Source organism: Streptomyces rubellomurinus (assembly GCF_000961885.1).
Classification (GTDB): Bacteria; Actinomycetota; Actinomycetes; order Streptomycetales; family Streptomycetaceae; genus Kitasatospora; species Kitasatospora rubellomurina.
This window is the reverse complement of sequence record NZ_JZKH01000006.1, coordinates 57087-114017: the sequence shown is the minus strand read 5'-3', so window position 1 is coordinate 114017 and position 56931 is coordinate 57087. Positions and strand designations below refer to the sequence as shown.

Here is a 56931-nt window from a genome sequence, read left to right as displayed (position 1 = left end):
CCCGGCGGGCGGCTGGACCGACTCGACCGGCTACGAGAACGCCGACAAGTGCGCCTGGAAGGGCACCGGCGGGGTCGGCGGCGCGCAGAACGTGAACCTCGCGACCGGTTCGTTCGCCATGCAGGGCACCTGGGCGAACGACGCCTCCGGGTGCGAGATCTCGCACCCGGTCGTCCCCTGACGGCCGGGCCGCGGTGAGGCGCGGCGCCGGGGCGGGTTGTGCGGGCCCGCCCCGGCGCCGCCCTACGGGGTGACGAGGCCGGACTCGTAGGCCTGGATGACCAGGTGGACCCGGTCGCGGGCGTCGAGCTTGCTGAACAGGCGGGCCACGTGGGCCTTCGCGGTGGCGACGCTGATGGTGAGTTCGGCGGCGATCTCGGCGTTCGAGAGGCCGCGCCCGACCAGGACCAGCACCTCGCGTTCGCGCTCGGTGACGCTCTCGGCGATCCGGCGGCGGGACGCCGCGGTGGCCGGCGCGGCGGACGGCGCGGCCGCGGGCTCCGGGCGGGCGGCGAACTCGCCGATCAGGCGCCGGGTGACGGCCGGGGCGATCAGGGCGTCCCCGGCGGCGACGACCCGGACGCCGTCCAGGATGGTCTCCAGCTCGAGGTCCTTGACCAGGAAGCCGCTGGCGCCGGCCCGCAGCGCGCCGTACACGTACTCGTCGTCGTCGAAGGTGGTGAGGACGAGGACGTGGGTGGGCAGGTCGGGGGCGGCGGTGATCCGGCGGGTGGCCTCGATGCCGTCCGTGCCGGGCATCCGGATGTCCATCACGGCGACGTCCGGGCGCAGCCGGGCGACGAGTTCGACGGCCTCGGCGCCGTCGCCGGCCTCGCCGACCACCTGCAGGTCCGGGGTGTCGGCCATCAGCACGCGCAGGCCGGTGCGGATGAGCGGCTGGTCGTCGACCAGGACGACGCGGATCACGGCGCCACCTCCAGGGCGGTTCGTCGAGGGAGCGGTTCGGGGCCCGTTTCGGGGCCCGTTTCGGGCAGCGGCAGGGTGGCGGCGACCCGGAAGCCGCCCTCGGGGCGCGGCCCGGCGCTGAACTCGCCGTGCAGCAGGGCGACCCGCTCGCGCATGCCGGCCAGGCCGTAGCCGGTGCCGTCGCCCGACCCCTGCGCGGTGCCGAGGTCGACGATGCCGAGCGCGAGGCCGCCGGGGCGGTACTCGACGGTGACGTGGCAGTCCCGGGTGCCCGAGTGCTTGACCACGTTGGTGACCGCCTCCTGGACGATCCGGTACGCGGCGAGGTCCACCTCGGGCGGCAGGGCGCGGGCCTCGCCGCGCCGGGTCACCGCGACCCGCACGCCGGCGCCCGCGGTCCTCTCCACCAGGCGGTCCAACTCCCCCAGGCCCGGAGCGACTTCGCGCGGCGCCGGCTCGTCGTCGGCCTCCCGCAGCGCGCCGAGCATCCGGCGCAGCCCGGCCAGCGTCTCCCGGCTGGTGGTCTCGATGGCGTCCAGCGCGTTGCGGGTCTCGGCGGGCTGGGTGTCCATCACCCGGCGGCCCATCCCGGCCTGGATCGCGATGATGCCGATGTTGTGGGCCACCATGTCGTGCAACTCGCGGGCGATCCGCAGCCGTTCGGCGGTGACGGCCTGGTCGGTGACGCGGCTGCGCAGCGCCGCGGTGTGCGCGCGGCTCTGGTGGACGGTGTTGCCGACCAGCCAGGCGATCAGGACGAGCGCGGCCCAGCCGAGGTAGGCGAGCGGGTTCACGAGGTGGCCGCGCACCGCGCCCCAGAGCGTGATCGCGGCGATGGTGCCGAGCGGCAGGCCGACGGCGGTCAGCGAGACCGCCCGGGAGCGGGTGGCCGCGCAGTAGCCGACCACGGTGACGGCGATCAGGAACTGCAGCGGCGCGGCCTCCTGGACCCGCCACATCCCGAGCGCGTACAGGCAGCACAGCAGCGCCGTCGCGACGGCGGCCAGCGGCAGCCGGACCAGCAGGGTCGCGACCAGGGTGGTGTTCACCGCCGTGACCACCATCGGCAGGTCCTCGGGATTGCCCTGGTAGTCGAAGAGGTGGCGCAGCTCGTCCTCGCGGGTGAACAGCCGGAACACGACGATGGCGGTCCAGAACGCCGCCACCCACACGCCGGGCGGCAGGCGCCGGAGCAACGGCGGGCGGGGCTCGATGATCATGACGCGATGGTAGCCGCGGACCGCCCGGCGGAACATCGGCCCGGGGGCGTAATCCCCGGGGCGAAGCCGGCGGCGGGCGGTTGTGGCCCGCCGCCCGATGCCGTCCGGGGCCCGTCCTCGGCAGAGTCGTCACCGTGATCGAGATCGAACGACTGACCAAGCGGTACGGCGCCACCACGGCCGTCGACCGGCTGAGCTTCACCGTCCGGCCCGGCGCCGTCACCGGCTTCCTCGGCCCCAACGGCGCGGGCAAGTCCACCACGCTGCGGATGATCCTGGGCCTCGACTCCCCCACCGCGGGCCGGGCCACCGTCGACGGCGTGCCGTTCGCCGGGCGGCCGCGCGGCCTGCGGCACGTCGGCGCCCTGCTCGACGCCGGGGACGTGCACGGCGGCCGCAGCGCCCGGGCCCACCTCGCGGCGCTGGCCCGCAGCAACCGCATCCCGCTCGGGCGGGTCGACGAGGTGCTGGCGGAGGTCGGCCTCGGCAAGGCCGCGGGGCGGCGGATCGGCGGCTACTCGCTGGGCATGAAGCAGCGGCTCGGCATCGCCGGCGCCCTGCTCGGCGACCCGCCGGTGCTGCTCTTCGACGAGCCGCTGAACGGGCTCGACCCGGAGGGCGTGCTGTGGGTGCGCGGGCTGTTCCGGCGGCTCGCCGACGAGGGGCGGACGGTCTTCGTCTCCAGCCACATGATGGCGGAGATGGAGCACACCGCCGACCGGCTGGTGGTGATCGGGCGCGGCCGGCTGATCGCCGACGAGAGCCTGGCGGAGTTCTCGGCGCGCAACGCCGAAACGTCGGTGGCCGTGCGGACGCCCGAACTGGCCGCGCTGGCCGGGGTGCTGCGCGGCGAGGGAGCCGAAGTCGACGTGACCGATGAGCAGTTCGGGATCGTCACCGGCCTGCCGGCCGACCGGATCGGCGAACTCGCGCTGCGGCACGGCCTGGTGCTGCACGAACTCGCCACCCGGACGTCGTCGCTGGAGGCGGCGTTCATGTCCCTGACCGCAGACAGTGTCGAGTACCTGGCCGGAGACGCCCGATGAGCACCCTGAGCGTTCGCACCACCGCCGAGCCGGCGCCCCGGTTCACCGACCTGCTCGCCGCCGAGTGGATCAAGCTCCGCTCGCTGCGCTCCACCTACTGGGTGCTGGCGCTCGCCTCGCTGGTGGCGATCGGCGTCAACCTCAACGCCGTCCACGCCGACCTGACGTACATCGACCACCCGCCGCACCGGATGCCCGGCATGCCGCCGTACCGGTACGACGCGATGTGGCACAGCCTCGGCAGCATCTCCTGCGACCTGATGGCGATCGCGGCCGGCTCGCTGGGTGCGATCACCGTGTTCGGCGAGTACACCACCGGCCTGATCCGCACCACCTTCGCCGCCGTGCCCGACCGGCGCGGGGTGATCGGCGCCAAGGTGCTGCTCATCGGCGGGATCACCACGCTGGCCGGGGTGGTGGTCTCGACGGTGTCCTTCTTCTCCTGCAACGCGATGCTCGCCTCCCGGCACGTCGGGCTCTCCATCACCAACCCGGTCAGCCAGCGGGCCGTCCTCGGCTACGCGTTGATCGTGCCGGTCTGCGCGCTGGTCGGCATGGCGCTGGGCGCGCTGCTGCGGCACGCCACCGCCTCGATCGTGTCCCTGGTGGTGCTGATGTTCATCGCGCCGCTGATGTTCGGCGGGGACCGCTACCGGTGGCTGCACGAGATCGGCAGCCACCTGCCGCTGGCCCCGGTCGACCGGCTCACCTACAACCCCGACTCCAACACCACGCTCTCGGAGTGGGCGCCGAGCGTGCTGGACTCGTGGATCACCATGGGGGTGTGGGCGGCGGTCTCGGTGGCGGCGACGGTGCTCGTGGTGCGGCGCCGGGACGCGTGAAGCCCCGTGCCGTGAGTCACCGACCGCCTCAGGGCACGATCTGCGCGCCGATCAGGCCGTGGCCGCCCTCGGCGGCCGCACGCCAGATCGGCACGGCCGTGTCGAACAGGTCGCCCACCGGGTCCGCCGACCGCAGCGCCTGCTCGGCCCGCCGCTCGGCCTCCACCCGTGCGGCGCCGTCCAGCGCGAACAGCGCCTCGACGGCGGGCAGTGTCGAGCGCACCTCGTCCGGGCTCAGCACCAGGTCCCCGAACCAGCCCGGGAGCTCCCGGATCCGCTCCGGGCCGAGCGCGTGCGCCAGGCCCAGCATCGGGAAGCGGTTGCGGGCGGACACGGCGCCGTACGGGCGCAGGCCTGCGCAGTCCTCCCAGACCGCGTACATCGCCTCGACGTCCAGCCCGAAGGGGCCGGAGGCCAGCGCCTCCAGTTCGTCGAAGCCCAGTTCCTCGCGCTCCCAGCGCCGCCACAGCGCGCGGGTGCCGGGGGCCGCCGCGTGCTCGGCCAACTGTGCCCGCAGGGCGGGCCCGTGCCGCTCGACGGCGCCGGCGGGGGCGAGGACCAGGAACCACGTGGCGTAGTAGCTCATGGGCCGCCAGGGTACGCGGGGCGCCCGTCAGGTCGGGGTGACCTGGGTGCCGAAGAGGCCGTGGCCGGCCTCGACGGCGGCGCGCCAGACCGGGAGGACCTCGTCGAGGATCCGCTCCGGGCCGTCCCAGCACTCGGGCAGGGCCTCGACCAGCCGCTCGACGGCCGTCGCCCGGGCGGCCCCGTCCAGGTCGAACGCCGCCTCGACGGCGGGCAGCGCCGCCCGCGCCTGCTCGGGCGTCAGCAGGAAGTCGCCGAACCAGCCCGGCAGTCGGGCGAAGCGCTCCGGGCCGATGGCGAACGCCAGGCCGGCCATCGGTGAGCCCTTGCGGGCGGCGAGGTGGACGTACGGCCCGGTCGCCTGCCCGAGCTCCCAGGCCTCGTAGACCACGTCGATGTGCTCGTCCAGCGGGCCGTCGAAGGCCCGCTCGTGGAACGCGTGGAACGCCTGCTCGCCGTTCGGATCGGCCGCCCAGCGCCGCCACCACTCCCGCGTGCGCGGATCCGCCGCGTGCTCCGCCACCGGCGGGCGCAGCCGCGGCGCGAAGCGCTCGACGCCGGCGGCGGGCATCGGCATCAGGACCCAGAAGGTGGAGTTGCCCATGGCGCCCCAGGGTAGGCGGGCCCACCGACGACCCCTCGGGTCAGGCGGGCAGCGGTGCCGCCTTGTCGCGGAAGGCGCCGAGGGTGGCCGCGGCGACGCCGCAGGCGGGCAGGAAGGCGGCGGCGCCGCCGTGGTGGGTGCGGACGCGGTCGAGGAAGACCGCCATGGCCTCGGCCGGGGCCTCCAACAGCGGTGCGGGGATGGTGAGTTGCCCGCTCTGGACGCGGTCGTTGAGGGCGGTGCGGTGGCGTTCGGCCAGGCCGGCGAAGATCTGCGGGAGGGCCTCGGCGGTGCGGGCGTAGTCGGCGACGATGCGGTCGGCGGGGACGCCGAGCAGGTCGAGGAGCAGCGCGGTGACGAGGCCGGTGCGGTCCTTGCCGGCGGCGCAGTGCAGCAGGACGGCGCCGGGGCGGGCGGCGGCTTCGACGGCGGCGGCGACGGCCCGGGGGGCGGATTCGGCGAGCAGCACGTACCAGTCGCCGAGGTCGGCGGCGGTGGTCATGGTGCCGAGCCGGGCGGCGAGGAGGTCGGTGGCCGGGTCGACGGGGGCGGCGACGACGGCGATGCCCGCCTCGACGGCGGCGGCCCAGTCGGCGGGGTCGGTCTCGCGGGTGTCGCGCAGGTCGACGATGGTGCGGATGTCGCAGGAGCGCAGCTGGTCGACGACGGCCGCGTCGGCGGCGGGGAAGGGCTGTGCGGAGCGGTACAGCACGCCGGCGCGTATCCGGCGGCCCTCGGGGTCGCTGAGGACGGCGGGGTCGCGGAAGTTGACCAGGGACATCGCGGGGCCTTTCGGTGGGGCCGCGCCCCGGACAGGCACGACACATCTAGACGTCTAGATGTGTAACCCGTCGCGGGGGTGCCGGGCAAGCCGCGCCCGGCGGGGACACCCCTCCATCCCACTCCCGCCGGGCCGCCGCGTCGAGCGGAACGGCCGGTGGCCTTCGCCCGGAGCCGCCGCTTCGTAGGATCGGGCCGTGGCCACGAACCCCCCGAGCACCCCGCTGTACCGCCGTCTCGCCCTGCAGCTGCAGGAGCGGATCGACGCCGGCGCCTACCCGGCGGGCGCCCGGCTGCCGAGCGAGCCCGAGCTGAGCGCCGAGTTCGGCGTGAACCGGTTGACCGTGCGGCAGGCAGTGGCGGAGCTGGAGCGCGCGGCCGTGGTGGAGATCCGCCGGGGCGTGGGGACCTTCGTCCGCCCGCCGGCCGTCCGGATCTCGATCGCGGTGGACCCGCGCAGCCAGCGGGTCGACCTGGGCAGCGTGCACGCCGCACTGCCGGACGCGGCGGGCGGAGCGAGCGGCGGGCACGGCGAGGACGGCGAGTTCGTGGTGGGCGCCCCGCCGGTGACGGGGTCGGCGGAGGACGCGGAGGCGGCCCGGCAGCTGGGCCGCACGACGGCCGAGCTGTCCCGGGTGGACTCGGTGATCCGGCACGCGGGCCGGCCGCAGGCGGCCTGCAGCTACTGGGTGCCGTACCGGCCGCTGCCCGCCGAGCTGGTGCGCCCCGGCCACCCGGGGAACCTGGTGCCGGCGCTGGCCCGGGCGACCGGCGTGGAGCTGGAGTACGACTGGCGGGCGTTCGGCGCGGTGGGCGCGGACCTCGCGGACGCCGAACTGCTGGGCGTGCCGCCGGGCACGGCGCTGCTGGTACGCGAGGGCGTCAGCTGCACCCCGGACGGCACCCCGGCGCTGTACGTGCGGCGGCGGATCGACGGCAGCCGCGCCCGCTTCGTGCTGCGCTTCCGGGAGTCGTGAGGCCGCGCCTGCGGCCGGTCCGCACGCGCGGCGGCGCTGATAGCGTTCACCGCCGAGATCATCCGCTCGAACATGGGCAGCAGGACGTGAACAGCAGTCGCACGGGGGTCGGGACACGGTGACCGAGGGGATCGAGCACGACGTACCGACCGAGCTGACCGAGGCCTACCTCGTCCTGCTCGCCGACGCCTCCCGCACCGGGCGGCTGCTGCGCCGCGACGAGCTGGAGGGCCTGCGCGTGCTCGGCGAGCACTGCGCCGAGGCCGGCTACGGCCTGCGCGAGGTGGTCGCGCACTGCCTGGCGGCGGCCCGGCGGGCCTGGCAGACGCTGCCCGGCTCGGCGTCGGCGCTCAGCGTGGCCGAGCTGCGCCGCACCGGCGACGCGGTGCTCGCCGCGACCGACGCCGCGCTGGCGGCGCTGGGCGAGGGGCACGAGCGGGCGCAGCGGATGGCCGTGCGCCAGGAGGAGGCGGCGCGGCGGGAGTTCATCGACGACCTGCTGTACGGGCGCGGCGACCTGGGCCTGCTGGCGGAGCGCGCGGAGCGGTTCGGGCTGCGGCTGGCGGGGGCGTACGCGGTGGCGGTGGCGGTCGGCGAGGAGCCGTTCGCGGACGTCCACCCGCTGGTGCACCGGGTGGAGCGGGAGCTGGTGGGCCGGTTCGGCGAGCGGGACGTCCTGCTGGCGAGCAAGGACGGCCGGCTGGTGTGCATCGCCCCGGACTCCGAGCGGGCCGTGCTGGAGGCGTTCGCGGACCTGACGCTGCGCCCGGGCGCCGGCTACCGCCCGGTGCTGCGGGTGGCGACCGGGCGGCGGCACTCGGGCGCGAGCGGGGTGCTGCGCAGCTACGAGGAGGCGCTGGACGCGCTGGACTACGCACAGCGCCTGGGCCTGGCCGCCCGGCAGTTGAAGGCCGAGGAGCTGCTGGTGTTCCCGGTGCTGATGCGGGACCGGGCGGCGATGGCGGACCTGGTGCGCAGCGTGCTGGGCCCGCTGACGGAGGCGCGCGGCGGCGCCCGTCCGCTGCTGGACACGATCGCGGTGCAGGCGGAGGCGGCGTACGTGAACGCGGAGGCGGCGCGCCGGCTGGGGCTGAGCGTGCGCACCCTGAGCTACCGGCTGGAGCGGATCAAGTCGCTGACGGGGTACGACCCTTCGGACGCGTTGCAGCGCTTCACGCTGGAGACGGCGGCGATGGGGGCGCGGCTGCTGAACTGGCCGGAGCAGCCTCTCTAGGAGGTACGTGCGCGGACCCGGCAACGGGCCGATCGTCTCCCCTGTCCGCCCGCCAACCCCGCTGGGGCGGTCCCGTCGCCCGGCTGTTGCGGAGTTGTTCCACTGTCACCGGGGGCGCGCGCACCAGGGTGTCAAAGGGGCGTAAAGATTGCCGGATCCTGGCAATGTGCGGACGCCCCCCGCGCTGTCACGATCTCCGAGGCGCCGAGGTGCGGTGTCGGACGGAAAGACGGGGGAGCGTGGCCGGGGTGGGGGGATTCGTCACGGCCGCGCTGGCCTTTCCGACCGCGCTGTTCAGTTTCGCGCTGGTGGTGGTCGTCGGGTACTGGCTGTTGATGCTGCTCGGCGGTCTCGGGTTCGACGCCCTGCACGGGGGGCACGGCGTCGGGCACCACGTGGGCGTCGGGCACGGCGGGCACGTGGGTCAGGTGGGTCATGCCGGGCACGGTGCCGGGGGGCACGGTGCGGCCGGTCATGGTGCCGGGGGGCACCATGGCGGGGGCGTGGCGCACGGCGGGCCCGACTCCTCCCACCACCACGGGGGTGTGCTGGACCGGCTGGGGCTGGGCGGGGTTCCGCTGACGGTGGCGGTGTCGCTGCTGGTCGCGATCGCCTGGTTCGTCAGCCTGGCCGGCACCGTCCTCACCACGGGGGCCCCGGCGCGCGGCGGCGTGTTCGCCGTCGCGCTGGTGGCCGCCTGGGCTGGCACCCGGGTGATCGTCCGGCCGCTGTCGCGGCTGTTCCCGCAGGACCGCCCGGTGACCCGGGGGGACTTCGTCGGCCGGGTCTGCGTGATCCGCACCGGCCGGGTGACCGCCGACTTCGGTCAGGCCGAGGTCACCGCCGAGGACGGCTCCACCGCGACCGTCCAGGTCCGCACGGTCGAGGACGACCCCGGGCTGACGGCCGGGCGGACGGCCCTGGTCTTCGACTACGACGCCGACGCCGAGGTGTTCCTGGTCGCGGCCTTCGACCCGTCACCGCCGGGCGCCTGACGGTTCGCCGTCTCTCTTTTCCCGCTTCTCTTTTCCCACTTCCGTTTTCCCACTTCTGATTTCCCGCTTCTGATTTCCCACTTCGCACCACTTCTCGTCAAAGGACTCCGTGATGGACACCATCGCCGTGGGTTTCGGCGTACTCGTCGCCGTCGTGCTGCTCATCCTGCTCGCCGTGCTGCTCTTCGTGGGCCGCCTGTTCCAGAAGGTCGAGCAGGGCAAGGCACTGATCGTCTCCCGCACGAAGAAGGTGGACGTCACCTTCACCGGCGCGATCGTCCTGCCGATCATCCACAAGGCCGAGCTGATGGACATCACCGCGAAGACGGTGGAGATCCACCGGGCCGGCCGGGACGGCCTGATCTGCCGGGACAACATCCGGGCCGACATCCGGATCTCGTTCTTCGTCCGGGTGAACAAGACCGTCGAGGACGTCGTCAAGGTGGCGCAGTCGATCGGCACCGCCCGGGCCAGCGACCCGCAGGCGATCCAGGAGTTCTTCGCGGCGAAGTTCGCCGAGGCGCTGAAGACGGTCGGCAAGCAGCTGGACTTCACCGACCTGTACACCCACCGGCACGAGTTCCGGGACCAGATCATCGCCGTCATCGGCACCGACCTCAACGGGTACACCCTGGAGGACGCGGCGATCGACCACCTGGAACAGACCCCGATGAGCCAGCTGGACTCCGACAACATCCTCGACGCCCAGGGCATCCGCAAGATCACCGAGCTGACCGCGATCGAGCACGTGCGCACCAACGAGTACCAGCGCACCGAGGAGAAGGAGATCACCCGGCAGAACGTCGACGCCCGGGAGACCGTCCTGGAGCTTGAGCGCCGCCAGGCGGACGCCGAGATCCGCCAGCGCCGCGAGATCGAGACTCTGCGGGCCAAGGAGGACGCGGTGATCGCCCGGGTGCAGGAGGAGGAGCGGCTGAACGCGCAGACCGCCTTCCTGCGCACCGAGGAGCTGCTCGGGGTGCAGCGGGAGAACCAGGCCCGCGAGGTCGCGGTGGCGCAGAAGAACCGCGAGCGGGTGATCGCGGTGGAGAACGAGCGGATCGAGAAGGACCGCCTGCTGGAGGTCGTCGGCCGCGAGCGGGAGACCGAACTGGCCGTCATGGCCAAGCAGAAGGAGGTCGAGTCCCGCCGCCGGGAGGTCGCCGACGTGGTCCGCGAGCGGGTCGCGGTGGAGCGCACCGTCGCCGAGCAGGAGGAGGCCGTCAAGACGCTGCGCGCCACCGAGGAGGCCGAGCGGGTCCGCAAGGCGGTCGTCATCCAGGCCGAGGCGGAGGCGCAGGAGAAGCTGGTCAAGGACATCAAGGCCGCCGAGGCCGCCGAGCAGGCCGCCTCCCACAAGGCCCGCGAGGCGCTGGTGCTGGCCGAGGCCCGGCAGCAGGCCGCCGAGCTGGACGCGGCCGCCAAGGTCAAGCTGGCCGAGGGCGTCCGGGCGGAGGCCGCCGCCGAGGGCCTGGCCCGGGTGCAGGTGCGGGAGCAGGAGGCGGCCGCGGTCGAGAAGGTGGGCCGCGCCGAGGCCGTCGTGCAGACCGAGAAGGCCAAGGCCGCCGCGCTGGAGGTCGGCGCCAAGCTGAAGGCGGAGGCCGAGGGCCTGACCGAGAAGGCCGCGGCGATGGCCAAGCTGGACGAGGCCTCGCGCGGGCACGAGGAGTACCGGCTGCGGCTGGCCGCCGAGAAGGACGTCCGGCTGGCCGGGCTGGACGCGCAGCGGCAGATCGCCGAGGCGCAGGCGGCGCTGGTCGCGGCCGGCCTGGAGAAGGCCAAGATCGACATCGTCGGCGGGGACTCGGTCTTCTTCGACAAGCTGGTGCAGTCGGTGTCGGCGGGCAAGGCCGTGGACGCCTTCGTCGGCCACTCGCAGACCGCGCAGACCCTCGCCGGGCCCTGGCTGGACGGCAGCGCCAGCTTCACCGAGGACCTGACCCGGGTGCTGTCCTCGGTCTCCACGGCCGACGTGCAGAACCTCACCGTCTCCGCGCTGCTGCTGAGGCTGATCGGCGCGGGCGGCGGCGAGCAGGCCGGCCAGCTGCGCCAACTGCTGGACTCCGCGAAGAAGTTGGGCATCGCCGAGACGCCGATCGGGGCGCTCGCGACGGCCAACGGCAGCAAGTAGTCACCCCCGCACCGCACACCTGAGGAACTGACCGTGGACGCCACCGCCGCCTCCGCCTCCGACACCCGGCTCGACGCCGGCACCTACGAGGTCCTGCGCGACCGGCTCGCCCGGGCCGCCGCCGAACTCGCCGACCGGGCCACGGCGTTGAACGCCCGCCGGGTCGCCGAGTTCGGCGGCGGGGAGCTGCGGCTGGCCGGCACCGGACGGCTCACCACCGCCCGGGCCTGCCTGCCGCAGGACCTCACCGCCGCCGGCGGGCTGCTCCTGCTCGGCACCCGGCCCGTCGAACCCGGCGGCGACGACGAGGACTTCACCGCGGCCCTCACCGTCCACCACCCCGACCTCTCCCCCGCGCCCGCCGCGGGCACCCTGCTCGACGACCCCCGGCTGCGCCAGGACCTCGCCGACCTGCGCCGCTACTTCCGCGACGCCCGGCTGGACCGGCTGCGCCCGACCGCCGGCCGGCTGCTCGCCGTCTTCCGCACCGGCCCGGCCGCCGCCGACGTCCGCGTCCTGCGCTGGCTCGCCCCCGACGAGGGGCGGCCGAGCTACCACGACGGCCGCGGCGAGCGCGACCACACCCCGGCGGACGGGCAGCAGCTCGACTGGACGCCGCTCACCCGCGACGACCAGCTGCCCGCCGCCCCCGGCACCCCGCCGCGCGCCGACCTCGCCGGGGAGCTCCACCTCGGCGTCGACGGCGGCCGGCTCACCCTCACCGCCCCGGACGGCCGCGCACTGCACCACGAGCCACTGGCCGAGGCGCTGCAGACCCTCGCCGACGCCCGGATCGCCCACGCCCGCCTGGGCACCCTGCTGCTCGTACGGGTGCGCCCGTACCAGGAGGAGACCGTCCGGCACCTGGTCGTCCACCTGCCCACCGGCACCGTCACCCGGATCGACGCGCTCGGCCAGGCCTGCCTGCGGCTGCCCGCCGACCAGGGCGTCGCCTTCCCCGGCGGCTGCCACCTCGCGGACGGCACCGTGCGCACCTTCGACCAGCCGGTGGACGGCCTCGCGTACGAGCGCACCGTCGTCTCGCCCAACGGCGAGGACGTGCTGTACGAGTTCCGCTCCCCCGTCGACGGCCGCGCCCTGCTCCAGCCGTACAACTCCGTCCGTCAGGAGGCCGCCGCCCCGCTCGCCTGCCAGGGCTACGCGCTGCTCGACGACGGCACCCTGATCGCCCTGCGCCCCGCCGAGGACGGGCCCGCCCGGATGCACCCCGTCCAGCTGTGGCGGACCCCGTTCACCAGCGAGCGGCACGCCGCCGAACAGCCGCCCGGCCACGGCCCGCTGGCCCGGATCGGCAACGCCGACCTGGTCCGCGGCCTCGCCGACTGCCTCGCCCTCGCCCGGCTCGCCGCCGCCGGCGCCGACACCCCGGCCGGCCACCGGGCCGTCCTCGCCGCCTGCACCCGCACCGCCGACCGGCACCACTGGCTCGGCCAGGACGGCCTCGGCGACCTCGCCGCACCGCTCGCCGAGATCCACGACACCGCCCGCCGGGTCATCGCCGAGTACGAGGCGATCGCCCAGCTCACCGCGCACGCCGCCGGCCAGGTCGCGGAGGCCGCCGAGCACGTCGAGGGCCTGCTGCGCACCGCGCGCGGCGAGACCCTGGCCGACGCCGCCGAGTGGGTCGACCGGCTGGCCGGGCTGCGCCGCGCCCAGGGCCGGGTGGAGGCGCTGCGCGAACTGCCGCGCGTCCGCGTCGACCGGGTGGACGCGCTCGCCGCGCACCTCGCCGAGGGCCTGGCCGAGGCCGCCGGACGGGCCGTCGACCGGCTCGCCGAGCCGACCGCCTTCGCACCGCACCGCCGCCGGGCCGGCGACCTCGCCGAGGCCTGCGCCGCGATCGCGACCGCCGCCGAGGCCGCGCCGCTGTTCGAGCGCCTGGGCGAGCAGAGCGAGGCCCTGCAGACCGTCTCCGAACTGGTCGGCACCCTCGACCTGGCCGACGCCACCACCCGCACCGCCGTCCTCGACCGGCTCGCCGACGTCCTCGGCCTGCTCAACCGGGCCCGCGCCGCGCTCACCGTCCGCCGCCGCGAGCTGCGCACCCGGGAGGCCGCCGCCGAGTTCGCCGCCGAGACGGCCCTGCTCGCCCAGGCCGTCACCGCCGCGCTCGCCGCCGCCGACACCCCCGAGTCCTGCGACGACCAGCTCGGCCGGCTGCTGCTGCGGATCGAACAGCTGGAGACCCGCTTCGCCGACGCCGACCCGGCCCTCGGCGAGCAGCTCGCCGACCGGCGCGCCGAGATCCACGACGCGCTCACCGCCCGCCGCCAGCACCTGCTGGAGGAGCGCGCCCGCCGCGCCGACCGGCTGGCCGCCTCCGCCGACCGCATCCTCGACACCCTGCACCGGCGGCTCGCCGCGCTCGACACCGCCGCCGAGATCGACGCCGCCTTCGCCGCCGACCCGACCGCCGTCAAACTCCGCGACCTGGCCGCTCGGTTGACCGAACTCGGCGACCGGGTCCGGGCCGAGGAGCTGACCGGACGGCTGCGCGCCGCCCGTGGCCGGGCCCGCCGCGCGCTGCGCGACCGCGCCGAACTCGCCGGCGACGGCCCCGGCACCCTGCGGCTCGGCCGCCACCTGTTCGCCGTCACCACCCAGCGGCCCGAACTCACCCTGCTGCCCTGGCGCGGCCGCCCCGCCTTCACCCTCACCGGCACCGACTACCGCTCCCCCGTCACCGACCCGGCCTTCGCCGCCACCGAACGCTACTGGGCGCGGCCGCTGCCCTCCGAGACGCCCGCGCTGTACCGCGCCGAGTACCTGGCGGCGAGCCTGCTGCTGGCCGCCGAACCGGGGGCGCTCCCGCCGGACCTCGACCTGCTGGAGTACGTGCGGCGGGCCGCCGAGCAGCGGCCCGACGAGGGCTACCAGCGCGGGGTGCACGACCACGACGCGGCGCTGCTGCTCGGCGCGCTGCTGCGACTCGACGCCCGGGCCGGGCTGCTGCGGCACCCGGCCGAGGCCCGGGCGGCCGCGCAGCTGTACTGGGCGCACGGCACGGACGAGCGGCAGCGGCTGGTCTGGCACACCCGGGCCCGCTCGCTGGCCCTCGCCCGGCGGGCCTTCGGGGTGGCCGTCCCGGCGCTGGACGAGCTGGCGGCCGAACTCGGGGCCGCGGTGGCGGAGTTCGTCCCGGGTGCGGCGGGGGCCGGCCAGTACCTGGTGGCCGAACTCGCCGCCGCCGAGCCGGTGTTCGCGTACTCGACGGGGGCCTCGGCGCTGCTCGACAAGTTCCGCGCCGCGCCCGAGTCGGCCGGGCTGACGGAGGCGCTCACCGCGCTGCCGGACGAGCCCTCGCTGCTGCCCGTACGACGCCAACTCGCCGCCGCCTGGCTGGAGTCGGCCGCCACCGACGCCGACCCCGGCGACCTCGCCGAGGCCGCCGCCGCACTGCTCTGCCCCGCGCTGCCGCGCCGCGCCGCCGAGGGCGCGGTCGGCGCCCGGCTGACCGGCCTGCTCGGCGACCACCCGCGGGTCCGGGGCGGCGCGTTGGACCTGCGGCTGGACGAACTGCTGGCTCGGGTACGGGAGTTCGAGGCGGTGGAGGTGCCCGGCCACCGTGCCTACCAGCGGCTGCGCACCGAGCTGCTGGCCGCCGAGCACGCCCGGCTGCGGCTCGACCAGTACCGGCCGGCACCGCTCAACGGCTTCGTCCGCAACCGGCTCATCGACCAGGTGTACCTGCCGCTGGTCGGCGACAACCTCGCCAAGCAGCTCGGCACCGCCGAGGCCGGCGGGCCCGTCGACCGCAGCGGCCTGCTGCTGCTCGTCTCCCCGCCCGGCTACGGCAAGACCACCCTGGTCGAGTACCTGGCCGAACGGCTCGGCCTGCTGCTGGTGTCCGTCAGCGGCCCCGCCCTCGGCCACCGCGTCACCTCGCTCGACCCGGCCGAGGCCCCCGACGCCACCTCCCGGCGCGAGCTGGAGAAGCTCAACTTCGCCCTGCACGCGGGCGACAACGTGCTGCTCTACCTCGACGACGTCCAGCACACCTCGCCCGAGTTCCTGCAACGCTTCATCCCGCTGTGCGACGCCCAGCGCCGGATCGACGGCGTGTGGGACGGCGAGGCCCGCGCGTGGGACCTGCGCGGCAAGCGCTTCGCCGTCGTGATGGCCGCCAACCCGTACACCGAGTCCGGCCGGCTGTTCCGGCTGCCCGACATGCTCGCCAACCGCGCCGACGTCTGGAACCTCGGCGACGCCGTCGCCGGGCGCGAGGACCTGTTCGCGCTCAGCTTCGTCGAGAACGCCCTGCCCGCCAACCCCCACCTGGCCGCGCTCGCCACCGCCGAACGGGCCGACCTGGACACCCTGCTCGCACGCGCCTCGGGCACCCCCGGCGGGCAGCTCGGCGCCGCCTGGCCGGCCGCCGAGGTCGAGCGCACCACCGCCGTCCTGGCCGGTCTGCTGCACCTGCGCGGCACCGTCCTGGCCGTCAACCGCGCCTACCTCGCCTCGGCCGCGCAGGACGACCGCGCCCGCACCGAGCCCCCGTTCCTCCTCCAGGGCTCCTACCGCAACATGGCCAAACTCGCCCAGCGCCTCGACCCGGCCCTCACCCGCCCCGAACTCGACGCCCTGCTCACCGAGCACTACCGCGCCGAGGCCCAGCCGCTGGGCGCCGACACCGAGGCGCAGCTGCTCAAGCTGGCCGAGCTGCGGGGCACCCTGACGCCGGAGCAGGCGCGGCGGTGGGCGGAGCTGAAGCGCGCCTGGCGTCCGGACCGGGTCGAACGCCCTTGACCTCAAGGGCACTTCAGGTCCTACGGTCGGCCGCATGACCTTCCGCACGACCTTCCGCACGACCTTGACCGAACGCGAGCGCGCGTACCTCGCCGGCCAGCCGCTGGCCCGCCTGGCCACCATCGGCCCCGGGGGCGGGCCGCACGTCCGCCCGGTGGGGTTCCGGCTCAACGCCGACGGCACCATCGACATCGGCGGCCCGGACAACGCCCGCAGCCGCAAGTACCGCAACGCCCGGGCCTGCCCGGAGGTCTCGGTGCTGATCGACGACCTGGCCCCCGCCGACGACCCGGTGGCGCCGGGCTGGGGCCGCGGCGTCGAGATCAGGGGCCGCGCGGAACTCGTGACCGTCGACGTGCCGCCGGTCCAGCCGGACGCGTTCAGCAAGGACGTCATCCGGGTGCACCCCCGGCGGATCATCACCTGGAACCTGGCGGCGCGCGGGAGCACCGCCCGCGACCTGGGGGTGTAGCTGGGGTGTAGCTGGCTACACCCCCGGAAGTGAACCCTCGGCCATGGGAGCGGCCCGTCCCACCTGCTGAAATATGATCATGAACAGCAGCACGCCGCCGGACTTCGCCGTCGAACTCCGCTCCGTCCGCCGGACCTACCGGCGCGGCCCCGAACCCGTCGTGGGCCTGGCCGAGGTGAGCATCGGGTTCCCGTTCGGGACCTTCACCGCCGTCATGGGCCCCTCCGGCTCCGGCAAGTCCACCCTGCTGCGGTCGGCCGCCGGCCTGGAGGCCATCGACGGCGGCGAGGTGCGGGTCGACGGCACCGTGCTCGGCGGCCTGCGCGACAAGCAGCTGACGGTGCTGCGCCGGGAGCGGATCGGCTTCGTCTTCCAGTCCTTCAACCTGCTCCCCGCCCTGACCGCCGCCCAGAACGTGGCGCTCCCCGCCCGGCTGGCGGGCCGGCGCCCGGCACCCGCCGAGGTCACGGCCGCGCTGGCCGCGGTCGGCCTCGCCGACCGCGCCGGGCACCGGCCGGGCGAGCTCTCCGGGGGCCAGCAGCAGCGGGTCGCCATCGCCCGGGCGCTGATCACCCGCCCGGCCGTCCTGCTCGCCGACGAGCCGACCGGCGCGCTGGACACCACCAGCGGCCGCGAAGTCCTCGCCCTGCTGCGCGACATGGCCGACGACCCCACCCGGGCCGTGGTCATGGTCACCCACGACCCGGTCGCCGCCTCCTACGCGGACCGGGTGGTCTTCCTCCGGGACGGCCGGCTGGCGGGCGAGCTGGAGCGGCCGACCGCCGAGCAGGTCGCCGCCCGGATGACCGCGCTGGAAACCGCGCCGGAAACCGCGCCGGAAACCGTGACCGCGCCGGAAACCGCGCAGGAGGCCGTCGCATGCTGACGCTCGCCCTCGCCTCCGTCCGGCTGCGCTGGGCCTCCTTCGTCGGCAGCTTCGTCGCGCTGACCTGCGGGGTCGCCCTGATGGCCGTCTCCGTCCTGGTCATCGCCGCCACCACCGACGTCCCCGACCAGGGCCGCCAGCGCTTCTCGCAGGCACCCGTCCTGGTGACCGCGAACCTCGGCGTGGACTTCCGGACCGCGACCGGCGAGACCTCGACGACCCCGGTCGCCGCCCAGCCGGGCCTGTCGCCCGAGCTGATCGCCGCCGTCGCCGCGACCGGCCGCGCCGTCCCGGACCGCACCTTCTACGCCCAGCTCGCGGACGGCCCGAGCTCGCAGGTCGGCCGCGCCTGGTCCGCCGCCGAGCTCGGCGGCTACCGCCTGACGGCCGGTTCCGCGCCCGCCGCCGACGACCAGGTCGTCCTCGGCGGCGGCAGCCCGGAGCAGGTCGGCCGGCCGGTCCGGTACGTCACCGCGGACGGCCCGCACACCGCGACGGTCTCCGGCGTCACCGAGGCGGAGCCGTTCGAACACGCCGTCTTCTTCACCGACGCGCAGGCCGCCCGGTACTGCCCCTCGGTCGGCGTGCTGGCCGCGTTCGGCCCGGCCGACGCGGTGCGCCGGGCCGTGTTCGCCGCCGGCGGCGAGCACGTCGCCCGGGTGCTCACCGGCGGCGACCGCGCCCAGGCCGACCCGCACCACGCCGAGGTCAGCCACCGGCTGGAGGACGTCCAGACCCCGCTCGGCCTGTCCGCCGCGGTCTCCGCCGGCACCGCCGTCTTCGTGGTGGCCGGCACCTTCGCCCTGTCGATCGCCCAGCGCCGCCGCGAACTCGCGCTGCTGCGGCTGATCGGCGCCACCCGCCGCCAACTGCGCACCCTGGTCCACCGGGAGGCCCTGGTGGTCGGCGTGCTCGCCTCCGCCGCCGGGTGCGCGCTCGGCGCGGCCGGGGCGGCGCCGGCCGGCCGCTGGCTGGTCGAACGCGACCTGGTACCGCCCGGCTTCACCGTCCCGATCGCCTGGTGGGCGCTGCTGACCGCCGCCGTGATCGGGCTGCTCACCGCCCTCGGCGGCGTGCTGCTCTCCTCGCTCAAGGCCGGGCTGATCAGCCCCGGAGAGGCGCTCGCCGACGCCGACGTCGAACGGCCCTCGCGGCTCTCGCTGGCCTTCCGCTGGACCGCCGGCCTGCTGGTGCTGGGCGGCGCGCTCGCGGCCGTCGCGGTCACCGCCGAGTACTGGCCCGACGCGGCCGCCAACGCCGCCGACTCACTCAGCCTGCTGCTCGCCGTCGTCGCCGGCTGCGTGCTGCTGGCGGGCGTGCTGGCCGGGCCGACGATCCGGCTGCTGACCCTGCTGCCCGGCCTCGCGGCCCGGCTGCGCGGGCGCACCGCCGAGGACGGCGGCGGCATCGTCTGGGCCACCGCCCGGCAGAGCTCGCTCACCGCCTTCCGGCGCACCGCCGCGACCACCACCCCGGTGGTGCTGATCGTCGCCTTCGCCGGCTGCCTGCTCGGCAGCATCGACACCATCAACCGCGCGCAGGTCACCGAGGTCCGCAACCGGCTCGCCGCCGCCGACTTCGTCGTCACCCCGGCCGGCACGCCGGGGCTCAACCGGGCCGTGGTCGACCGCGTCCGCGCCGTACCCGGCGTGCGGGCGCTGGTGACCACCCCGACCGCCGTCCTGGCCGCCGACGTGACCGGCCAGTCCCTGGTGCCCTTCCGCGCCGCCGCCGCCGACCCGGCCGCACTCGCCGAGGTCGACCGCCTGCCCGTCGTGGCGGGCTCGCTCGCCGACCTGCGCCCCGGCTCGGTCGTGCTCAGCCGCACCTGGCCCGGCTCGCCGCAGGTCGGGCAGCAGGTGGACGTCCGGCTGGCCGACGGCACGCCGCGCAGCCTGCGGGTCGCCGCCCTGCTCGGCACCGGCGCCGAGGCCGTCCAGGCCTGGGTCACCCCGGCCGACGCCGTCACCGGCGGCGTCGGCGGCCCGGCCCTCACCGACCGGATCGACCTGCGGCTGCTGCCCGGCGCCGACCGGCAGCAGGCCGCCACCGCGCTGCGGACCGCCGTGGACGGGCTCGGCGCCCGGCTCGCCACCCCGGAGGAGATCTGGTCGGGTGCCACCGACAGCACCGAAGAGGCCTCCTGGAACGCCCTGCTGATGATCCTCGGCCTGGCGATCTGCTACGCGGCGATCGCGCTCGCCAACTCGCTGGTCATGACCGTCACCGACCGGCGGCGGGAACTCTCCCTGCTCCGCCTGGCCGGCGCCACCAAGGCCCAGGTGCTGCGCGCCGTCGCCGTCGAAACCCTGCTGTGCGTGGCCGCCGGCACCCTCCTCGGCGCCCTCGGCACGGCCCTCAGCGTCGGCGGCTCCTGGGCCGCACTCACCCACCTCGTCGGCCCGACCCCGGCCGTCGTCCCCTGGGGCGTGCTGGCCACCCTCGCCACCTGCTGCGCGGCCATCGCCCTGACCGCCGCCGTACTCCCCGCCGCCCTCACCCTCCGCGGCCGCGACGGCCAATCCATCCTCCGCGGAGCCACCGGCCCGGCCTGAAGCGGCCAGGGACGGCGTCGCACGAGAAGTCGGCCGGTCCGACTTCTCGTGCGACGCCGCTGATTGATCGGGCCGGGCGACACCCGGACCCCCGCGCGGTCGCCCCGCCGAGCTCGGCCGGGAAGGGCCAAGCGGAGCACCGGGCACGCCAGCCACCCGGCCCTCACGCGCACGAGAAGTCGGCCCGGCCGACTTCCTACGTACCCCTGGCAATGCCAGACCCGCGGCCAAATGCGGCCAGAGCCACGGCACTTCGCCACCACCGGGCACGGCGGCCACCCGGTCCTCGCATGCACGAGAAGTCGGCCGGTCCGACTTCTCGTGCGCTACTCCCGCGCGCGGAGGCCGTCCAGGACGAGGTCGGCCAGGCGGGTCGGGAGGGTGGGGTCGAGGGTGCGGTGGGCGAGGACGGCGCGGGCCTGGAGGGGGGCGCAGAGGAGTTCCAGGGCGAGGGCGGTGTCCGTGTCGGCCGGGAGTTCGCCGCGTTCGACGGCTCGGCGGACGATCACGCCGGCCTGGTCGAGGCGGGACTGCCAGAAGGTCTGCCAGGACTCGGCGAGCGCCGGGTCGTCGGCGCCGAGGACGGCTCCGCGGACGACGGCGCGGCCGAGCGGGGTGGCCAGGTAGTCGGCCAGGGCGCGGGCGAAGGCGGCCAGGTCGGTGCGGACGGCTCCCGTGTCGGGCACGGGGATGCCCTCGTCGCTGGCGGTGAGCATGGCGTCCAGTGCCAGTTTCTCCCGGCTGCCCCAACGCCGGTACACCGTGGTCTCGTTGACCCCGGCGCGGGCCGCGACCTCGGCGATGGTGAGCCGGGCGAGGCCGTGTTCGGCGAGCACCTCCATGGCGGCCGCGAGCACGGCCTGCCGCACCCGCGCGGCCCGTCCGCCGGGGCGGCGGCGGATCGGGTCCTGGTCTTCTCCGGTCATGCGTCCGGTCATGCGTCCGGTCATGCGTCGATCACCTCGCCCGCCACCTTAACGCAGGGGCACTTGCGTTAAGCGACCCCCGGACGCATAGTCACTAACGCAAGAGTTCTGGCTTTAACGAGCAGGAGGCCCCCGCCATGCCCTTCACCTGGCCGCTCGACCCGCAGGACCTGTTCGCCGAGCGCTACCCGCAGATGACCCTGGCCCTGCCCGCCGCCGAGGTGGACGCGGTGCGCGCCGCCGTCACCGAGATGTGGCCCGACCGGCCCGGCGGCTGGGTGTACGAGTGGTCCGCGCTGGCCGCCCGGCACGCCGCCGCCGGCCGGCACCGCGAGGCGGCGCAGGCGTACGGCTGGGCGAAGTTCCCCTCGCTCGCGGACGGGCCGAAGCGCACCGCGCTGGCCCGGCAGGTCGAGCAGTACGTCCTCGCCGCCCCCGGCTTCCCGGTGGAGTTCGAGCGCCGCTCGCTCACCGTCCCGTACCGGGGCGGCACGGCCACCCTGCCCGTCCACCTGATGGCCGCCCCCGGCCTGCCCGCCGACGCCCCGGTCCTGCTGGCCAGCGGCGGGGTGGACTCCTGGAAGGCGGACCTGCACGGCGTCTGGGAGCAGCTCGCGCTCGCCCTCCCGGCGCGGCTGCTGCTGTTCGACCTGGCCGGCACCGGCGAGACCGCCCACCTGCCGATGACCCCGGACGGCGGCGCCGAGGTGATCGAGGGCCTCATCGCCTTCGCCCGGACGATCGGCAACGGCACGGTCGGCCACTTCGGCATCTCGATGGGCGGCTACTACTCCGCCCGCTCCGGGCTGAGCGGCACCGTGGACGCCGCGGTGGTGCTGGGCGGCCCGGTGGAGCGCTCCTTCGCGCCCGGCCGGGGCTTCGCCTTCGGCATGGACGGCATCGTCGGCAACGCGCTGGGCTTCGACGAGGTCCCGGGCCGGGCCGAGCGCGAGGAGGCCTTCGCCGCCTTCGACCTGCGCCCGCTGCTGGACCTGGCCGTCAACGCGCCGATGCTGGTGGTCAACGGCGAGGACGACGTGCACGTCCCGCGGCACGACACCCTGGTGTTCGCGGGCCGCCGGGCCACCCGGGTGGAGCTGGTCCCGGACACCGGCCACTGCGCGGTCTCGCGGTTCGGCGAGGCGATGGCCCTGATCGTGCCGTGGCTGCGGCTCGCCCTGATCGGATAGTCCGACGACCGCACCTTCCCTCCCCGCGGCGCAGTGCGCGTGGCGCCGCCGGGAGCGGCCCCGGGCCCGCCGCTAGCGTGTCCGCATGGGCGCTCAGGAACTCGATCTCGCCGGGCTGCGCAGGGTCTACGGGCGGGCCGGGAGCCGGTGCTTCTACGCCCTGGTGGCGCGCAACGCCCGGCACTGGGGGTGGACGGAGCCGGGCCAGTCGAAGTGGCGGCTGTGGCGGGCGCAGCGGCAGGTGGAGGACGTCCTGGGCCGCAAGCTGGCGCTGCCGGCGGGCGCGCGGGTGCTGGACGCGGGCTGCGGCTCGGGGGTGGTGGCGCGGGCGATGGCGACCCGGTTCGGGCTGCTGGTCGCCGGGGTCGACGTGCTGGACGTCCTGCTCGCCGAGGCCCGCCGGCTGAGCGCCCGGGCCGCGCTGGCCGACCGGACCGCCTTCACCGGCGGCGACTACCACCGACTCCCGTTCGGCGACGGCGAGTTCGACGGCGCGTACTCGATGGAGACGCTCGTCCACTCCTACGACCCGCGCCGCGCGCTGGCCGAGTTCCACCGGGTGCTGCGCCCCGGCGGGCGGCTGGTGCTGATCGGCCCGATGAGCCTCGGCCCGCTGGAGGAGATGGAGCCGGGGGTCCGCACGGTCCTCGAACCGTACCTGGACGCGCACGTGCTCCCCGGCGCGCGGATCTACCACGCCCGCAACCTGCCGCGGCTGCTCGCCGAGGCCGGGTTCGAGGTCGAGGAGGCGCTGGACGCGACGCCGTACTACCTGCCGACCACGGAGGCGCTGCACGTGTACTTCCGGCTGCCGTGGGAGCTGGTGCGCCGGTTCGGCGATCCGGCGAAGTGGCTCAACCTCCGCACCACGGTGGAGATGTACGCCGTCCGCAACGTCACGGGCTGGTACGTCCACACGGCCGTCAAGCCCTCGCGGTGACCACCGCCCCGCCCGCTCACGCCCGCGGCCGCGTCCACGCCCCGCGCGGGGCGGCCAGGTCCTCCCACACCGGATCGGGCAGGCCCGGTACGGTGCGGCCCTCGGCCTGCCAGCGCCGGGCCAGTTCGGCGTAGATGGGGGCCCCCGGGTCGGCCGTCCCCGGGCTGTCGGGCGGCCGTTCCGGGAGGCCCGGAAACGGCTGCTCGCCGTGCAGAATCGTTTCTTCGACCGGCCGCCGCCGACGCGGCGCCGGCATCACCCCGAATGCACTCACACCCGCCCAACGCACCCCGCCCGGATCGGGACACGGCCGCGTCAACCCGCGGCCGCCACGTCAGCCCCGGTGCGGAAACCGCACGGGCGAGCGAGCGGCCGGCGCACGAGAAGTCGGCCGGTCCGACTTCTCGTGCAGGACAGGCCGCCGGCACCTACCGCCGCCGCCCGGCCGCCAGCAGCGCGGGCACGGTGGCGAGCTTCACCCGGGGCCGCCCCTCGGCCGCGCCCCGGGCGCGCTCCGCCCGGTCCACCGCCCGCAGCTCCTTCAGCCCGACCGCGTCCGGCCGGCGCCCCCGCACCAGCTTCTCGAAGTCCCGCCGGCTCCCCGCCGGGACGGGCAGCGCACGGGCCTCGGCGTCGTCCAGCAGCGCGTCCACGGTCTCCCGCGCGCAGGCCCGGTTGGCGCCGATCCCGCCGGACGGCCCGCGCTTGGCCCACCCGACCAGGTACGCGCCCGGCAGCGGCCGCCCGGTGGCCGGGTCGACGACCCGCCCGCCCCGGTGCGGGACCGTCGCCGCCGCCTCGTCGAACGGCAGCCCGGGCACCGGAACGCCCCGGTGCCCGATCGAGCGGACCACCAGCCCGGCCGGCAGGGTCTCCCGCTCGCCCGTCCCCGTCACCGTCACCGCGCCGCCGGAGCCGTCAGCGCTGTCCGCGCCGTCCGCGCCGTCCGCGCCCGGGGCCGTCCGCTCGACGGTCACCCCCGCGACCCGCCCGTCCGCGCCGGCCACCAGCTCGACCGGCGCCGACAGGAACCGCAGCACGATCCGCCGTGCGGCACCCGGCGCCGCGCCGGACGGCACCAGCGGCAGCCCCGCGAGCAGCGCCGCCCGAGAGTCCGGCCCGGCCGCCTCGATCGCCGCCCGCACCCGCGGGTGGTCCTCGACCACCACCTCCACCCCCGGCAGCTGCCGCAGCGCCAGGAACTCCGCCTTCGTCCACGCCGCCTGCTCCGGCCCGCGCCGGGCCAGCAGCACCACCTCGCGCACCCGGCCGGCGCGCAGCGCGGCGAGCGCGTGGTCGGCGATGTCGGTGGCGGTGAGCCGGTCCGGGTCGGTGAGCAGGATGCGGGCGATGTCCACGGCGACGTTGCCGTTGCCGATCACCGCGACGCGCTCGGCGGACAGTTCGACGGCGTCGGCCGGCACCGTGGGCTCGGCGTTGTACCAGCCGACGAAGGTGGTGGCCGGCAGACTGCCCGGCAGGTCCTCGCCGGGGATGCCGAGCCGCCGGTCGGCGGCCGCGCCGACCGCGTACACCACCGCGTGGTGGTGCGCGGTCAGCTCCGCGTGCGTGACGTCGGTGCCGACCTCCACGTTGAGGTGCATCCGCAGCCGCGGGTCGTGGAAGACGCTCGCGAAGCTCTCCGCGATCCGCTTGGTGGACTGGTGGTCGGGGGCGACGCCGTGCCGCAGCAGCCCGCCGGTCACCGGCAGCCGGTCGATCATGGTGATCTCGGCGCCGGTGCGGCGCAGCAGTTCCTGCGCGGTGTACCCGGCGGACGGGCCGGTGCCGACGATGGCGATCCGCAGCGGGCCGAACCCGCCGGGCAGGCTGCGCGGGAACGCGGGCGCGCCCCAGGCGTGGTCGCTGGGGTGGTCGCGGAACCAGTCCCGGTTGATCGGGCCGAACACGGTGTCCGGCCCGCGCAGCCGGTCGACCGGGAACACCGCGTCCACCGGGCAGGCGTCCGCGCAGGCGCCGCAGTCGATGCAGGCCGCCGGGTCGATGTACAGCATGTCGGTGGTGCCGAACTCCGGCTCGTCCGGGGTCGGGTGGATGCAGTTGACCGGGCAGACGGACACGCACGAGGCGTCGTTGCAGCAGGTCTGGGTGATCGCGTAGGCCATGGCCGGAGTGGGGTCCTCGCTGTGGAGAGGGATCGCTGTGACGGACGCGGTGCGACGGACCGTCAGAGCATGTGGAGGCGGCGGTAGATCGCCGCCGAGCGGCGGGTGAGCAGCCCGGTCTCGGCGAGGAACGCCATCAGGTGCCGGGAGCTGGTGCGCAGCATGGCCTTGCGGTGCTCGTTCGCCTTCACCTCGTCGAGCGCCCGCCCGACGTCGAGCCCGGCGGCCTTGTACACGCCCGGGTGGACCATGCTGGAGACGATCACGTACGCGCAGACCGCGATGCCGAAGGCCGCGTTGGCGCGCCGGGCCGGGCCCGCGTGGCGCATCCGCTCGCGGATCTCCTGCCGGGCGAACTTCATGTGCCGCGACTCCTCGACCACGTGGATCCGGGAGGTGCCGCGGACGATCTCCAGGACGTCCTCGCCGCGCATCCAGTCGCGCTGCATGACGTCGAGCACCTCCTCGGCCACCAGGATGCCGCCGTAGGCCAGTTCGCCCTTGGCGAGCGACTTGAAGGCCCGGCCCGCCTGGGCGACCAGCTTGTGCGGCCGGTACGCGGGGACGCCCATCTTCTCGCAGGCGCGGGCGAACATGATCGAGTGCCGGCACTCGTCGGCGATCTCGGTGAGCGCGAAGCGGAACTCGGCGCTGGCGGGGTTGTTGAGGTACTGGTCGCGCAGCACCATCTGCTGGAGGATCATCTCGAACCAGATGCCGGTGTTCATGATCGAGCAGACCTCGTGCCGGGTGAGGGTCACCCGCTGCTGCTCGGTCATCTCGTCCCACAGCCGGGTGCCGTAGAGGGTGCTCCACTCCGGGTTCAGGCCGTGGTGCTCCGGCGGGAGCGGGGCGTCCCAGTCGATCTCGACCGAGGGGTCGTAGGAGAGGGCGGCGGCCGACTCCAGCAGCCGCCGCGAGACGTCGTCGTCGGCCGTGGTGTGCCGCGTGGTGTGCCGGTGGTCGTGCCGCGCCACCGGGTCGGTGAGAGCCATGGCTGCCTCCAGGTGCCCGCTCCTGCGGGTGCCCGCTCACCCGCTTATTAGACGGACAGTACAATAAGCGGGCGTTCCCGAGAAGCCCCTGCGCAGGCGGGCTGCCTAGCCCACCGCCGCGCGCAGCGCCTCCGCCGCCTCGGCCGTCGCCTCCAGGAAGCGGCCGCCGATGCCCAGGTAGTTGGCGTAGCCGTGGATGAGGTCCCGGTGCCGGCTCAGCCGCACCGCGACCCCGGCCGCGCGCAGCGCCCGCGCGTACGCCTCGCCCTCGTCCCGCAGCGGGTCGAAGCCCGCCGTGCCGACGTACGCGGGCGGCAGGCCCGCGAGGTCCCCGGCGAGCAGCGGGGACAGCCTCGGGTCCGTACGGTCGGCCGGCTCGGGGGCGTAGTGGTCGGCGAACCAGTCCATCTGCGCGCTGGTCAGGTGGAAGCCCTCGGCGAACAGCTCGCGCGAGCGGCGCCGGACGGAGGCGTCCGCCGCCGGGTACAGCAGCAGCTGGAACGCCGGCGCCGGACCGCCCCGGCGCACCGCCGCCTGCGCCGTCACCGCCGCCAGGTTGCCGCCCGCGCTGTCCCCGCCGACCGCGATCCGCGCCGGGTCCACGCCCAGCGCCGCCGCCTCGGCGTGCGCGAAGTCGAAGGCGGCCAGCGCGTCCTCGGCCGCCGCCGGGAAGGGGTGTTCCGGCGCCAGGCGGTACTCCACCGACAGCACCCGCACCCCGGCCCGCCGGGCGAGGTACCGGCAGACGTGGTCGTGGCTCGCCCGGCTGCCCACCACCCAGCCGCCGCCGTGCAGGAACACCAGCAGCCCGGAGCCGGCCGCCGGCCCGCGCGGCGCGTACAGCGTGGCCGGCAGCTCCCCGTACGGCTGCGGGATCGCCACCTCCCGGACGGCCACCGGCAGGGTCGGGCCGCCCACCAGGTGCCGGGACAGGTCCATCGCCACCCGCGACGGCCCCACTCCGCCCGGCAGCACCAGCGCGGAACCCGCGAGCCGCTGCAGCCGCAGCATCAACTGCGCGTCCAGGGCCAGCTCCTGCCCGTCCCGCACCACCGGCGCCCCGGCCAGCACCCGGCGCACCCCGGCCGGCAGCGCGTACACGGCCCGGAGGGCGCGGGCCTGGACCCGGACGGGGAACGGGACGGGGGGCGGGGTGGGGTGCAGGGCGGGCGCGGGGGTGGGCTGCGGGGTGGCCATCTGCTGCCTCCAGGGAGCGTCGCGGAACGGGAGCCCCATGATGCGGCCGCCACCCCGCCCCCGGAAGCCCACCCCGGCCCCGGCTACACGGGAAGTCGGCCCGGCCGACTTCCTACTCCCCCACCAGCCGCTGCGCCCGCTCCACCAGGTGCCGCCGCTCGGGTGCGCTCGCCGTGCGGGCGGCGGCCGCGCGGTAGGCCTCGGCCGCCGCGGACCGGTCGGCGCCGGAGAGGTCGAGCAGGTGGGCGCGGACGGCCAGCAGGCGGTGGTGGCGGGCCATCCGCCGGTCGGCGGCCAGGGCGTCGACGACGGCCAGCCCGGCGTCCGCGCCCTGCACCTTCGCGACCGCGACGGCCCGGTTGAGCGCGACCACCGGGTTGGCGTCGAGGCCGAGCAGCAGGTCGTACAGCACCAGGATCTGCGGCCAGTCCGTCTCCTCCGCGCTCGGCGCCTCGCTGTGCACGGCCGCGATCGCCGCCTGCACCTGGTACGGCCCGACCCGGCCGCCCGCCAGCGCGGTGCCGATCAACTCCAGCCCTTCGTCGAGCAGTTCGCGCCGCCACAGCGCGCGGTCCTGCTCGCCGAGCGGCACCAGCGCACCGCCCGGGCCGGCGCGGGCGGGCCGGCGGGCGTCGGTGAGGAGCATGAGGGCGAGCAGTCCGGCGGTCTCGGCGTCGCCGGGGGTGAGGCGCAGCAGGAGCCGGGTGAGGCGGATCGCCTCGGCGGCGAGCGCGGGCGAGGTCAACTCCTCGCCGTCGCTGGCCGTGTAGCCCTCGTTGAAGATCAGGTACAGCACCTGCCGGACCTCACCGAGCCGAGCCGCCGCGCCGCCCTCGCCGGCCGGCGGCCCGAGCCCGCCGCCGGCCGTCCTGATGCTCTGCTTGGCGCGGCTGATCCGCTGCGCCATGGTGGCCTCGGGGACCAGGAAGGCGGCGGCGATCTGCGCGGTGGTGAGGCCGCCGACCGCGCGCAGGGTGAGGGCGATCCGGCTGGGCGCGGACAGCGCCGGGTGGCAGCAGAGGAACAGCAGCGCGAGCGAGTCGTCGGCGACCGCGCCCCCGCCCGCGTCGGCGGCGGGTGCGAGCAGCGCGGCCTGCGGGGTGGCGAGCGCGAGGGTCTCCTCGCGGCGGCGCCGGGCGGCTTCGCTGCGCACCTGGTCGAGGAGCTTGCGGCTCGCGACCGTGACCAGCCAGCCGCGCGGGTGCTCCGGCAGGCCGTCCCGCGGCCAGCGCAGGGCGGCCGCCAGCAGGGCCTCCTGCACCGCGTCCTCGCAGGCGTCGAACCCGCCGTGGCGCCGTACCAGCATGCCGAGGACCTGCGGCGCGAGTTCGCGCAGCAGGTCCTCGACGGCCCGGTCCTCCACGGCCCGGTCCGGGACGCTCACGCGCCGGCCGGGGACTCGTGCAGGATCGGCCACAGCTCCACCGGCTCGACGTCCGCGAACGGCATGTCGGCGGCGATCTGCTGGGCGCGCTCCGGGCTCTCGCAGTCCAGCAGGTAGAAGCTGGCCAGGTACTCCTTGGTCTCCAGGTACGGCCCGTCGGTGACGACCGGCGCACCCTCCACCCGCCGCACCAGCTGGGCGGCGGCCGCGTCGGCGAGCCCGTAGGCGCCGATGAGTTCGCCGGTCTCCCGGTAGCGGGCGTTGAACGCCTCCTGCTCGGCGATCGCGGCCGGCCAGGCCTCGGCCGGGAAGGAGGCCCACTTGGCCTGGTTGCCGTAGATCGCCGCGACGTACTTCATGTTCGTTCTCCTCCTGCGTCCCGCGCGCCCCGTTGGCGTGCCGTCATCCAGGAGACGGAGCCGGGCCCGGTTCCTCGACACGAACCGGCGGAATTCTTTCGAGAAATTCTCCGGAGGCACATCGCCGCGGTCAGTGGCGCCCCCGGTCCTCGGCGTCGAAGGCGGCGAGCGAGCGCGCGCCCGGCCCGAGGGCGCGCCGCAGGGCGGCTTCCGCGCCGGTGTCGAGCCCGCCGAGCGCGTCGGCGAGCTCCGCCGCCGCGTCCGCCGCGATCTCGGCGGCGACGGCGTCGAGCGGGGTGCGCGGCCCGAGCTTGCTGACGGCGGCGGCCGCGCGGGCGGGGGTGAGCAGGGCGCAGGCCCGGGCCAGCAGCCAGCCGGGCACACCGGCCGCGCCCCGGGGCGGGACGAGGTACGGGCGGGCGCCGTCGTAGCGGTCGTCCTCGGCGAAGGCCCGCTGCTTGACCTTGAGGAGCGGACGGGCGGCGGCCCCGGCGGCGCCCGTCTCGCGCCATTCCCCGGCCGGTTTGAGGACGTAGCCCTCGGCGTGGTTGTCCGGCAGGTCGGGCAGCCCGAGCAGCGCCGGGACGCGGCTGGGGTAGGCGACCGGCAGCTGTTGCAGGGTGGTGAGCGGGCCGCGGCCGAGCAGCGGAACGCCGGTGAGCCCGGCGGCGGCGGTGGCGGCGCGCAGCGCGCGGTCGGAGATCCACCAGCGGCCTCCGGCGGTGTCGACGGTGGCGTCGAACGGCAGCCAGTGCAGGCCCGGCGCGTACCAGACGCCGGTCTGCACCGGGTCGACGCCGTCCTCGGCGGGCACCTCGGGGTGCGGGTAGCGGCCGCCGGCGAGCTCGCCGTACACGGTGACCGTCGCGCCGCCCCAGCCGCCGGCCGAGTCGCGCACGACTTCGGCGAGGCGGGCGGCGGCGACGGCGAGCCGGGGCCAGATCCGGCTGACGCCGAAGAAGCCGTCCAGCCCTTCGTCACCGAGCAGTTCACGCCGCTTGGCCGCGCGGACGGCGCCGCCGGGCTCGCACACGACCGCGAAGTGCGCGCCGTGCACCTTCTCGGCGGCGATCCACTCCCGGCTGCCGGGCGCGTCGGGGCGCCCCCTGGCGGGGACCTTCGGGTACGGCGTCAGTGCGGTGCTCTGGTCGGCGGACACGCCCCGATCCTCGCCGGGCCGCCCACCCCCCGGCAACGGGATTCCGCACCGGGCAGGTGCTGCGTCCGGGCTACATCAGGCTGAGCGTCACGTTGACGCAGACGCCCACCACCACGACGACCAGCAACACCCAGGGCCACAGCGGTCGTTCCTTCGGGGGCTGCCATCCGGACATGACGTCTCCTGTTCGCCTGCGGGAATGCGAGCCGATCGGCCCACCGCCGACGCTAGCCCCGTGCGCCCGCCGCCCGCAGTCGAGCGTGCTGCCGTCCCGAGGTGCAGTTCTCTGCACCTCGGTCCCCCGCCTCAGCGATCCTCCGTGTCAGCCCACCGAGTTGAGGTACGTCAGCACTGCGCGGACCCGCCGGTGGCCGCCGTCCGCGGCGGGCAGCCCGAGCTTGCCGAAGATGTTCCCGATGTGCTTGTTCACCGAGGTCTCCGCGATGAACAGCAGCGCGCCGATGGCCCCGTTGCCATGCCCCTCCGCCATCAGCGCGAGCACCTCGCGCTCGCGCGAACTGAGCGCCGCCAGCGGATCGTTGCGCACCCGGCGCACCATCAGCTGGGAGATCACCTCCGGGTCCATGGCGACCCCGCCGCCCGCCACGCGCTCCAGCGCCGCCAGGAACTCCTCGACCCGGCCGACCCGGTCCTTGAGCAGGTAGCCGACGCCGTGGGCGCCGTCCGCGAGCAGCTGGGCGGCGTACCCGTGCTCGACGTACTGGGACAGCATCAGCACCGGAAGGTCCGGGACCTGCCGCCGGGCCTCGACCGCGGCCCGCAGCCCCTCGTCGCGGAAGCCGGGCGGCAGCCGGACGTCCAGGACGGCAACGTCGGGGCGGTGCCGGAGCAGGGCGGGCAGCAGGGCGTCGCCGTCCTCGACGGCCGCGCAGACCTCGTGGCCGACACTGGTCAGCAGCAGCGAAATCCCTTCCCTCAGCAGGGCGTTGTCCTCGGCGATCAGGATCCGCACGGCAGCTCCACGCGTAGCAGGGTCGGCCCTCCGGGCGGGCTGTGCAACTCGGTGACGCCGTCGAAGGCGGCCACCCGGCGCTGGATGCCGCGGATCCCGCTGCCCTCGCCGGGCGCGGCCCCGCCCCGCCCGTCGTCCCGCACGCGGATGTGGATCGCGGTGCGGGTGGTGCGCAGCCGCACCTGGCTGCTGCCGGCGCCGCTGTGCTTGGCGACGTTGGTCAGCGCCTCGGAGAGCACGAAGTACGCGGCGGCCTCCACGGCGACGGGCGGCCGGGCACCCCCGGCGGTGTCCTCGACGTCCAGTTCGGTGGGGATCTGGCAGGCCGCGACCAGCGCGCGGGCCGCGTCGGCGAGGCCGCGGTCGGCGAGCACCGGCGGGTGGATCGAGCGGACGGCCGTCCGCAGCGACTGCACGGCCTGCTCGGCGGCCTCGTGCGCCTGGTCGATCATGGCGGGCAGGCGCTCGGGGCTGTCGGTGAGCATGCGCTTCATCAGGGCCAGCCGCAACGAGACGGACACCAGGCCGGCCTGCGCGCCGTCGTGCAAGTCCCGTTCGATCCGGCGCAGTTCGGCGGCGTGCGCCTCCAGGGCCTCGGCCCGGGTGACGGTCAGCTCCTCGACCCGCCGGGCCAGCGAGGTGCGGCGGCGGCGCGGCTGGAGCAGGGCCCGGGTGGTCAGCGCGTGCAGCTGGGCGCACCAGGGCAGCAGCCAGCCGGCGAGCGCTCCGTACGCCAGGCCGACCGGCACCGCGGCGAGCACCGCCCACCAGGAGTCGATCTCCCAGACGCCGAGCTGCGGGGGCCGCGGCACGACCTGCCACCAGAGCGGGACGGTCAGCCAACTGACCGACCCCACGCACAGGGTGAGGGCCAGGGCGGCGCCGAGCGTGCCGAGCAGGGCGTGCGCGAGCAGCCACAGCAGGTCGGTGTAGGTGGCCCGGTCGGTGAGCATGGCCTGCGCCCGGACCAGGGCCTTCCCCTCCGCCGCGCGGTAGGCGGACGGGATCTCGTGGCCCAACCACCGCCCCGCGCGCCGCCGGTGGGCGTCGGCGGCCCGCCGGAGCCGGTCGAGCGCGGGCGGCAGCAGCACCAGCCCGGGGCCGACCAGGCTCAGCACGAACACGGCCAGCAGGGCGTACAGACCGAGGAGGGCGAGCAGCGCGGTGCCGCCGGTGGCGAGCAGGTAGGCCAGCGCACGGGCGAAGCGGCGGGTGCACTCCTGCCAGGTGTCCGCCCGCGCCGGCCGGAGACCCGCCGGCCGGAGACCGCCGTCCAACTCCGCCCCCCAGCTGCCCGTTTCGGCCCACGCTACCACCGCGCTCCGGCGCCTCCGGTGGGTGCAGTTCTCTGCACCTCGGAACTCCAGTGCACACCGTGTCCCCGGCCCGGGCCGCGCGCCTAGCGTCAGCCGGGCTGGTCGCGACGACGGGAAGGGGAACGGGCGATGGCGCACGGCGAGACCGGTGGAGCGGGGCCGGGGCCGGCGGTGGAGCTGCGGGCGGTCGGACGGACGTACGGGCGGGGCGCGGGCGAGGTGGTCGCCCTGCGCGACCTCTCCGTCGCCTTCGCCCGCGGCACCTTCACCGCGGTGATGGGGCCCTCCGGCGCGGGCAAGAGCACCTTCCTGCACTGCGCGGCCGGCCTGGACCGGCCGACGTCCGGCACGGTCCGCCTCGGCGGCACCGACCTGGCGACGCTCGACGAGGCGCGGCTGACCATGCTGCGCCGGGAGAGGATCGGCTTCGTCTTCCAGGCGTACAACCTGCTGAACTCCCTGACGGTGGCGGAGAACATCACCCTCCCGCTGCTGCTCGCCGGGCGCACGCCCGACCCGGCGCGGCTGGCGGCGGTCGCCCGGCGGGTCGGCCTGGCCGACCGGCTGCGGCACCGCCCGGCGCAGCTGTCCGGCGGCCAGCAGCAGCGGGTCGCGATCGCCCGGGCGCTGATCACCCGGCCCGAGGTGGTCTTCGCCGACGAACCGACCGGCGCGCTCGACAGTCGCACCGGCCGACAGGTGCTGGGCCTGCTGCGGGAGGTGGTGGAGCGCGACGGCGACACCGTCGTCATGGTGACCCACGACCCGGTCGCCGCCTCTTACGCCCAGCGCGTGGTCTTCCTCGCGGACGGCGCGTTCGCGGAGGCGATGGACGCGCCCACGCCGGACCGGGTGGCGGCCCGGATGACCCGGCTGGAGGAGTGGTGAGCCGGCGGGCGGCGACCGGACGCTACCGCCGCCCGGGAAGTCGAACCCGCCGACTTCCCGCGCACCCACCGCACGGTCCGCGACGGCCCCGCCGGCCTGAGCCGGCCCGGCCACGGCCGGGCCGCCGCCGAACACCCCCTTCGCCCTGCTTCGCCCCGCACGGGAAGTCGACCCGGCCGACTTCCGGTGCGGCCGCGCGAGCCGCCGACCGACCGCCCTCCGACGTGACCACGGACCAGGTGACCCGATGATCTTCCAGCTCGCCCGCATGACCCTGCGCGAGCGCAAGGCCGGCCTCGTCGCCGCGTTCGTCGCCCTGCTCGGCTCCTCGATGCTGCTCACCGCCTTCGGCGTGCTGCTGCAGTCGGGCCTGGTCGGCGGCGGCGTCGACGCGCAGCGCTACGCCCGGGCGCCGGTGGTGGTCGGCGGCCGGCAGTCCTTCTCGGTCACCGCCGGGAAGACGAAGGTGAAGCCGCTGTCCCGACCGGCGCCGCTGGACGACCGGGTGGTGGCCGAGGTGGCCGCCGTCGAGGGTGTGCGCCGAGCACTGCCGGACATCACCTTCCCGGCCCGACTCGTGGCCCCGGACGGCGGGCTCGACGCGACGAACAGCGAGCGGACGAACGGCGAACGGCCGTCGTCCGGCCACAACTGGTCCGGCGCGCCGCTGGGCCCGTACGAGCTGACCCGGGGCCGGGCGCCGGAGCGGCCGGGCGAGGTGGTGCTGGACGCCGCGCTCGCCGATCGCGCGCACGCGGAGCCCGGGCGCCGGGTGCGCGTGGCGGCGACCCGGGAGGCCCGCGAGTACCTGGTCACCGGCGTGGCCGCGCTGCGCACCCCGGACGGTCGGCCGCCACGCTCCCCGGCGGTGTTCTTCTGCGACGCCGAGGCGGCGGCGCTCTACGCCCACCCGGGCCGGGTCGACGCGGTCGGCGTCCTGCCCGAACCGGGCACCGACCCCGGCGCGCTGGCGGACCGGCTCGACCGCCGCCTGGCCGGGTCCGGCGCCGTGACGTACCTGGGCGGCGACCGCAGCCGGGTGGAGTTCCCCGACGTCGCCTCCGCCCGTTCCGGCCTGGTGGAGTCGGCGGCTTCGCTCGGCGCGACCGTCGTGCTGATCGCGATGATCGTGGTGGCGAGCACCCTGGCCCTGGACGGGCACCAGCGCCGCCGCGAGCTGGCGCTGCTGCGGGCGGTCGCGGCGACCCCGCGTCAGGTCTACCGGCTGCTGGCGGCCGAGGTCCTGGTGGTGTCGCTGGCGGCGGCGCTGCTCGGCTGCCTGCCGGGGGTGCTGGTCGCCGGGGGCCTGGTGAAGGGGCTGGCCCTGGCCGGCGTGGTGCCGGGGGACTTCGCGCTCTCGTACGGGCCGCTGCCACCGCTGGTGGCCGTCCTCGCGTCCGTACTGGCGGCCGAGGTGGCGGTGCTCGGGGTGGCGCGCCGAGCGGTCGCCGTCCGGCCGGTGGAGGCGCTCACCGAGGCCCGTGCGGCCCCGGCGCGACCGCGCCGTGCCCGTACGGTCTGCGGCGCGCTGCTGTTCCTGCTGGGCGTCGCGGCCGCGCTGCTCCCCCTGCTCTTCGACGGCGTGTTGGCCGTGGCGGGCGCGGGCACCGGCGGGCTGGTCATGGTGGTCGCGGTCCTGCTGCTGGCGCCGCCGCTGGCCGGTGCGGCGAGCCGCCTGCTGGCCGCGCCGGTGCGCCGGTGGACGGGGCCGCACGGCCGGCTGGCGGTCGCCAACGTCCGCGCGGACTCCCGTCAACTGGCTTCGGCCATCGGCCCGTTGGCGCTGGCGATCGGCTTCGCCCTGATCCAGCTGGGCATCCCGACGACGACCGCCGCGGCGGCCCGGGAGCAGGCCGCGGCGGGCGTGGTCGCCGACTTCACGCTGCAGGGCGGTCCGGGCGGGCCGCCGCCCGGGGTGGTCGGGGAGGCGGCCGCCCTGCCGGGGGTGGCGGGCGCGACGGGCGTGGTCCGGGTCGAGGTGCACGCCTCACGGGAGGTGCTGGGCTCACCGGAGGTCTTCACGTACCAGGCGCAGGGCCTCAGTTCGCCACCGTCACCGGCCACCCTCGACCTGGACGTGACGGCGGGATCGCTCACCGCCCTGCGCGGCGACGACACGGTGGCCCTCGGCACCGGCGCGGCCGCCACGCTCGGCGCGCACCTCGGCGGCCGGGTCCGCCTGCACCTGCCGGACGGCGCCGAACTGCGCCCGGTCGTGGTCGCGTTGTACGGGCGCGGCCTGGGCTTCGGCGAGGTGACGCTCCCCCAGGACGTGCTGTTCGCGCACAGCACCCGCCAGGTCGAGGACGCGGTGTTCGTCGGCGCCGCCCCCGGCGCCGACGAGCGCCGGCTGGCCGCGGAGTTGCGCAGCCTGGCCGGCCGCTACCCGGGCCTGGAGGTGCTGGACGCGGGCGGCCTGTCGGCGGCGCAGCAGGAACAGGCGTTCGCGTCCGTGCTGACCAGCGCCCTGCCGCTGGCGCTGGTGTTCGGCTACCTCGCCGTCTCGGTGGCGAACACGCTGGTGCTGGCGACGCTGGGCCGGGTGCGGGAGTTCGCGCTGCTGCGGCTGGTGGGGGCCTCGCGGGAGCAGGTGGTGCGGATGATGCGGGTGGAGGCGGGGGTGGTGGTGGCGATCGCGGTGGCGGTGGGTACGGCGGTGCCGCTGCTGCCGCTGGCGACGATCAGCCTCGGGCTGACCGGCTCGCCGGTGCCGTACGTCCCGGTGCCGCTGTACCTGGGGGTCGTCGCGCTGACAGCGCTGGTCGGGCTGACGGCCGTCCTGGTGCCGACCCGGCTCGTCCTGCGCGCCCGCCCGGTGGAGGGCATCGGCGTGCGCGGGTAGGACCTGGACGCCGCCCCAGACCGGCGGCCCGCGGCGGCCGCCCGCGGGTTCGGCTCACGCCGCCCGCGGGTTCGGCTCACGCCGCCCGCGCCTCCCGGCGGTAGCCGCCGGGGGCCTGTCCGAACTCCCGCTTGAACGCCTTCGCGAAGGCGTACTCCGAGCCGTACCCGGCCTGGGTGGCCACCGCCGTGAGCGGCGCCTCCGACTCGCGGAGCAGCCGGGCGGCGGTGGTCATCCGCCAGCGGGTCAGGTACGCCATCGGCGGCTCGCCGACCAGCGAGGTGAACCGGCGGGCGAAGGCGGCCCGGGACAGGCCGGCCCGGTCCGCCAGCGACTCCACCGTCCACGGGGTGGCCGGCGCCTCGTGGATCGCCGCCAGGGCGGGGGCGACGCCCGTGTCCCGGATCGCCGCCGCCCAGCCCGCGGCGGTCGCCGCGGGCTGGTCCTCGAACCAGGCCCGGAGGATGTACAGCAGCAGCGAGTCGATCAGCGCCGGCACGATTCCGGCCGAGCCGATCCGCGGGTTCTCCAGCTCCGCGCCCAACAGCTGGACGGCGGCGGCGAGTTCGGGGTGACGGCCGTGCCGGGTCGGCAGGTGGATCAGGGCCGGCAGCTGGCGGACCATCGGGTGCGGGCGGCCCTGGTCGAGGTGGTAGCTGCCGCACAGCAGGCTGGTCCGGGCGCCGTCGCCGCCGAGCGAGACGGTGCCGATCGGCGAGCCGCGGTCGACCCGGCAGGCCTCGGCGTCCACCGCCGGGGTGTCCGGGCGGTCGGCCAGGACGTGGCCGCGGCCGTCCCGCAGGAACACCACGTCACCTGGGCTGAGCGGGACGGGCTCGCCGCCGGTGGACCGGTCCGCCGGGACCAGCCAGCAGGTGCCGTACAGCACCACGTGGAACACGGCCCCGACCACCGGGGGCAGGCGCAGGCCCCAGGGCGCCCGGCCCTCGGTGCGCACGGATGCCGGGTGTGCCGTCCGCATCGAGGCCAGTGCCTCGGTCAGGATGTCCAACGTCCGCCCCCTGCCGTCCCGTCCTGCTCACTCAACGGTCAGTACGACCTTGCCCTGGACGCTACCGGAGCCGACCAGTTCGTGCGCCCGGCCGGCCTCGGCGAGCGGGAAGGTCCGCTCGACGTGCGGGCGGATCCGGCCGGCGTCCACCAGGGCGGCGATCGCCTCCAGCGCGGCGTAGTCGGGCTCGACGGAGACGCCCGCGAACCGGCGCCCGGCGGCCTCGACGGCGGCGGCCAGCTCCTGGTTCCAGTGCTCCATGATGCTCACCAGGGTCCCGCCCGGCTTCAGCACCTCCAGGGCGCGAGTGTTCTCGGAGGAGGAGTCGAAGACCACGTCGACGTCCCGCACGGCCCGGGTGTAGTCGGTGGTCCGGTAGTCGATCACCTCGTCCGCGCCGAGCTCCTTGAGGAAGCCGTGCTTGGGCTCGCTGGCGAGCGCGATCACGTACGCGCCACGGGCCTTGGCGATCTGCACGGCGAAGTGGCCGACGCCGCCGGCCGCCCGGTGGATGAGCACCCGCTGCCCCTCGCCGACCTCGGCCCGGTCCACCAGCCCCTGCCAGGCGGTCAGCGCGGCCAGCGGCAGCGCGGCGGCCTGGACGTGGTCCAAGGAGGCGGGCTTGCGGGCCAGTTGGCGCGAGGGCGCGGCGACGTACTCGGCGTAGCCGCCGGCGGAGCGCGGGAAGAACGGCATCCCGTACACCTCCTCGCCCACCCGGTAGCGGGCCCCGGGCCCGGCCTCCTCGACCACCCCGGAGATGTCCCAGCCCACCGTGAACGCCGGCTCGCCCAGCAGCGGGAGCGCCCCCGAGCGCACCGCCAGGTCCACCGGGTTCACCCCGGCTGCCTTCACCCGCACCAGCACCTCGCCGCCGAGCGGCTTCGGGCGCTCGGCCTCCACCAGCCGCAGCACCTCGGGGCCGCCGAACTCCTGCTGCACCATCGCACGCATCGCACTCTCCCTCGTCCGGTCAACACCGGCCCCCGGTGGGGCCGTTCGCGATGTCCTCAACGATAGGGAGAGCGGGTGAGCGGATGAATATCCCTCAGTCTTCACCGGATGTCCGATCGTCTCGCCGTGGGAGCGGATCGGACGGGAGCTCGAAGCCGGGCCGCGCGGTCAGGCCGTCCTCGCCCACAGCGCCGCGAGGTGCGCGTGCAGCAACTCCCCGGCTTCCTCGGCGTCGAGGCGTCCGAGGAGCACGTGCGCGGTGAGGCCGTCCGCGAGGGCGAGCAGCGTACGGGCCTCGCGGCGCGCGCCGGGCGCTCCGGCCTCCGCGAGGAGCCGGACGAGCAGGTCCTCGGGCTCCGCGTACCCGGCCCGCAGCAGCTCCGCCAGCCCGGGGTCGACGGCGGCCCGGGCGACGAAGGCGAGCCAGATCCGGGCCTCGGCGCGGTGTTCCGCGCGCAGCAGCGCCAGTTCCGTCGCGGCGTGGCCGAGGGCGCTGGCGGCGGACTGGGCGGGGCCGGCGAGCAGGCGGGCGCGGACCCGGTCGGCGATCCGGTCACCGATGTGCCGCAGCGCGAACCGCAGCATCTCGTCCTTGGTGCGGAAGCAGCGCTGCACGGCGCCCATCGACACCTCGGCGCGGGCGGCGACGTCGCGCAGGGTGGCGGCCTCGAGGCCGCGTTCGTCGATGAGCCCGCAGACGGCGTCGGCGATGCGCCGGCGCCGTTCCTCGTGGTCGACCTGCTTGGGCATGCTCGGCCTCCTTTCCTCGATTTTATTCGATGCAACCGTATCGGACGGTCGGGTACGGTTCGGTTCCGGTACCGATGCAGCCGCATCGGAAAGCCCGAGGAGGAGGATCCCATGCAGTTGTGGCAACGGACCGCCGGCGCCCTCGCCGCCGCCGTCCGGACCGGCGAGGTCTCGGCCGTGGAGGTGATCGACAGCCACCTGGACCGCATCGCCGAGGTCAACCCGCAGGTCAACGCCATCACCCAGCTCCTCGCCGAGCGCGCCCGCGCCGCCGCCGAGGACACCGACCGGCGCCGCGCGGCGGGCGAGCCGCTGGGCCCGCTCGCGGGCGTGCCGTTCACGGTCAAGGAGTCCACCCCGATCGAGGGCGTGCCGACCACCTTCGGCCTGCGCCGGTTCGCCGGGCTGACCGCCCGGGCCGACGCCGTCCCGGTCGCCCGGCTGCGCGCCGCGGGCGCCGTGCCGATCGGGCACAGCAACATGCCCACCCTGATCCTGTCCGGCATGCACACCCGCAGCGAGCTGTACGGCGACACCCGCAACCCGTGGGACGCCACCCGCACCCCGGGCGGCAGCAGCGGCGGGGACGGCGCGGCCGTCGCCTGCGGCCTCGCCCCGCTCGGGCTCGGCAACGACTCCGGCGGCTCGGTCCGCCTCCCGGCCTCGTTCTGCGGCGTGGCCGCCCTGAACCCGAGCAGCGGCCGGTTCGCCGCCGACCAGCGCGTGCTCGGCCCGGACGACCCCGGGATCGCCTCCCAACTCCTCGTCACGGACGGCCCGTTGGCCCGGACGGTCGGCGACCTCCGGCTCGCCTACGAGGTCCTGGCCGGGCCCGACCTGCGCGACCCGCGAGCCCTTCCGGTGCCGCTGTACGGGCCTCCGCTCGCGGGCCCCGGGCTCGCGGGCTCGACGCTCGCCGGCCCCGGGCTCGCGGGCCCGGTGAAGGTCGCGCTGGTCGCCGACCCGGGCGGCCTCGGCACCCACCCGACCGTCCGCACCGCGCTGGCGCGGGCCGCCGACGCCCTGCGCGACGCGGGCCACGAGGTGTGCGAACTCCCGGACGTGCCGCGCTTCGAGGAGGCGCTGGACCTGTACCACCGGATCATCGTCACCGAGTTCGCGCCCACCTGGCCGGCCGTGCGGGAGCTGCTCGGCGAAACCGGCAGCCGCTACATCGAGTTCACCATGCGCAGCGCCCCGCCGGCGGACGTGGCCGGGCTGATGAAGCTCACCGGCGCGCGGGCGGGCGTCCGGCGGGCGTGGGGCGAGTTCCTGGACGAGTACCCACTGCTGCTCGGCCCGGTGTTCACCGAGCCGCCGGTCGAGCCCGGGCTGGAGTCCCGCGACCAGGCCGGCCGGGACCGGGTCGCCGCCGGCCTGCGGCTCTGCTCGGTGACCACCCTGGTCGGTCTGCCGGCCGTGGCCGTCCCGACCGGCCTCGACGCGGACGGGCTGCCGGTCGGCGTCCAGCTGGTCGGGCGACCGTTCCGGGAGGACCAGTGCCTGGCCGCCGCGCAGGCAGTGGAGGACCGGCTCGGCACGTTCACGCCCGTCGACCCGGCGTGACGGCGGCTCCGCTGCCGGCCGTCCCGCCGGCCGGCCGCTAGCCGCCTCGCCGGCCGGTCGTCGGCCGGTCGTCGGCCGGTCGTCGGCCGGTCGCCTCTGCCGATCGGCAGGGGTGCCCGGCCGGCCGGGCACGATCTTTATGCCGATCGGCACATGTGCGGGAGGGGCTGCCGGGGCCAGGGTTGGGGCATCGAGACGGCGGCCACCGGGGGCGCCGTGAGGAGGGAGTCCACCATGTTCCGCGTTCGCTTCACTGCTCGTACTGCTCGCACCGCTCGCACGTCCCGCACCGCCCGCAGCGCGGCCGCCGCCGCGCTGGCGCTCGCGGCGCTCGTCGGCGTCGCCCCGGCCTCGGCCGCCTCGGACAGCGCTGCCGCCTCGGACACCGCCGCCGCCTCGCCCGCGCGGGAGGGCGGCCGGCACCCGCGCCCGGCGAGCGTCAGCGGCTCCGCCCGGATCATGTACGCCTACGCGCCGAAGGACGAGATCCGGTTCACCGTCGACGCCCGGCAGGTCCCGTACACGCACCTCTTCCCGGGCACCCGCCTGGAGCACGGCCTGCCCACCGACGCCGAGGGCACCGTCAGGATCTCCCACCACAGCGCCGAGAAGGGGCGGACGTACACCGCCGAGGCCAGGGTGGACTGCCTGGCCACCGGCGGCCCGGTCGCCACCCTGACCGCCGCCGTCACCAGGTCGGACGTCCTGACGGTCGGCGAGCGGATCGGCCTGAGCATCTACCAGGGCAGCGCCGACGAGGACGGCGACGGGACCGGTGACAACGGGAACGGCCGCACCGGAGCCCGCCTCGGCTTCTCCTGGGGCATAGGCAACATGGCCCTGGACGCCGCCGGCAAGCCCTACCAGCCGGTCGTCGGGACGTGCATGGCCCCGGCCCCGTTCGCGCCCGTCCTACAGGGAGGTTACGAGGTCCACCACGCCGACATCGAGGTCCGCTGACGTCAGGTCGGAGTGCGGTCCACACTGCGCTCGTACTACGTGGCGCGTAGCTCGCGGCGCGTAGTATGGTGCGGAGTCAGACCGGAAGGAGCGCCACGGCATGCAAGCCAACGACGCCCAGACACTCGTGCTCTGCGCACTCGCGGACGGGCCGCTGCACGGGTACGCCATCAACACGGCGATCGAGGAGCTGACCGGCGAACGCCTCGGCCCCGGCAGCCTGTACGGGGCACTGACCAGGCTGGAGTCCAAACAGCTCATCGAACCGCTCGACGGACAGGGTCGCCAGCGCCCGGTGCGGCTCACTCCGCAGGGCCGGGAGGTGCTGGAGCGCGAGCTGCGCACCATGGCCCGGCTGGCGGACGCCGGGCTGCGGCGGCTGGGGGTGAATCCGGCGTGAGCGTCATCGCCCGGAGCCTGGTGCGGCTCTACCCGGACGCCTTCCGGGAGCGCTGGGGCGCCATGGTGGAGGACGAGGCCCGGGGCGCCGGCTGGAAGTCCTGGCCGAACCTGGTCGCGGGCATCGCCGACATGTGGCTGCACCCCGCGTTGTGGCCGGCCGACTCCCCCGCCCAGCGGCAGCGCCGGGTGGCCACGATGGGCATCACGGTCGCGCTCGCCGCCTGGTTCCTCAACCACCTGGCCGCCGAGCAGGCCGACGCCCTGCCGTCCGCGATCACCGACGCCCGCACGGCGATCACCCACGGCAGCACGCTCCTGCTGCTGCTCGGCCTCGCCCTGGTCGCGCCCCGGCCCCGGCCGACCGCAGCGGCGGCCCTCCTGCTGCTGCGCTGGGCGCTGCGCCGGCTCGCCCTGCCCACCGCGGTCGGCACCGCCGCCGTGCTCGTCGTGCACAGCGGCATCGACACCACGCCGCCCACCCTGCGGGTCACCGTGCTCGCCGCCTGGTGGACCGCGCTCGCCCTCGGCGCGATCCAGATCCCACGGATCTTCACCGGCGTCGGCGCCGAGGCCGTCGTCCCGCCGCCCGCCCGGCGGCTGCGCGCCGGCGTCTGGACGCTGGCCGCCGCCAGCGCCACCGGCGGCGCCGCACTCCTCGGATCCTCGGCGACGGACGGCCTGCACCCGCTGGCCGCCACCCTGGGCGTCGGCCTGCTGCTGCTCACGGCCGTCTGCACGGGCACCCTGCGCGACCTGCGGGAGCTGCCGCCGGTCGACTGACCGGCCGCCCGCCGCTCGCCCCGCCCGACATCACCCCACCCCACCTGACACCACCCCACCCGACGCCACCCCACACCACCTGGACGGCACCCTCATGCCCGATCCACTCCGTACCCTCTACACCCGCCGCCTGCGCCGCCAGGTCGCGGCCGGTCCGCTGCCCCGGCACGTCGGGCTGATCATGGACGGCAACCGCCGCTGGGCCCGGCAGATGGGCCTGGCCAACCCCAGCCTCGGCCACCGCGTCGGCGCCGAGCACGTCGAGGAGGTGCTCTCCTGGTGCGAGGCCCTCGGCATCCGGCACGTCACCGTGTTCGTCTGCTCCACCGAGAACCTCCAGCGCCGCGGCGACGCCGAAGTCGCCTTCCTCATGCGGGTGATCGAGCAGGTGGTGACCGACCGGCTCGCCCGGCCGGACCCGACCTGGCAGGTCCACCTCGCGGGCCTGCTCGACGCCCTGCCCGACAGCACCGCCCATGCCCTCAAGGAAGCCGTCGAGGCCACCCGCGACTGCGCCACCGGCGCCCACGTCACCCTCGCGGTCGGCTACGGCGGCCGCCAGGAGGTCATCGACGCCCTGCGCGACCTGATGTACGCCCGCGCCGAGGCCGGCGCCTCGCTCACCGAGGTCGCCGACACCCTGACCGTCGACGACATCGAGCCCCACCTCTACACCGCCGGCCGCCCCGATCCGGACCTGGTCATCCGCACCAGCGGCGAACAGCGGCTGTCCAACTTCCTGCTCTGGCAGAGCGCCTACTCCGAGCTCTACTTCTGCGAGGCCTACTGGCCGGCCTTCCGCGAGATCGACTTCCTCCGCGCCATCCGCAGCTTCGCCGCCCGCCAACGCCGTTACGGAGGCTGACCGCCCCGGCCCGGCGGGGCATCTCCCGGACCGTTGCAGGGCTGTTTCACGGCGAGTGGCGCGGGCCACAGCCGCCCCGATCGGTTCGTGATCGACTCATCCGATGCGTCAGTTCGCCGAACCCAGCCGTCCGCTCGCCCCCGCCGCCTCCGCCACCGCCGTTGCCACCGCCGTCGCGGCGGCAGCCGCCCTGCTCGCGGGCTGCGGGTCTACCGGAGCCTCGACCCCGGGCACCCGCAACCGCGCGGAGTGCGCGGCGAAGCCGTCCGAGCTCACCCAGGGCGGGGTGCGGGTCACGGTCGACCCGGTCTGCGGGGACTACCAGGTCACCAACCAGGGCGGCGAACCGGCTGACGTCACCGTGACGTTCAACCGGCCCGCCCTGATCGGCGGCGGTCTGGAGCCCGTCCCGAGGACCGAGACCGCCCTCGCCCCGGGCGCCACCGCGCGCGGCCGCATCGACCCGGCCGACCCCCGGGCGTCGCCCCGGCCGGGCACCGCCCACCAGGTGAAGATCGTCCGGGTCCGCAGCGTCCCCACCACCGAGGCCCCGCAGCCCGGCGGCCCCTGCCCGCCCTCCGGCGTCCGGCTCTACGCCGACGAGGGCGACGCCGCGATGGGCCTGCGCGTGGTCGGCCTCAACCTGCGCAACTGCGGCACGTCCCCGGTGTCCCTCGACGGCTACCCGACGCTCCAACTCCTCGACCACGAGCACCTCCCGATCGACGGCGTCCGCCTCCTCTCCGGCGGCGCCGAGATCGCCACCGGCACCGGCGCCGACGCCCCACCGCAGAAACTCACCCTCCGCCCCGGCGAGGGCGCCCACTCCACCCTGGTCTGGCGCAACACCACCGAGGCCGGCGCCGCGGTCAACGCCCCGTACGTCCGCGTCCGCGCCACCCCGAACGCCGCCCCCGTGACGGTCACCCCCGAACTCGACCTCGGCACCACCGGCCGCCTCGGCATCGGCGCCTGGGTGAAGGACCAGACCTAGGAGTTGCCCCTGCCCCTGGGGCAGGGAGCACAGTGGCCGCATGCCAGACGTACAGGACGTACAGGACGCACCACTCGTGCCGGACCCGCCGGCCGCACGCGGCGAGCTGATCGCCATCGGGGAGCTCGCCGCCCGGACCAGGCTCAGCCTGAAGGCCCTGCGGCTCTACGGGAGCAGGGGGTTGCTGCCGCCGGCGGTGGTGGATCCGCGCACCGGTGCCCGCCGTTACGGGCCCGAGCAGGTGGAGCGGGCCCGGCGGATCGGGCTGCTGCGGGCGACCGGGATGCCGCTGGCGCGGATCGCCGCGGTGCTCGACGCGGGCGGGGCGGAGTCGGTGCGGGCGCTGCACGCGTACTGGCGGGAGCAGGAGGCCGAGCACGCCGTCCGCCGGGACGCGGTGGGCTATGCGCGGGAGGTCCTGGCGGGCGCCGGCCCGGCCGGGTACGCGGTCGCCGAGCGCGAGGTGCCCGAGCAGAAGGTCCTGTTCACCAGCCGGCACGTGACCGCCGCCGACCTGCCCGGTTTCCTCGCGGAGGCGAGCCGGTCGCTGTTCGCCCGCCTGCGGGAGGCGGGGGCCGGCCTGTCCGGGCCGCTCTTCGCCGTCCACCACGGCCTGGTGAGCGAGGACTCGGACGGCCTGGTCGAGGTCTGCGCTCCGACCCCGGACGCGGTGGAGCCGTCCGGCCGGATCGGGGTCCGGATCGAGCCGCCGCACCGTGAGGCGTACACCGCCGTGACGAAGGGGCAGGGCGACTACCCGTCGATGGCCGCCGCCCACGACGGGTCGGCGCCTGGCTCACCGCGCACGGCCACGCCCGCGGCGCCTCGAACCGCGAGGTGTACTACCCGAACTGGGCGACCGCCGAGCCGGGCGACCACGTCGCCGACGTCGCCGTCCCGTTCCGGCCCCGTCAGGCCTCCGGGTGCTGCTCGTCGTAGTCGGCGCGGGCGGCGAGGACGGCGGGCATGTGGGTCTCGGCCCAGTCCTTGATGGCCCGCACCAGCGGCAGCAGGTCGCGCCCGAGCGGGGTGAGCGCGTAGTCGACGCGGGCGGGCACCCCGGCGGTGACGGTCCGGGTGAGCAGGCCGTCGCGTTCGACGGCGCGCAGGGTCTGGGTGAGCATCTTCTCGCTGACCCCGGCGAGGCGTCGGCGCAGGTCGCTGTAGCGCTGCGGCCCGTCGGCGAGGGCGTTGACGACCAGGCTGACCCACTTGTCGCCGATCCGGTCGAGGAGTTGGCGGGCCGGGCACTCGGCGAGGTAGGCGTCGTAGTCGGCGCGGGCGGCGGCGCGGCGCTGGGCGGCGGTCGTGGTGGGCACTGGTTGGCTCGACTCCCCTTGCCGTGCGGTACGCACCTTCGAGTGCGTCCTTCCCGGTGGAGAGTAGCTCTCCCTAGGTTGGGTGGTGTTCCCGATCCCGGGTTCTCGGTGGGAAGTTGAGGAGTGTGCGTGATGCGCGCGGTGGTGGTGCGGGAGTTCGGCGGCCCGGAGGCGCTGGAGCTGGCGGAGGTGGCGCGGCCCGAGCCGGGGGCCGGCGGGGTGCGGGTGCGGGTGGAGGCGGCCGGGGTCAACCCGGTGGACGCGGTGACCCGTGCGGGGGTGCTGGCCGGGGCGGGGCTGATGGCGCGCCGGGAGGTGACGGGCATCGGCTGGGACGTGGCCGGGGTGGTGGACGCGGTCGGGCCGGGGGTGACGGGCTTCGCGCCCGGGCAGCGGGTGATCGGTCTGCGCGACCGCCTGGACGTCGACCTCGGCACCTACGCCGACTTCGCCGTGCTGGACGCCGCCGCGCTGGCGCCCGTCCCGGACGGCCTCGCGCCGCACGAGGCGGCGACGCTGCCGCTCAACGGCCTCACCGCCCTGCAGGCCCTCGACCTGCTCGACCTGCCGGCGGGCGCCACCCTGCTGGTCACCGGGGCGGCGGGCGCGGTCGGCGGCTTCGCCGTCGAACTGGCCGCCCTGCGCGGCCTGCGCGTGGTCGCCCTGGCCGGGCAGGGCGACGAGGCCCTGGTGCGCGGCTTCGGCGCGGAGTGGTTCGTGCCGCGCGACGTGCCCGATCCGGCTGCGGCCGTACGGGAGTTGGTGCCCGGCGGCGTGGACGGCGCGGTGGACGCGGCGCTGCTCGGCGTCCGGGCGCTGGGCGCGGTGCGCGGGCGCGGGGCGTTCGTCGCGGTGGCGGGCGGCAGCGAGCCGGTGGGGCTGCGCGGCATCCGGGTAGCGAACGTGTGGATCACCGCGGACGGCCCCGCCCTGGCCCACCTGGCCCGGCTCGCCGCGGACGGCCGGCTGTCCCTGCGGGTCGCCGACACCCTGCCGCTGGCCCGCGCCGCCGAGGCGCACGAGCGCCTGGCGAAGGGCGGCCTGCGCGGCCGACTGGTCCTGACGCCCTGACCGGGCGGCCGGCCGGTCCGGTGGCGCAGCCCGGTCCGGGTGCGCAGCCCGGTCCGGTGGCGCAGCCCGGTCCGGGGGCCGACCGCGCTACCCGGCGGCGCCCGGAACCACCAGGCCGGACTCGTAGGCGATCACCACCGCATGGGTCCGGTTCTGCGCGCCGAGCTTGGTCAGCACGTTGCCGACGTGCGTCTTCACCGTCTCCAGGCGCACGCGCAGCGCGTCGGCGATCTCCGGGTTGGTCAGGCCGGTGGCCATCAGCCGTAGCACCTCCTCCTCCCGCCCGGTCAGCGCCGCCCTCGGCAGCGCCTCGGCGGAGGCCAGCGGGCGGGCGGCGACCATCCGGCGCAGGGCGGCCGGGAAGAGGATCGCCTCCCCGGCGGCCACCACCCGCACCGCCTCGGCGATCTGCCGGACCGGGAGCCGCTTGAGCACGAAGCCGCTGGCCCCGGCGCTGAGCGCGGCGGTGACGTAGCCGTCGTTCTCGAAGGTGGTGATCACCACGACCTTCGGCGGCGCGCCCGAACCGCCCGAACCGACCGAGCCGCCCGACCCGGCCGAACAGGCCGGGCCCGCCGGCTCGGCCAGCAGCTGCCGGGTGGCCTCGATCCCGTTGCGGCGCGGCATCCGCACGTCCATCAGCACGACGTCCGGCCGCAGCCGCCGCGCCCGCTCGACCGCCTCGACGCCGTCCGCCGCCTCCCCGACCACCGCGATCCCCGGCTGGGCCGCGAGCAGCGTGCGCAGCCCGCTGCGGGTCACCTCGTCGTCGTCCGCGATCAGGAGGGTGACGGGGGCGCCGCTGTCCGAACCGCTCACGCCGACACCCGGACCGGCAGCCGGACGGCCAGCCGCCAGCGCCGGGGCCCGTCCGGGCCGGCCTCGAACTCGCCGTGCAGCAGCCGCACGCGCTCGGCCAGCCCGGGCAGGCCGTGCCCGGAGGTCGGGAAGCCGCCCCCCGCCGCGCCCGTCCGGTTCACCACCGAGAGCTCCAGCCCGTCCGGGCCCGCCGCCACCCGGACCTGGACCGGGCCGCCCGCCCCGTGCCGCAGCGCGTTCGTCAGCCCCTCCTGCAGGATCCGGTACGCCGCCCGGGAGAGCGTCCCCTGCACCTGCGCCAGGTCGCCCGACAGCTCCGGCTCCACCACCGCGCCCGCGTGCCGCAGCCGGTCCAGCAGTTCGGGCAGGTCGGCCAGGGTCCGGGTCGGTGCCGTCCCCGGCTCCTCCTCGCGCAGCACGCCCAGCACGTAGTCCAGGTCCTCCAGCGCGGCCCGGGTCGACTCCTCGATGCTGCGCAGGGCGGCCCGCGCCGCCGCCGGGTCGGCGGCGAGCACCTCGCCCGCCACCGCGGCCTGGATGGTGGCCGCCGTCAGCGTGTGCCCGATCGAGTCGTGCAACTCGTGGGCCAGCCGGTTGCGTTCGGCCAGCAGCCGTTCCCGCTCGGCCGCCAGCGCGAGGCGTTCGGCCGTCGACGGCCCCAACAGCCGGGGCGCCGCCCGGCGCAGAGCGCCCGTCACCGCGGCGCACACACCTGCCGCCGCCAGCACGCAGGCGAGCGCCGCCACCCAGCTCCACCAGCCGCCCGCCACCTGCACCGACCGGCCGAAGAGGCTCAGCCGCGCCTCGCCCCGGAGCCAGTCCCCCGGCAGCGACAGGCCCAGGAGGAGCAGCACCCCGCCCACCAGCGCCGCCGCCCAGCCCAGCCCCACGTGCAGCAGCAGCCAGAGCGGGGTCCGCCACCGGTCGGCGCCGGGCCTCCGGCCGACCGCCGGATCGGGCAACGGCACCCCCAACAGCCGCCGGGCGGAGGCGACCAGCGCCCGGCGCACGACGCGGACCGACCCGACCGCGCCGAGCAACGCCGCCCAGGCCACCAGGGTCAGCCCGGCCTGCACCGCGTACGGGGCGGACCGCCACGCCAGCGCCGGCAGCATGGCGAAGGGCAGCAGCGGAAGGCTCGCCAAGGCGCCGAAAACGGCGAACAGCGCACCCGTGTACGTGGAGCCGCGCAGCAACGGCCGGATTCCTCTGATCATGATCGCCAGTATGGTCGGGCGGCTCGGCGGCGGCCTCCCCCGATCGAGGGAGCGATTCCTCCCGCTTTTCCGCGATGTGCGCCCGCGGCTCCGGAACCCATGATCGTGCCCACTGTTGTCCCGACGATTCCAGGGGAGTTGGCACATGAACCAGCAGGCACGGCAGCAGCGGCGTCCTTCCGGGCGGCCGCGAGCCGCCGCAGCGGCGGCCGCGCTGGCCATCGGCGCCGTCCTGGCGGGCACCGTGGCACCGCCCGCCGCGAACGCCACCGCGAACACCGCCGCGAACGCCGCCGCCAGGAAGGACCCCGTCCAGCAGGGCCTGAACGCGCTGGTGCACGACGACGGCCTGCCCGCCGCGCTCGCGAGCGTCAGGGACCGTACGGGCCGCACCCGCGGCTACACGGCGGGGGTCGGCGACCTGGCCACCGGCGCGAAGGTGCCCCGGGACGGCCAGGTGCGGATCGGCAGCAACACCAAGACCTTCACCGCGGTGGTCGTGCTGCAACTGGTCGGCGAGCAGCGGATCGGATTGGACGAACCGGTCGAGACCTACCTGCCGAACGTCGTCCGGGGCGAGGGGATCGACGGCCGCCGCATCACCGTCCGCCAGCTCCTCCAGCACACCAGCGGGCTCCCCGACTACGAGGGCTCCATCGACGACGCCACCATCCGGCACCGCTACTTCGAGCCCCGCGACCTCCTGGACATCGCCTTCCGGCAGAAGGCGGACGCCGCGCCGGGTGCGAAGTTCGGCTACAGCAGCACGAACTACGTGCTGGCCGGCCTGATCGTCCAGCAGGTCACCGGCCGCCCCCTCGCCGAGGAGATCGACCGGCGCGTCATCCAGCCCCTCGGGCTGCGCCGCACCACCTTCCCCGCCCCCGGCGACCGGACCGTCCCCGAGCCCCACCCCCGGGGCTACCACCGGGATCCGGCGGACGGGCCGCTGCGCGACATCACGGAGCTGGACCCCTCCGCGGGCGGGGCCGCCGGCCAGATGATCTCCACCACCTCCGACCTCAACCGGTTCTTCACCGCGCTCCTCGCCGGCCGCCTCCTCCCGCCGGCCCAGCTCGCCCAGATGCGCACCACCGTCCCCATCGGCGACACCGGCGCCGGCTACGGGCTGGGCCTGATCAGCCGGCCGCTGTCCTGCGGCGGGGTCTACTGGGGCCACGGCGGCGACATCCCGGGCTACGAAACGCGGGGCGGAGCCACCGACGACGGCCGCTCCGCCGAGATCACGGTGACTGCCGTTCCGGCCGACGCGGCCGCCACGAAGCACCTCGAAGCCGTGGTGGACACGGCCCTCTGCCACTGACACCGCCACGCGCCCACGCGGCCGGAAACCGAAGTGGCCGGTCGATCCGAGGATCGACCGGCCACTTCTTCTGTGCGCGAGGGGGGAGTTGAACCCCCACGCCCTTTCGGGCACTGGAACCTGAATCCAGCGCGTCTGCCTATTCCGCCACCCGCGCATCTGGGTGATGGGTTAAGCATAGACCATCTGGAGGGGTGCTTCCGACCACCGGGAAATGGACGGGCCGACCGCACGGAGGACTCGCCGTCGCCCCCTGACCGGACGGCAGGAAGGAGCCCCGGCCGGGGCACCGCGCGGCGCCCCGACCCGAACACCTACGGCCGACGCACTACGGCCGGCGCCCTGCGGGCCGAGCGCCGCCGCCCCGGCGCCCGCCCGCGGGCGAAGCCGCTGCCCGGGAGGTGAGGGTCCACCCCCACACGGCCAGGACCGCGAGGCCGGCGGTGAGGCCGCCGAGGGCCATGACCGCGGACGGGGAGGTGCGGTCCACGACGGCCCCGCCGACCAGCGCGCCGAGCGAGATCGTCGCCTGGAAGGAGGCGGTGAACAGCACCGAGTCGGCTTCGGGGGTGTCGGGGGCGGCCCGGGCGAAACAGGTCCGGGACGCGACCGGGACCGCGCCGTAGGCGACGCCCCAGAGGGTCAGCAGGACCACCGCGCCGGCCTTCGAGCCGCCCACCAGTGGGAGCGGGAGCGTGGCGAGGGCCAGCAGGCCGGCGGCGGCGGCGAACCCGGCGCGCGGGTGCCGGGCGACGACTGAGCCGCCCAGGAAGTTGCCGAGGATTCCCGCCGCTCCGTAGGTCAGGAGGAGCAGGGTGATCAGCGTCGGGCCCGCGTGCGTGACCTGTTCGAGGAACGGGGTCACGTAGGTGTAGGCGCCGAAGTGGGCCAGCACGACGAGGACCGTGAGGAGCAGCGCGAAGCGGGTGTTCACGCCGCGGAGCAGGCCGCCGAGGACGCGCAGGCGGGTGGTCCCGGTCGGCGGCAGGGGCGGCACGACCAGGAGCAGCAGGACCAGCACGCCGACCGTCAGGACGCCCAGCACGGCGAACGCGGTGCGCCAGCCCGCCGCATCGCCGATGAGCGTGCCGACCGGGACGCCCAGCACGGAGCCCAGCGGGACGGCCGAGAAGATCACCGAAACGGCGCGGCCGACCTTCTCCGCCGGGACGAGCCGGTCGGCGAGTCCGGCCCCGATCGACCAGAAGCCGCCGATGGTGACGCCCACCATGACGCGCGACGCGAGGACCAGCCCGAAGCTCGGGGCCACCGCGGCCATGCCGTTCGCCAGGGCCAGCAGGAGCAGGAACGCGCACAGCATCAGCCGGCGGTCCACGCGGGCGGTCGCCACGGTGACGAGCGGCGCCGAGACCGCGGCGAGGAAACCGGGCATGGTCATCATCAGCCCGGCCATCCCGTCCGAGACGGCGAAGCCGGATCCGATCGACGTGAGCAGGCCGATCGGCAGGATCTCGGTCGTGACGATCGAGAAGATCCCCAGCATCACCGAGAGCACCGCCAGCCACTCGACCAGGGGTGATCGGGGCGGCGGGGAGGTCCCGTCCGGGCGCGGGAGGGCGGTGGTTGTCGAGGTCATGAGTTCCATCCGGTGACGGGCGTGGAGGTGCCCGACCAGTTCAGTCGGTCTCACGGAGGGCCGCTGGCAGCTTTGCGACATCACCCGTGCGGTGAGCCGCCGGCCCAGGGAGGTGCCACTCGACACCCGGACACTCGGCACCCGAACCCTCGGCACCCGAGCCCTCGACACCCGCACAACTCGGCTCACCCGACCGGCAGTTGGCCTAACGGCCTAACGGCCTAACGGCCTACCGGCACGCCTGCTCCGGGCCCGGGTCGGCCTCCGCGTGGGACGGGTTCCACAGCCGGTCGGCCTCGCCGCGGGCCAGGTGCTCCTCGTAGATCCGCACCTTCTCGCGCATCACGTCCAGGGCCTCCTGCAACTCCCGGACCTGCGCCTCCACCTGGCGCTCGTGCCGGCGCAGCAGTTCGAGCCGCTCGTGCTCGTTGCCGGCGCCCTGGCGGGCCAGCTCGATGTACTGCCGGATCGTCGCCAGGGGCATGCCGGAGGACCGCAGCTTCGTGCAGATCGCCAGCCACTCCAGCTCTTCCTCGTGGTAGACCCGGCGGCCGTTGGCCAGGCGCCGCACCGGGTTGGCGAACAGGCCCTCCCGCTCGTAGAACCGCAGCGCGTGCACGCTCAGCCCGCTGCGCTGCGCCACCTCACCGATGCTCAGGTCCACGGGAACTCCCCCTCGCCCAACTGTTGATCTAGAGAGGACTCTAGGACCTAGCGTCGAGCCATCACCCCCTCTCACCAGGAGAATCCCATGAGCGTTTGGTTCGTCACCGGGGCATCGCGCGGGCTCGGCGCGGAGGTCACCCGCGAGGCGCTGGACCGGGGCCACCGCGTGATCGCCACGGCGAGGGACGCCTCGGCCGTGCTCAAGGCGTACCCGGAGCAGCCGGAGGGCCTGCTGGCCGTGGCCGCCGACGTCACCGAGCCCGCACAGCTGGCGGCGGCCGTGGAGGCCGGGCTGGCCAGGTTCGGCCGGATCGACGTCGTCGCCAACAACGCCGGGTACGGCCTGGTCGGCACGGTCGAGGAGAGCTCGGACGACGCCGTCCGCGCGCTGTTCGACGTCAACGTGTTCGGCGCGCTCAACACGCTGCGGGCGACCCTGCCGACGCTGCGCGCCCAGCGGTCCGGCCACGTGCTGAACATCAGCTCCGTGGCCGGGTTCGCCACCGCGGCGGCGGTGGGCCTGTACGGCGCGTCGAAGTTCGCCCTCGAAGGCATCTCCGAAGCCCTGCACGGCGAACTGGCCCCGCTCGGGGTCCGCGTGACCATCGTCGAGCCGGGCGGCCACCGCACGGACTTCCTGAGCGGCTCCAGCCTCCGCACCGAGCCCGCCACCATCGCCGACTACGCCGCGGCGACGGGGCCGGTGCGCGAGGCGATGGCCCAGTACGACGGCCGCCAGCCCGGTGACCCGGTGAAGGCCGCCAAGGCCATCGTCGACGTCACCGAGATCGCCGAGCCCCCGCTGCGCCTGCCGTTGGGCGCGGACGCGGTCGAGCGCATCGAGGCGAAGCTGGACCTCGTCCGCCGCGAACTCGACCAGTGGCGCCGCGTCGCGCTCTCCACCGCCCACTGACCGCCACCAGGCCCCGGTGTGCACAGGACGCGCCTGCGGCTACCGCCACTCCAGGACGACGTCGACGTCGCCGAGCGCCGTGGCCGCCTCCTGCGGGGTGACCTGCTGCGGCTGGGCGCCCGGCACGAGGTCGGTGACGAACGCGTTCTCCTGATCGCCCTGGAGCGATCGGAACAGCAGCTTCTTCCCGTCCGCCGAGACGGCCTGCGGGATGTTCTTCCGGTCGGTCGCCGGGAGCAGGACGGGGCCGGCGCCGTCCTTGGCATTGCTGTTGTCGTTCGGGTTCATCCGGTCGAGGTCGAGGGTCCACAGGTTGTTCTGGTACGGCGGCTTCGGGCTGCCGTTCGCGGCCGGGGCGCAGAGCAGCGTGTGGTTGTCGATCCACCCGGACGGCCGGCAGTCCATGTCCTTGATCGCGCCGGCATGCCCGTCCGCCTTCAGGAGCCCGCTGGCCGTCACCGTCACGACGTTCTGCCCCTCGCCGTCCACGTACCCGACCGCGCGCTTGCCGTCCGGGCTGAAGCGCACGCTGCCGCCGGTCACACCGCGGAGGGGGTTGCCCCCCAGCGTCAGGGCGAGGTCGCCGAAGGCGGCGGGCGCGCCGCTCCACTGCTCGGTGAGCTTGTGGTCGGCGGCGAGCTCGCGACTGGCGACGTGGTCCTGGCCGTTCGGGTCGCGGTACGTGAACCAGACGCTCCCGCCGTCCGGAGCGAAGAGCGCGTCCTTCTCCTTGGGCGTGCTGGTGAAGCCCGCGGCGGTCCCGGTGAGGTCGGTGAAGGTGCCCTTGAGGTCGACGTAGCCGACGTGGCTCGCGCCGGTCCTGTCGTCGGTGGTGACCAGCGCGAGGCGGCTGAAGTCGCGGTCGAAGAGCTGTCGGATCCGCGGCCCGAAGGCGTTGTCCGAGGCGTTGTCACTTCCGCCGGGCGGGCGGGGGAAGTTGCCCGCGCACAGCTCCTGGAGCGCACTCAGCCTGGTGCCGGAGCGGGGGCCGACCACCGCCGTCGCCGGAACGGTGAACTCGACCGACGCCACCTTCTTCCAGCTGCCGGGCTCGAAGCCCTCCACCCACACCTTGGCCGGCCTGGACGCGGGCACGGTGCAGCCCGCGCTGATCACGAGGTCCCGGTCGCGGAAGGTCGCGTCGCCGACCGCGGCGGCGCTCGGCGGCTTCTGCGCCGCGTCCTGAGCGGGCGCCGAGGCATGCCCGTCCGGATCGGGCTGCGAGGACGAGCCCCCGCAGCCGGCGACCAGCGGAAGCACCAGCGCCGCCACCGCCACCGGCGGCGCCAGCCGCCGCCTGACGGTGCGCCACGTCCGCGTGTCTGCCATGAACTCCCCCATCGTTGTGCGGCGGCCGCGCCTGGAGCCGACCGTGGAAGGAAGGCTAGAAGATCACGGACGCCGCCCCGCGCCGCACCCTCGATCCGTCCGCCCGCATGACGAGGAAGCATCGCGTCGGGGACGCGGCCCTCACGCGCCGTACGACGCGGAAGAATCCGGCAATTCAAACGGCTACGACATCCACGAGACCCCTTTCTCCTTCTTCGCCGCAGGACACATTGTTCCCACACGAATCCACCGGGGTCAAGCGAAATAATTCCGCATAAGATCGCACAATAGAACGGCCTACGGAAAGGCGTGATCAGGCACCCGGCTTCTCGGCCACGGCCACCACCGCGACCCGCGGCAGCTCCGCGACATAACCCTCCGGTACGAGCCGCACCGTCGGCCGGACGGCCCGGTGCTCGGGCGGGGTGGGGCGGTCGGTGTGGTCGAAGGCCTCGGCCAGCAGCTGCCACGCGGCGTCCGGTCCGATCGCCTCGAAGTGGCCGGCCAGGCCGTAGCTCTCCCCCATGTGGGCGACCATCGCGGCCCGCGCCCGGTCCGGGGTGGGTGCGAGCACGGTGAACGGGTCGTAGACGTCCAGCACCCGCACCTGCGGGCACCGGTCCTCGAAGAGCTTCCGCAGCTCGGGGTGGGTGAAGTGCTCGTAGTCGTGCCGCACCGTGCCGTGGCGGCTGACGACCCGGAAGAAGTCGGCCATCGCGCTGTCGGGGGCGAAGTCGTGCAGGACCACCCGGCCCCCGGGCCGCACCACCCGCAGCGCCTCGGCGACCGCCCGCGGGCGGGTCCCGTCCGGGATGTGGTGGGTGCCGTAGGCCAGCAGCACGGCGTCCACCGTGTCATCCGCCAGCAGCAGCCGATCGGCGGCCTGCCGCACGGCGGGCAGTCCGTTGGCGAGCGCCTCGGCGACCATCGGCCCGGAGATGTCCCCGGTCAGCACCTCCAGGCCGGCCGGGGACTCGCCCGGCCGCAGCGCCGCCGCGCGCGCGACCGTCCCGTCACCCCCCAACACGTCCAGCACCACGACCTCCCGGCCGCGCCCGGCCGGGACGGTCAGCCCGAGCAGCCGCCGCACACCCGTCCAGCGCACCAGCGGATCCCGCTGGGCCCGGCGGTAGGAGTCGCCACGGCCACCGGAGTCGGAGTCGAACTCGTTCTCCCAGGCCGCCGGCTCCCGCGAGGCGACCGCGCGGTCCAGCCGGTCCGGATCGAGCAGGGCGCGCAGACGCGGATGGCTGACCGCCATCTCCGCCAGGTACTGCGCCGAGGACATTCCGGGAAGATAGGCCGGTGCGGTCATGGCTTCGCGTCCTTTCACCGATGACACCATCGCCATGACTGCCCTTCGCCGGATGAGGAAAAACTCCGCCGATGGGACGTCGATTCGACCGATGAGATGCCGGATCGGACGCTCCCGGAATCTTCGATCGTGGCCGAAGTTCCGGGGCCGAAATCATCGGTCCGGGAAATTCGACCGGCTCCCGCGGTCACCGGATCGCCAGTGCGCGCTCCCCGCCGCCCGGGCCCCGGCCCCCGCCGCGCGGTGCGTGCGGCGGGGGCCGGGACGCCGGGATCAGTTGCGCAGGAGGACCCAGGATCCGAGACCCGCGCAGCCCGAGCCGTTGTAGGCGCCCAGGTGGTAGCCGGCCGGGACGGGGTTGCCGGGGCAGATCGACAGCCCGGGCGCAGCCAGTTGCTGGAACCAGGATCCGATGCCGCGACAGCCGGTGCTGTAGTGGCCGGTCATGACGTACCCGGTCGGGATCGGCGAGCCCGCGCAGGTCCAGACCCCGTCCGTCACCAGCCGCATGAGCCAGGCGTCGCCGAGGCAGGGGCCGTTGCCGGTGACGTGGTCGGTGAGCACGTAGCCGGCCGGGATCGGCGAGCTGGCGCAGATCCACAGCGGGTCCTGCGCGGGTTGCGTGTAGGAGGCGCCGGCTCCGTTGCAGCGGCCGGCGTCATAGCTGGTGATGACGTAGCCCGGCGGGACGGCGGTCCCCCGGCAGATCCAACCGCCCACCGCCAGTTGGGCGGACGAGGCGGACGAGACGGAGGAAAC

General features: G+C 75.6%; 51 protein-coding genes and 1 tRNA gene (2 of these 52 running past the window's edge). 25 read left to right on the top strand and 27 right to left on the bottom strand.

Annotated elements, in window-relative coordinates:
• On the top strand, window positions 1-181 hold the end of the coding sequence (locus VM95_RS05210) for a hypothetical protein (protein WP_208615406.1). 911 nt of this gene lie to the left of the window's left edge; only the last 181 of its 1092 coding nucleotides appear in the window; its start codon lies beyond the left edge, outside the window; its stop codon occupies window positions 179-181.
• Between the two features lie 62 nt (window positions 182-243).
• Here the strand turns inward: VM95_RS05210 and VM95_RS05205 are convergent, their stop codons facing one another.
• Complete coding sequence (locus VM95_RS05205) at window positions 244-927, bottom strand: response regulator (protein ID WP_045692825.1); 684 nt, start codon at window positions 925-927, stop codon at window positions 244-246.
• Window positions 924-2147 (bottom strand): sensor histidine kinase, encoded by a 1224-nt coding sequence (locus tag VM95_RS43565; protein WP_045692858.1) that lies wholly within the window; start codon window positions 2145-2147, stop codon window positions 924-926. The genes VM95_RS05205 and VM95_RS43565 overlap by 4 nt, the downstream gene beginning before the upstream one ends.
• Window positions 2148-2281: 134 nt before the next feature.
• Here VM95_RS43565 and VM95_RS05195 point away from each other — a divergent pair, with 134 nt between their 5' ends.
• A complete protein-coding gene (locus VM95_RS05195; protein WP_045692824.1) occupies window positions 2282-3193 on the top strand; it encodes an ABC transporter ATP-binding protein in 912 nt (303 codons plus the stop codon).
• Window positions 3190-4035 (top strand): ABC transporter permease, encoded by an 846-nt coding sequence (locus tag VM95_RS05190; protein WP_045692823.1) that lies wholly within the window; start codon window positions 3190-3192, stop codon window positions 4033-4035. Before VM95_RS05195 ends, VM95_RS05190 begins: the two co-directional genes overlap by 4 nt.
• 28 nt (window positions 4036-4063) lie before the next feature.
• On the opposite strand, the gene VM95_RS05185 is transcribed toward VM95_RS05190, so the two are convergent.
• The 3 genes from VM95_RS05185 to VM95_RS05175 are packed head-to-tail and all read right to left on the bottom strand — an operon-like array spanning window position 4064 to window position 6005.
• Window positions 4064-4621, bottom strand: a complete 558-nt coding sequence (locus VM95_RS05185; RefSeq protein WP_045692822.1) for a hypothetical protein — start codon at window positions 4619-4621, stop codon at window positions 4064-4066.
• Window positions 4622-4648: 27 nt separating this feature from the next.
• Window positions 4649-5224 (bottom strand): hypothetical protein, encoded by a 576-nt coding sequence (locus VM95_RS05180; RefSeq protein WP_045692821.1) that lies wholly within the window; start codon window positions 5222-5224, stop codon window positions 4649-4651.
• A gap of 40 nt (window positions 5225-5264) precedes the next feature.
• Entirely contained in the window at window positions 5265-6005 is a 741-nt protein-coding gene (locus VM95_RS05175; RefSeq protein ID WP_045692820.1) for a tyrosine-protein phosphatase, read from the bottom strand.
• 196 nt (window positions 6006-6201) lie between these two features.
• On the opposite strand from VM95_RS05175, the gene VM95_RS05170 reads away from it, so the two are divergent.
• The 8 genes from VM95_RS05170 to VM95_RS45075 all read left to right on the top strand — a co-directional run bounded on the left by VM95_RS05170 (window position 6202) and on the right by VM95_RS45075 (window position 20024).
• A complete protein-coding gene (locus tag VM95_RS05170; protein ID WP_045692819.1) occupies window positions 6202-6981 on the top strand; it encodes a GntR family transcriptional regulator in 780 nt (259 codons plus the stop codon).
• 118 nt (window positions 6982-7099) lie between these two features.
• Entirely contained in the window at window positions 7100-8215 is a 1116-nt protein-coding gene (locus VM95_RS05165) for a PucR family transcriptional regulator (protein WP_244178636.1), read from the top strand.
• 248 nt (window positions 8216-8463) lie between these two features.
• Window positions 8464-9210, top strand: a complete 747-nt coding sequence (locus VM95_RS05160) for an OB-fold-containig protein (protein ID WP_045692856.1) — start codon at window positions 8464-8466, stop codon at window positions 9208-9210.
• A gap of 112 nt (window positions 9211-9322) precedes the next feature.
• Window positions 9323-11341 (top strand): flotillin family protein, encoded by a 2019-nt coding sequence (locus tag VM95_RS05155; protein ID WP_045692818.1) that lies wholly within the window; start codon window positions 9323-9325, stop codon window positions 11339-11341.
• A gap of 33 nt (window positions 11342-11374) precedes the next feature.
• The gene (locus VM95_RS45080; RefSeq protein ID WP_052707151.1) at window positions 11375-16111 is read left to right on the top strand and encodes a DNA repair ATPase; all 4737 of its coding nucleotides are present in this window, start codon (window positions 11375-11377) and stop codon (window positions 16109-16111) included.
• Between the two features lie 34 nt (window positions 16112-16145).
• The gene (locus VM95_RS05145; RefSeq protein ID WP_045692816.1) at window positions 16146-16583 is read left to right on the top strand and encodes a PPOX class F420-dependent oxidoreductase; all 438 of its coding nucleotides are present in this window, start codon (window positions 16146-16148) and stop codon (window positions 16581-16583) included.
• Between the two features lie 79 nt (window positions 16584-16662).
• The gene (locus VM95_RS05140) at window positions 16663-17469 is read left to right on the top strand and encodes an ABC transporter ATP-binding protein (RefSeq protein WP_045692855.1); all 807 of its coding nucleotides are present in this window, start codon (window positions 16663-16665) and stop codon (window positions 17467-17469) included.
• Window positions 17463-20024, top strand: a complete 2562-nt coding sequence (locus tag VM95_RS45075; protein WP_045692815.1) for an FtsX-like permease family protein — start codon at window positions 17463-17465, stop codon at window positions 20022-20024. The genes VM95_RS05140 and VM95_RS45075 overlap by 7 nt, the downstream gene beginning before the upstream one ends.
• Window positions 20025-20350: 326 nt before the next feature.
• Here VM95_RS45075 and VM95_RS05130 read toward each other — a convergent pair whose 3' ends face one another.
• The gene (locus tag VM95_RS05130) at window positions 20351-20974 is read right to left on the bottom strand and encodes a TetR/AcrR family transcriptional regulator (protein WP_244178635.1); all 624 of its coding nucleotides are present in this window, start codon (window positions 20972-20974) and stop codon (window positions 20351-20353) included.
• A gap of 113 nt (window positions 20975-21087) precedes the next feature.
• On the opposite strand from VM95_RS05130, the gene VM95_RS05125 reads away from it, so the two are divergent.
• Both VM95_RS05125 and VM95_RS05120 read left to right on the top strand, forming a co-directional pair.
• Window positions 21088-22140, top strand: a complete 1053-nt coding sequence (locus VM95_RS05125; RefSeq protein WP_045692814.1) for an alpha/beta hydrolase — start codon at window positions 21088-21090, stop codon at window positions 22138-22140.
• Between the two features lie 85 nt (window positions 22141-22225).
• Window positions 22226-23080, top strand: coding sequence for a methyltransferase domain-containing protein (locus VM95_RS05120; RefSeq protein WP_045692813.1), 855 nt, complete (start codon window positions 22226-22228; stop codon window positions 23078-23080).
• Window positions 23081-23096: 16 nt separating this feature from the next.
• Here VM95_RS05120 and VM95_RS05115 read toward each other — a convergent pair whose 3' ends face one another.
• The 9 genes from VM95_RS05115 to VM95_RS05075 all read right to left on the bottom strand — a co-directional run bounded on the left by VM95_RS05115 (window position 23097) and on the right by VM95_RS05075 (window position 32550).
• Window positions 23097-23336: a hypothetical protein gene (locus tag VM95_RS05115; protein ID WP_045692812.1), complete on the bottom strand. Its 240-nt coding sequence runs from the start codon at window positions 23334-23336 to the stop codon at window positions 23097-23099.
• 172 nt (window positions 23337-23508) lie between these two features.
• Entirely contained in the window at window positions 23509-25206 is a 1698-nt protein-coding gene (locus VM95_RS05110) for an FAD-dependent oxidoreductase (protein ID WP_045692811.1), read from the bottom strand.
• Between the two features lie 62 nt (window positions 25207-25268).
• Complete coding sequence (locus VM95_RS05105; protein WP_045692810.1) at window positions 25269-26201, bottom strand: AurF N-oxygenase family protein; 933 nt, start codon at window positions 26199-26201, stop codon at window positions 25269-25271.
• 105 nt (window positions 26202-26306) lie between these two features.
• Window positions 26307-27398, bottom strand: coding sequence for an alpha/beta hydrolase (locus VM95_RS05100; protein WP_045692809.1), 1092 nt, complete (start codon window positions 27396-27398; stop codon window positions 26307-26309).
• Window positions 27399-27510: 112 nt separating this feature from the next.
• Entirely contained in the window at window positions 27511-28782 is a 1272-nt protein-coding gene (locus VM95_RS05095; RefSeq protein ID WP_279616815.1) for an RNA polymerase sigma factor, read from the bottom strand.
• Window positions 28779-29141, bottom strand: coding sequence for a YciI family protein (locus VM95_RS05090; RefSeq protein WP_045692808.1), 363 nt, complete (start codon window positions 29139-29141; stop codon window positions 28779-28781). The genes VM95_RS05095 and VM95_RS05090 overlap by 4 nt, the downstream gene beginning before the upstream one ends.
• Window positions 29142-29271: 130 nt before the next feature.
• Window positions 29272-30300 (bottom strand): RNA ligase family protein, encoded by a 1029-nt coding sequence (locus tag VM95_RS05085; RefSeq protein WP_045692807.1) that lies wholly within the window; start codon window positions 30298-30300, stop codon window positions 29272-29274.
• 322 nt (window positions 30301-30622) lie between these two features.
• A complete protein-coding gene (locus tag VM95_RS05080; protein WP_045692806.1) occupies window positions 30623-31273 on the bottom strand; it encodes a response regulator transcription factor in 651 nt (216 codons plus the stop codon).
• Complete coding sequence (locus VM95_RS05075; protein ID WP_045692805.1) at window positions 31261-32550, bottom strand: sensor histidine kinase; 1290 nt, start codon at window positions 32548-32550, stop codon at window positions 31261-31263. The genes VM95_RS05080 and VM95_RS05075 overlap by 13 nt, the downstream gene beginning before the upstream one ends.
• A 168-nt stretch (window positions 32551-32718) precedes the next feature.
• Between VM95_RS05075 and VM95_RS05070 the strand changes: the two genes are divergently transcribed.
• Both VM95_RS05070 and VM95_RS43560 read left to right on the top strand, forming a co-directional pair.
• Window positions 32719-33477 carry an ABC transporter ATP-binding protein gene (locus VM95_RS05070; RefSeq protein WP_045692804.1) on the top strand — a complete coding sequence of 253 codons (759 nt, stop codon included), beginning with the start codon at window positions 32719-32721 and terminating at the stop codon, window positions 33475-33477.
• Between the two features lie 247 nt (window positions 33478-33724).
• Entirely contained in the window at window positions 33725-36319 is a 2595-nt protein-coding gene (locus VM95_RS43560) for an FtsX-like permease family protein (protein WP_045692803.1), read from the top strand.
• Window positions 36320-36395: 76 nt separating this feature from the next.
• Here VM95_RS43560 and VM95_RS05060 read toward each other — a convergent pair whose 3' ends face one another.
• The 3 genes from VM95_RS05060 to VM95_RS05050 form a co-directional block, all read right to left on the bottom strand.
• Complete coding sequence (locus VM95_RS05060) at window positions 36396-37331, bottom strand: AraC family transcriptional regulator (RefSeq protein WP_045692802.1); 936 nt, start codon at window positions 37329-37331, stop codon at window positions 36396-36398.
• A gap of 27 nt (window positions 37332-37358) precedes the next feature.
• Complete coding sequence (locus VM95_RS05055) at window positions 37359-38285, bottom strand: NADP-dependent oxidoreductase (RefSeq protein ID WP_045692801.1); 927 nt, start codon at window positions 38283-38285, stop codon at window positions 37359-37361.
• 168 nt (window positions 38286-38453) lie between these two features.
• A complete protein-coding gene (locus tag VM95_RS05050; RefSeq protein WP_045692800.1) occupies window positions 38454-39035 on the bottom strand; it encodes a TetR/AcrR family transcriptional regulator in 582 nt (193 codons plus the stop codon).
• A gap of 111 nt (window positions 39036-39146) precedes the next feature.
• On the opposite strand from VM95_RS05050, the gene VM95_RS05045 reads away from it, so the two are divergent.
• The 7 genes from VM95_RS05045 to VM95_RS05015 all read left to right on the top strand — a co-directional run bounded on the left by VM95_RS05045 (window position 39147) and on the right by VM95_RS05015 (window position 45593).
• Window positions 39147-40601 (top strand): amidase, encoded by a 1455-nt coding sequence (locus VM95_RS05045; RefSeq protein ID WP_045692799.1) that lies wholly within the window; start codon window positions 39147-39149, stop codon window positions 40599-40601.
• A gap of 234 nt (window positions 40602-40835) precedes the next feature.
• Window positions 40836-41561 carry a hypothetical protein gene (locus tag VM95_RS05040; RefSeq protein ID WP_052707150.1) on the top strand — a complete coding sequence of 242 codons (726 nt, stop codon included), beginning with the start codon at window positions 40836-40838 and terminating at the stop codon, window positions 41559-41561.
• Window positions 41562-41661: 100 nt separating this feature from the next.
• Window positions 41662-41961: a PadR family transcriptional regulator gene (locus tag VM95_RS05035; RefSeq protein WP_045692798.1), complete on the top strand. Its 300-nt coding sequence runs from the start codon at window positions 41662-41664 to the stop codon at window positions 41959-41961.
• Complete coding sequence (locus VM95_RS05030) at window positions 41958-42743, top strand: hypothetical protein (RefSeq protein ID WP_045692797.1); 786 nt, start codon at window positions 41958-41960, stop codon at window positions 42741-42743. The genes VM95_RS05035 and VM95_RS05030 overlap by 4 nt, the downstream gene beginning before the upstream one ends.
• 94 nt (window positions 42744-42837) lie before the next feature.
• Entirely contained in the window at window positions 42838-43608 is a 771-nt protein-coding gene (uppS, locus tag VM95_RS05025; RefSeq protein WP_045692796.1) for a polyprenyl diphosphate synthase, read from the top strand.
• Between the two features lie 103 nt (window positions 43609-43711).
• Window positions 43712-44602: a DUF4232 domain-containing protein gene (locus tag VM95_RS05020; RefSeq protein ID WP_045692795.1), complete on the top strand. Its 891-nt coding sequence runs from the start codon at window positions 43712-43714 to the stop codon at window positions 44600-44602.
• Between the two features lie 40 nt (window positions 44603-44642).
• A complete protein-coding gene (locus VM95_RS05015) occupies window positions 44643-45593 on the top strand; it encodes a MerR family transcriptional regulator (protein WP_078859614.1) in 951 nt (316 codons plus the stop codon).
• Here the strand turns inward: VM95_RS05015 and VM95_RS05010 are convergent.
• On the bottom strand, window positions 45514-45921 hold the full coding sequence (locus VM95_RS05010; RefSeq protein ID WP_045692794.1) for a winged helix-turn-helix transcriptional regulator: 408 nt from the start codon (window positions 45919-45921) through the stop codon (window positions 45514-45516). The genes VM95_RS05015 and VM95_RS05010 overlap by 80 nt on opposite strands.
• Window positions 45922-46053: 132 nt before the next feature.
• Here VM95_RS05010 and VM95_RS05005 point away from each other — a divergent pair, with 132 nt between their 5' ends.
• Window positions 46054-46992, top strand: a complete 939-nt coding sequence (locus VM95_RS05005) for an NADP-dependent oxidoreductase (RefSeq protein ID WP_045692793.1) — start codon at window positions 46054-46056, stop codon at window positions 46990-46992.
• Between the two features lie 87 nt (window positions 46993-47079).
• Here the strand turns inward: VM95_RS05005 and VM95_RS05000 are convergent, their stop codons facing one another.
• Together VM95_RS05000 and VM95_RS04995 are read right to left on the bottom strand one after the other, a co-directional pair.
• Window positions 47080-47811 (bottom strand): response regulator transcription factor, encoded by a 732-nt coding sequence (locus tag VM95_RS05000; protein ID WP_045692792.1) that lies wholly within the window; start codon window positions 47809-47811, stop codon window positions 47080-47082.
• Window positions 47808-49028 carry a sensor histidine kinase gene (locus VM95_RS04995; RefSeq protein WP_045692791.1) on the bottom strand — a complete coding sequence of 407 codons (1221 nt, stop codon included), beginning with the start codon at window positions 49026-49028 and terminating at the stop codon, window positions 47808-47810. Before VM95_RS04995 ends, VM95_RS05000 begins: the two co-directional genes overlap by 4 nt.
• Window positions 49029-49173: 145 nt before the next feature.
• Between VM95_RS04995 and VM95_RS04990 the strand changes: the two genes are divergently transcribed.
• On the top strand, window positions 49174-50352 hold the full coding sequence (locus VM95_RS04990; RefSeq protein WP_045692790.1) for a serine hydrolase domain-containing protein: 1179 nt from the start codon (window positions 49174-49176) through the stop codon (window positions 50350-50352).
• Window positions 50353-50425: 73 nt separating this feature from the next.
• Here the strand turns inward: VM95_RS04990 and VM95_RS04985 are convergent.
• The 3 genes from VM95_RS04985 to VM95_RS04975 form a co-directional block, all read right to left on the bottom strand.
• A tRNA-Leu gene (locus VM95_RS04985) sits at window positions 50426-50509 on the bottom strand.
• 171 nt (window positions 50510-50680) lie between these two features.
• On the bottom strand, window positions 50681-51949 hold the full coding sequence (locus VM95_RS04980) for an MFS transporter (RefSeq protein WP_078859619.1): 1269 nt from the start codon (window positions 51947-51949) through the stop codon (window positions 50681-50683).
• Window positions 51950-52178: 229 nt separating this feature from the next.
• Window positions 52179-52613 carry a MerR family transcriptional regulator gene (locus VM95_RS04975; RefSeq protein WP_045692789.1) on the bottom strand — a complete coding sequence of 145 codons (435 nt, stop codon included), beginning with the start codon at window positions 52611-52613 and terminating at the stop codon, window positions 52179-52181.
• 87 nt (window positions 52614-52700) lie between these two features.
• Here VM95_RS04975 and VM95_RS04970 point away from each other — a divergent pair, with 87 nt between their 5' ends.
• A complete protein-coding gene (locus VM95_RS04970; protein ID WP_045692788.1) occupies window positions 52701-53528 on the top strand; it encodes an oxidoreductase in 828 nt (275 codons plus the stop codon).
• Between the two features lie 39 nt (window positions 53529-53567).
• Here the strand turns inward: VM95_RS04970 and VM95_RS04965 are convergent, their stop codons facing one another.
• The 3 genes from VM95_RS04965 to VM95_RS04955 form a co-directional block, all read right to left on the bottom strand.
• Window positions 53568-54857, bottom strand: a complete 1290-nt coding sequence (locus VM95_RS04965) for a hypothetical protein (protein WP_045692787.1) — start codon at window positions 54855-54857, stop codon at window positions 53568-53570.
• Between the two features lie 313 nt (window positions 54858-55170).
• On the bottom strand, window positions 55171-56145 hold the full coding sequence (locus VM95_RS04960) for a class I SAM-dependent methyltransferase (protein ID WP_208615405.1): 975 nt from the start codon (window positions 56143-56145) through the stop codon (window positions 55171-55173).
• A gap of 300 nt (window positions 56146-56445) precedes the next feature.
• Window positions 56446-56931: the 3' portion of a hypothetical protein gene (locus tag VM95_RS04955; protein WP_244178634.1), read on the bottom strand. It continues 153 nt past the right edge of the window; 486 of the gene's 639 nt are visible here — the last part of the coding sequence; the start codon falls outside the window, past its right edge — the gene reads right to left on this strand; the stop codon is at window positions 56446-56448.

Excerpts from the sequence above, each read along its gene's own strand:
- VM95_RS43565 (WP_045692858.1), bottom strand. The coding sequence starts at position 2,147 with ATGATCATCGAGCCCCGCCCGCCGTTGCTCCGGCGCCTGCCGCCCGGC.
- VM95_RS05190 (WP_045692823.1), top strand. The coding sequence starts at position 3,190 with ATGAGCACCCTGAGCGTTCGCACCACCGCCGAGCCGGCGCCCCGGTTC.
- VM95_RS05185 (WP_045692822.1), bottom strand. The coding sequence starts at position 4,621 with ATGAGCTACTACGCCACGTGGTTCCTGGTCCTCGCCCCCGCCGGCGCC.
- VM95_RS05180 (WP_045692821.1), bottom strand. The coding sequence starts at position 5,224 with ATGGGCAACTCCACCTTCTGGGTCCTGATGCCGATGCCCGCCGCCGGC.
- VM95_RS05175 (WP_045692820.1), bottom strand. The coding sequence starts at position 6,005 with ATGTCCCTGGTCAACTTCCGCGACCCCGCCGTCCTCAGCGACCCCGAG.
- VM95_RS05155 (WP_045692818.1), top strand. The coding sequence starts at position 9,323 with ATGGACACCATCGCCGTGGGTTTCGGCGTACTCGTCGCCGTCGTGCTG.
- VM95_RS05145 (WP_045692816.1), top strand. The coding sequence starts at position 16,146 with ATGACCTTCCGCACGACCTTCCGCACGACCTTGACCGAACGCGAGCGC.
- VM95_RS05140 (WP_045692855.1), top strand. The coding sequence starts at position 16,663 with ATGAACAGCAGCACGCCGCCGGACTTCGCCGTCGAACTCCGCTCCGTC.
- VM95_RS45075 (WP_045692815.1), top strand. The coding sequence starts at position 17,463 with ATGCTGACGCTCGCCCTCGCCTCCGTCCGGCTGCGCTGGGCCTCCTTC.
- VM95_RS05130 (WP_244178635.1), bottom strand. The coding sequence starts at position 20,974 with ATGACCGGACGCATGACCGGACGCATGACCGGAGAAGACCAGGACCCG.
- VM95_RS05125 (WP_045692814.1), top strand. The coding sequence starts at position 21,088 with ATGCCCTTCACCTGGCCGCTCGACCCGCAGGACCTGTTCGCCGAGCGC.
- VM95_RS05120 (WP_045692813.1), top strand. The coding sequence starts at position 22,226 with ATGGGCGCTCAGGAACTCGATCTCGCCGGGCTGCGCAGGGTCTACGGG.
- VM95_RS05115 (WP_045692812.1), bottom strand. The coding sequence starts at position 23,336 with ATGCCGGCGCCGCGTCGGCGGCGGCCGGTCGAAGAAACGATTCTGCAC.
- VM95_RS05110 (WP_045692811.1), bottom strand. The coding sequence starts at position 25,206 with ATGGCCTACGCGATCACCCAGACCTGCTGCAACGACGCCTCGTGCGTG.
- VM95_RS05105 (WP_045692810.1), bottom strand. The coding sequence starts at position 26,201 with ATGGCTCTCACCGACCCGGTGGCGCGGCACGACCACCGGCACACCACG.
- VM95_RS05100 (WP_045692809.1), bottom strand. The coding sequence starts at position 27,398 with ATGGCCACCCCGCAGCCCACCCCCGCGCCCGCCCTGCACCCCACCCCG.
- VM95_RS05090 (WP_045692808.1), bottom strand. The coding sequence starts at position 29,141 with ATGAAGTACGTCGCGGCGATCTACGGCAACCAGGCCAAGTGGGCCTCC.
- VM95_RS05070 (WP_045692804.1), top strand. The coding sequence starts at position 32,719 with ATGGCGCACGGCGAGACCGGTGGAGCGGGGCCGGGGCCGGCGGTGGAG.
- VM95_RS43560 (WP_045692803.1), top strand. The coding sequence starts at position 33,725 with ATGATCTTCCAGCTCGCCCGCATGACCCTGCGCGAGCGCAAGGCCGGC.
- VM95_RS05055 (WP_045692801.1), bottom strand. The coding sequence starts at position 38,285 with ATGCGTGCGATGGTGCAGCAGGAGTTCGGCGGCCCCGAGGTGCTGCGG.
- VM95_RS05050 (WP_045692800.1), bottom strand. The coding sequence starts at position 39,035 with ATGCCCAAGCAGGTCGACCACGAGGAACGGCGCCGGCGCATCGCCGAC.
- VM95_RS05045 (WP_045692799.1), top strand. The coding sequence starts at position 39,147 with ATGCAGTTGTGGCAACGGACCGCCGGCGCCCTCGCCGCCGCCGTCCGG.
- VM95_RS05040 (WP_052707150.1), top strand. The coding sequence starts at position 40,836 with ATGTTCCGCGTTCGCTTCACTGCTCGTACTGCTCGCACCGCTCGCACG.
- VM95_RS05035 (WP_045692798.1), top strand. The coding sequence starts at position 41,662 with ATGCAAGCCAACGACGCCCAGACACTCGTGCTCTGCGCACTCGCGGAC.
- uppS (WP_045692796.1), top strand. The coding sequence starts at position 42,838 with ATGCCCGATCCACTCCGTACCCTCTACACCCGCCGCCTGCGCCGCCAG.
- VM95_RS05020 (WP_045692795.1), top strand. The coding sequence starts at position 43,712 with ATGCGTCAGTTCGCCGAACCCAGCCGTCCGCTCGCCCCCGCCGCCTCC.
- VM95_RS05015 (WP_078859614.1), top strand. The coding sequence starts at position 44,643 with ATGCCAGACGTACAGGACGTACAGGACGCACCACTCGTGCCGGACCCG.
- VM95_RS05005 (WP_045692793.1), top strand. The coding sequence starts at position 46,054 with ATGCGCGCGGTGGTGGTGCGGGAGTTCGGCGGCCCGGAGGCGCTGGAG.
- VM95_RS04995 (WP_045692791.1), bottom strand. The coding sequence starts at position 49,028 with ATGATCAGAGGAATCCGGCCGTTGCTGCGCGGCTCCACGTACACGGGT.
- VM95_RS04990 (WP_045692790.1), top strand. The coding sequence starts at position 49,174 with ATGAACCAGCAGGCACGGCAGCAGCGGCGTCCTTCCGGGCGGCCGCGA.
- VM95_RS04980 (WP_078859619.1), bottom strand. The coding sequence starts at position 51,949 with ATGACCTCGACAACCACCGCCCTCCCGCGCCCGGACGGGACCTCCCCG.
- VM95_RS04970 (WP_045692788.1), top strand. The coding sequence starts at position 52,701 with ATGAGCGTTTGGTTCGTCACCGGGGCATCGCGCGGGCTCGGCGCGGAG.
- VM95_RS04965 (WP_045692787.1), bottom strand. The coding sequence starts at position 54,857 with ATGGCAGACACGCGGACGTGGCGCACCGTCAGGCGGCGGCTGGCGCCG.
- VM95_RS04960 (WP_208615405.1), bottom strand. The coding sequence starts at position 56,145 with ATGTCCTCGGCGCAGTACCTGGCGGAGATGGCGGTCAGCCATCCGCGT.